Origin of the sequence: Micromonospora arida (assembly GCF_003857035.1) — a bacterium.
Lineage (GTDB): Bacteria > Actinomycetota > Actinomycetes > Mycobacteriales > Micromonosporaceae > Micromonospora > Micromonospora arida.
Genome location: NZ_QGSY01000299.1, coordinates 1 through 41,090, shown reverse-complemented (window position 1 = coordinate 41,090; position 41,090 = coordinate 1). Strand labels below are relative to the sequence as shown.

The window sequence follows — 41,090 nt, the reverse complement described above, 5'->3', positions numbered from 1 at the left end:
CCCACCCACCCACGGCTGCGCGACCTGGGTGCGGCCGGCGTGCCGGTACGACCCACGGCGAGCGTCCGTACCCTCTACGCCCCCGAGGCCGACCTGTTCGTGAAGACCAGCCTGCACGTGCGGATCACCAACTGCCTGCGCAAGAACGCCCGCTACGAACTCACCGGCGCGGTGGCGCTGACCGACCTGCTGGCCCGGGTGCCGCTGCCGGACGGGGTGGGGCTGCTCGGCGAGCCCGCCTACCGCACGGTCGACGTCCCCGGCCCGGACGAGGCGTACGGAACGATCCTGCGCGGCGGTCTGCGCCCGCACCTGCGTCCCGGCGACACACCGGTGCTGGCGGCGGCCCTGGCCGCAACGCCGCTGGTGACACCGGATCCGGTGGCCTGGTGGCGCGCGTACGTCGGCCTGCTGGTGCCGGCGGTGCTGCGCAGCTGGCTCAGCCACGGTGTCGTGCACGAGGCGCACCTGCAGAACGTGGTCGTCGTGCTCGACCGGGATCGCCGTCCGGTACGCATGCTGCTGCGCGACCTGGAGGGGGTGAAGCTGGACGCCGATCGGTGGAGCACCTGGCCGGACGGCGTCCCGGCGCAGGTCCGCTACGGTCCCCGGGCCGCCCACCGCCGGATCGTCTACTGCCTGTTCGTCAACCATCTCGGTGGGATCAGCGGGGCCCTCGCCGACGCCCGGCCGGGAATCGAACGGCGGCTGTGGCAGGACCTGCGCGCCGTCGTCGAGGCGGTGGCCGCCGACCTCGGTGAGCCGGCGGAGCTGCGCGCGCTGCTGACCGGGGAGCCGTTGCTGGCCAAGGCGAACCTGCTGGTCCGGTGGCGGCGTGACGCCGACCGGGCCGCACCGTTCGTGCCGGTGCCGAACCCGATGGGTGGGCCACGATGACCCGACCGGTCTACGTCCACGACCTCGACGCGCTGGCCGGGCAGGCTCGAGCCATCCGGGCGGCGCTGCCCCGGCCGGTCGAGCTGCTCTACGCGGTCAAGGCCAACCCGGATGCCGGTGTGCTGCGAACCCTCGCCCCGATCGTCGACGGGTTCGAGGCTGCCAGCCGGGGTGAGCTGCGCAGGCTGGCCGAGGTCCTGCCGGGACGGGCGCCGGCCGCGTACGCCGGGCCGGGAAAGACCGATGAGGACCTCGCCGCCGCTCTCGCCGCCGGGGTGCACCGCATCCACGTCGAGTCGCCCAGCGAACTGGCGCGGCTCGGCGCGCTGGCGACCGCGGCGGGCCGGTCGGCCCAGGTGCTGCTGCGGGTGAACCTGCCGGTCGACGCGCCGGGCGCGAGCCTGGTCATGGGCGGTGGGCCCAGCCCGTTCGGCATGGACCCGGCCGACGCGATCACCTGCGCCCGGCGTCCGCCGGCCGGCATCGACGTACGCGGAATCCACGCCCACCTGGCCAGCGGACTGGACGCACCGCTCGCCGCGACCGTCGCCGCCGCCGTGGTCGGCTGGGCTGCGGCCGAGGTCGACGCGGCCGAGGTCGACGTCGGCGGCGGCATGACCGTCGACTACGCCGACCCGGACGCGCGGTTCGACTGGGAGGGCTACGGCCGGGCCCTGGCGGACGTCCTCGACAGGCACCCGGGTGTGCGGCTGCGCATCGAGCCGGGCCGGTCGGTCACCGCCTACTGCGGGGCGTACCTCACCGAGGTCGTCGACGTGAAGCGCTCCTACGGCGAGTGGTTCGTGGTGGTGGCCGGCGGGACGCACCACCTGCGGACTCCCGCGGCGAAGGGGCACGCGCAGCCGTTCACCGTGCACCCGCGACACGGTGCCGGCGGCCCCCGCACCGACGGCGGGCCGGTCACCGTGGTCGGGCAACTCTGCACCCCGAAGGACGTGCTGTCCCGCTCGGCCACCGCGGGGCCGATCGGCGTGGGCGACGTGCTGGCCTTCACCATGGCCGGGGCGTACGCCTGGAACATCAGCCACCGTGACTTCCTGCTGCACGAGCCCCCGCACTTCCGCACCGGTGACCTGCACAAAGTGGCCGCCGAGTGGGCGGCCCGACCGCTCGGGACGTGAGCCGGAGAGGCCGGATCGACTCGGCATGTTATCGATAACATGCTATCTTCTCCCCGGGAGTGAAGGGCACGCTCCCGGTCACCCGAGCCAGCCGGCGAAGACGCGCCGAGGGGCCAACCCCTCCCGCCGCCTTCGCGGTCGGTGACCAGTCCGGGCCCCCGTCGATGCCAGGCGACCATGGTTGGTCGCCGAACGGCAAGGAGCCCCAGCAATGCTGAGACGTAGGTTCTTCCTCCCATCCATCGCGGCCGCGGCGCTTCTCCTCGCGGCCACCACCGGCGGCGTGTTGAGCGGCGGCCTCGGTGCGACGGCGGTGGCCGCCACCAACGGCACCCTCGCGGCGACCGCCGGCTGTGGCAAGGCCCCCACACTCGCCAGCGGGACGCGGACGATTCAGAGCAGCGGCCAGAGTCGTACGTACAACCTGCGGATCCCGGACGGGTACGACCGGAACCGCCCCTACCGGCTGATTTTCGGCTTCCACTGGTTGAACGGCTCGGCCAACAATGTCACCTCGGCCGGTTACTACGGGCTCCAGCCGCTGTCGAACAACAGCACGATCTTCGTTGCTCCGCAGGGTCTCAACGCCGGCTGGGCCAACACCAACGGTCGGGACCTGACCCTCTTCGACGACATCTCAGGGCAGATCGAGAACGACCTGTGCGTGGACACCACGCAGCGCTTCGCACTGGGCTGGAGCTACGGCGGGGCGATGAGCTACGCGGTGGCCTGTGCCCGGCCCACGGTCATCCGCGCGGTCACCGTCATCTCCGGTGCGAACCTCAGCGGATGCAACGGGGGCACGCAGCCGGTCGCCTACTTCGGCATCCACGGCATCTACGACAGCGTGCTGAACATTTCCCAGGGTCGGCAACTGCGCGACACGTTCGTGCGAAACAACGGCTGCACCGCGCAGAGCCCGCGTGAGCCGAGCCGGGGCAGCCTCACCCACATCACCACCGCCTACTCGGGTTGCCGGGCCGGCTACCCGGTGCAGTGGGCGGCGTTCGACGGGGACCACACCCCCAGTCCGGTGGACGGGTCGGGCAGCCCCAACGACTCGCGGACCTGGACCTCGGCCGAGATCTGGAGGTTCTTCAGCCAGTTCGAGTCGACCACGCCTCCGACGACCCCACCGCCGACCGACCCGCCGCCCACCGACCCGCCGCCGACCACCCCGCCGCCGACCGGGGAGCCCGGCACCTGCGCTGCCACCTACCGGACGATCAACACCTGGCCCGGCGGCTTCCAGGCTGAGGTGACAGTGGCCAACAACTCCACCGCGCCGCTGAACGGCTGGACGGTGGGCCTGACCCTGGCCAGTGGTCAGGCCATCAGCAGTCTCTGGAGCGGCACCAACACGGGCACCACCGGCAGCGTCACCGTCAAGAACGCCGCCTACAACGGCACAGTTGGCCCGAGCGCCTCAACCACCTTCGGGTTCACCGCCACGGGCAACGGTGCCACCGCACCCAGCAACGTCACCTGCACCAGCCCCTGACCGGGGGCAGGATGAGGGCCCGGAGCCAACTGGCTCCGGGCCCGCGGGTGACATCCACTGGCGGCGGTTGCCGTCGGCGCCACCGGCTGCACGCTGCGCTCAGGCTTCGCTCTCGAGCAGGTTGCGAAGGGTGTCGAGGGCGGCGATCTCCTCCTCGAACGTCTTGCCGACGACCGGGCCGAGGAAGCGCGACAGCCCGCTCGGCTGCCACGCCAACTTCAGCGTGAGCCGGGTCCCGCCACCGTCGACCGGGGTGAGCGTGTATTCACCCTGGGTGCGTACGACGCTGCCGGTTGCCTGGAACGCCAGACGTCGACCCGGCTCGAACCCGGTCACCTCGTAATCGGCCGGGATGCGGCTCCCACCGGGGCCTTTGAGTCCCTGTTTGTAGCGAGCGCCGACCCCCTCGCCGGAGACGCGCGCGACGTCGAGCACGTTGGGACGCCAGCGCGCGTCGTTCTCGCCACGGGCGAGAAAGGCGAAGACGACCTCAGGAGTCCGTCCGATCTGCACAGTCTTCTCTGCCGAGGGCACAAGAAACCTTTCTCAGGGGTCAGGGAACGATCTTCATCTGTGCCATCATCCCACTCGCGGAATGGTCGATCATGTGGCAATGGTAGACATATCGGCCAAGATATGGCCCGAATGTCGCCTGGAGTCGGACCGTCTCGCCCGGCCCCACCGAGATGGTGTCCTTCACCCCGGCCTCGCCCGGCGCCGGCGGCTGACCGTTGCGGGCCAGCACCCGGAACTGGACCAGGTGGGGGTGGAAGTTGTGCGGGATGCCGAAGAGCGTGTCGCCGTTCGTCACCGTCCACACCTCGGTCGTGTTGCGTTTGATCTCGGTGTCGACCCGTTCGGCATCGAACTGCTGCCCGTTGATGAGGAACTGGCCGGTCGACGGGTTGAAGTTGAGCGTGAACGCCCGCTCCTTCGTGGCCGCCGGCAGCGCGGGGATGGTGCTCAACCGGTCGGGCACCCGGCTGGTGTCGGCGGCGGCCCGGTTGACGTCGAAGCGCAGCACCGGTCCGGCCACCGCGTCGTCGAGGAAGACCTGGCTGCCGACCGGGAACGCGCCGAAGTCGACGACGATCTCGACCCGCTCGCCGGGCGTCAGGCTCCACGAGCGGATCGGCGTCGGTCCGGCGAGCAGCCCGCCGTCACTCGCGATCTGGGCGACTTCGGCGTCGTTGCCGAGCCGCAGGGTGAACGTGCGGAGGTTGGACGCGTTGACGAAGCGCAGCCGGTACTTGCGGGCGGCCACCGGGAAGTAGGGCTGCGGCTTGCCGTTGACGAGGATGGTGTTGCGGAACTGGAAGTCGTCGTGTTCGAAGATCAGGCTCGCGTCGTCGGCGAACCGCGCGTCGCGCAACATGATCGGGATGTCGTAGTTGCCGGTGGGCAACCGAAGTTCGGCCTGGGCTGGGTCGTCGATCAGGAAGAAACCGGCGAGCCCGCGGAACACGTGCTCGGCCTCCATGTGATGGGCATGGTCGTGGTACCAGAGCGTGGCTGCCCGCTGCTTGTTGGGATAGCTGTAGATCCGGCTCTTTCCCGGGTCCAGCACGTCGGTCGGGAACCCGTCGCTGCTCGACGGCGTGTGACCTCCGTGCACGTGCACCGCGGTCGGCATGTCGAGGTGGTTGCTGTGGGCGATGACCGCGAGCCGGCCCGTCTTGACCCGGAACGTCGGGCCGGGAAAAAGCCCGTCATAGGTCAACACTTCGGTACGCGTCCCGGGCAGGATCTCCACTTGAGCCTTACGTGTGGAAACGACGTAGAAGTCGGTGTTGGCTACCGAGGCGATGGGCTTCTGCACGGGCGGTATCGGCATCCGGACAGCGAACGGGGCGGCGACGGCCGCGACGTGTGCCGTCTTCCCGTGGCCGGTGTGGGTGCCGTGGGCCGGTGTCGCGGACGGGGTGGAACCGCGGGCCGCTGCCGCCGCGGTGGTCGTGACCAGCGCGGCTGCTCCCGCGGTGGCACCGGCCTTCATGACGTTGCGTCTGCTCACCATTGGTCGCTCCACTCCTGGTGGTCGAGGTCTCGGGTGAACTGTCAGGGAGGTCCCTCGACGCGCCGTCGAAAACTGGTCGCGGCCAAATGTGGATTTCACCTTAAGTTTTGGTGTGACTACCAAAAGCTAAGCTTCGATGCTTCCAACGACGCACGGTGAGACCGTAGACTCGTGCGAGTAGTCGGCCGTGACAACTCGTAGAAGGCCGATCCGATCTGAGTGCTTTGTCGCCCACGACGGGGGGAGTCGGCGACACGGCGGGCAGCGGCGCTGGGGAGAGCCGTTCGTGCCCGCACCTGGGGAGCAATAGGGCACAGACCGGGGGATCCGCAATGGTTGTTGGAAACGATGCGCTGCGGAGGACCGCTGCCGAGGTTCTCGAACGCAGGCATCAACCGATTCTTGCCGCCTACCGTCAGCGTCTTGCCGCTGCGAGTGACGACTTCGAAGGGGCCGCTGACCTGGTCGACAACTACACCGCGCAGGCCGATGGCCTGCTCCGGGAGACGATGGCCGAGGTTCGTCGTGAGGCGACCGACCCGCTGTCGACACCGCCGCCGGCGCTGTCCACCGAGGACGTCGATCTTCACCCACGCGAGTGCTTTCGCGCGGTCGTCGCGCTGGCCGACATCGTGCTGGCCGACGCGCTGGAGCAGTTGGTCGGCCGGCCCGACCAGGGCGCGATCCTGGCGCTGGTCGCCGACGCGCTCACCCGTACGACACTGACCCGGCTGGTCGACGCGAGTTCGCGCTATGCCGCCGGCCTGATGAACGAGGTCCACCAGGCGCAGATCGCCGAGCGTTCGCTGATCGCCCGCGAGCTGCACGACCGGCTGGGCCACAGTCTCAGCGCGGCGTACCGCAACCTGGAGGCCCACGAGCTCGCCCAGGAACGACGCCACGACGACGTGGACCGTCGGGTGGTCATCGCCCGGGAGTCGCTCCACGACGCGGTCGGCTATCTGCGTGTGCTCATCGCCGACCTTCGGCTCTCTCAGCCGCTCGGGTCACTCGACGAGGCGCTGGCCAACTTCCTGTCGACGGTCGAGACGGGCGAGACGCGTCTGCACACCGAGATCAACGGCGACGAGTCGTGGGTGCCGCCCGAGGTGCTCGACGAGGTGTTCCTGGTCGTCCGCGAGGCGCTGCGCAACGCGGTGGCCCACGCCGGTGCTCGGGTGATCCATGCGGTCATCGACATCACCCCGCACGAACTGCGGGCGACCGTCACCGACGACGGGGTGGGCTTCGACCTCGCGACGGTGCGCGACGGCTCCGGCCTGCGCGCGATGGCTGAGCGCGCGGCCGTCGTCGGCGGTCGCCTCGCGGTGCGCGCGGCGGGCCACCAGGGCGCTTCGGTCGAGCTCGTCGTGCCGCTGCTCGCCGTCGGGGCGGGGGCCGGCCGGTGACCGTCACGATGATCGAGCCGACCCGCATCGTGCTGGTCGACGACCACGTCGTGGTGCGCGACGGCCTCCGGGAGATCCTCGACGCCCAGCGCGACCTCGTGGTCGTCGGCGAGGCCGGCGACAGCGGCGCCGCGATCAACGAGATCCGAATCCGCCAGCCCGACATCGTGCTGCTCGACGTGCAGATCCCCGGCGACGGGGTGACCACCACGGTCCGCCGGATCCGTGACGTCGCGCCGGCGAGCCGGGTCATCATCCTCAGCATGTTCGACGGCCCGACGCTGTTGCGTGAGTTGTTGACCCTTGGCATCTGCGGCTACCTGCTGAAGAACTCGACGCGCCAGGAGTTGGTGGCGGCGATCCGCAGCGCCCGCGCCGATGACGCGCCGGTGATGCTGGCGGTCTCGCGGGAGAGCTTGACCCAGGTGCAGGGGCCGGTGCACAGCACGCTGTCGGACCGTGAGCGCGAGGTCCTGCAGTTGGTCGGTCAGGCGATGAGCAACGCTCAGATCGCCGGTCGGCTCTGCCTGTCGGAGGCGACGGTCAAGCGCCACCTGCGCAACATCTTCGCCAAGCTCGGTGCGGTGTCCCGGATCGACGCGGTCAACAGGGCCATCGCGGCCTCTTTGATCGTCCTGCCGAGGCTCTGCGTCGACCCGACGTTCCACGGATAGCAGCCCGCTCAAGGATTGCTCTGGGTAACTTGCCCGCAAACGGGCACTCGTGTTGGACTAATGCCGTGAATAGCACTCGCCTGTTCGTGCTCGGAGCGCTCGCGCGCGGGGGCCCCATGCACGGGCACCAGATCCGCCGGGCGGCCCAGGTCGACCGTACCGAGCTGTGGAGCGACGTCAAGCCGGGGTCGCTCTACGGCGCGCTGCACCGAATGCAGGTCGAGGGCGTCATCGAGGCGGTCCGGACCGAGCAGGAGGGCAACCGGCCCGCCCGCACGATCTACGCGCTCACCTCGGCCGGCGCGGCCGAGCTGATCGACCACCGCGACGAGGCGCTGCGCGACACCAAGCTCCGTCACGACCCGGTCGACCTGGCCCTGCAGAACGTGATCGACCTCGGAGAGGACGCGCTGCGCGCGATCATCGTGGCGCGCCGGAAGGCCCTCGCCGAGCAGCTCGACTCGTGGCTCGCGCTCCGAGAGCTGGCGGCGCCGCACATCCGTGGTCTGGAATGGACGACCTTCCGTCATACCGAGCTCCGACTCCGTACCGAGCTCGCCTGGCACGACGAGCTGCTCGACCAGTTGCCCAAGCTGATGGCCAACCAACCGACCTCGATGACGACCTCGTGACGGTGCCAGCCCCGGCCCCGGCGGCATCTCCGGTGCCGGGGCTGGCGGCCTGTCACTGAGCGGGCTCAGTCTGGGTGGTCACGTTCCAGTCGGGCTTGCTCGCCTCGGCCCAGGGCTCTTCGGGCCGGCGGGGCAGCAGGTAGACCAGAAGGAACGTGAGGATCACGCCGACCAGGACGGCGCCGACGGTCCACTGGACCGCCCGGTTGAAGTTGATCTCCAGCGCCGACGTGGCCGCGCTGTCGAAGGCCGCGCCGACCGGACCAGGCGCCGAGTCCGCGCAGCCGGGCGGGGTGGCCGTCGGATCCGACGCGCGCGACTGGCGGATGAAACAGTCGGCGAAGGTGGTCGTCGCCGCGCTCGCCTCTGCCGGCGGCAGGCCCGCCGCCACGAGCGATGCCTGGAGCTCCGGGCTCGCCTTCTCCGCAGCCGTCCCCGAGTAGGAGCCGAGCGTTCCGAAGAGGACGACGCCGGCCACCGCGACGCCGATCGCCTGGCCGAGACGCTGGGCGGTGCCGAGCACACCGCTCGCCGCGCCCGCGTCCTGCCAGGGCACGCCGGCCAGCACGATCTCGACGCTCGGCGCGATCACCAGGCCGGAGCCGAAGCCGGCGAAGAGCAGGGCCGGCAGTAGCTCCAGGCCGGAGCCCCACCAGTGGATCGTGGCGATGATGCCCACCATGCCGACGATCACGATGCCCGCGCCGAGCATCAGGACGCCACGACCGAGCGCCCGGGCGACGTTGTCGGAGATGGCCGCGCCGACCAGTGTGCCGAACGAGAACGGCAGCAGGATCAGGCCCGTCGTCAGGGCGGACTTCTCCAGGCCGATCTGGAGGTGCAGCGAGAGCGCGAAGAGCAGGCCGATGAAGCCCGCGAAGTAGCAGAGGCTGATGCCGACGCCGGCGGAGAACGAGCGGTGCGCGAAGAGGCGCATGCTCACCAGCGGGACCTGGGCGCGTCGGGCGCGGCGCAACTCCCACACCGCGAAGACGGCCAGCGCGGGCAGCGCCGCTGCCATCGAGACGAACGTCCATGCCGGCCAACCCAGGCGCTGGCCCTCGACCAGGGGGACGGCCAGCAGCAGGACGGCGGCCGAGACGAGCAGCATGCCGATCACGTCGAGACCACCGCGGCGGCCTCGCGACTCGGGCACCAGGATCAGCGCGGCGACGAAAGTGGCCAGGCCGATCGGCACGTTGAGCAGGAACACCGGCCGCCAGTCCCAGCCGTTGAGGTCCCACGCGATCAGCAGGCCGCCGAGGAGCGGGCCGCTGGCGGTCGCGATGCCGCCGATCGCGCCGTAGATCCCGTACGCCTTGCCGGTCTCCTTCGCCGGGAACGTGGTCTGGATCAGCGCCAGCACCGGCGGGTTGAGGATGCCGGCCATCATGCCCTGCACCACCTGGAACGCGATCAGCTGGCCGGGTGTGGCCGCGAGGGCCGACGCCGCCGACGCGAGCGTGAACCCCGCGACGCCGATGAGGAACAGCTTGCGGTGGCCGAAGCGGTCGCCGATCCGGCCGGCGGGGATGAGCAACAGGCCGTAGCCGAGCGCGTAGCCGGCGATGACCCACTCCATGGCCGTGTAGGTCGACCGCAGGTCGCGCTGGATCGGCGCGACCGCAACATTGACGATCGTCGTGGCCAGCAGAATCATGAATGCCCCGGCCAGAATGACGGCCAGGATCAGCCATCGGCGCGGATTGGGTGGGGCGGCGCTGCGTTCGTCGGTCCAGCTCTCCGTCATCGCGTTCCTCCTGAAGTCGGACGGGGGTCGACAGCGGACCCACCCTTCGACTACACGCCGTCGCGTACGATTAGTCAAGTACGGCTATTTGCGTATGACCTGTACGGCACATGAGGAGGGCCCGGGTCAGGAACTGACCCGGGCCCGGTGACGCAGAGATGGCTACGACCAGTCGGAGGAACCCGAACCCCACTCGGAGGAGCCGGAGCCCCACGCGGACGTCGCCAGCCACGCCAGGTCGAAGGGGAAGTCGTTGGCGCGAAGCTCCAGCGTGCTCTCCAGTACGGCGTCGGTCAGTCGGTCGACGTCGGCGTCGCTGTGAGCGCCGCCGGCGAAGAACATCGGCATGCCGAGCGTGTAGATGCCGCGCTTGCGCAGCAGCAGGGTGAGGATGAACGTCGCCGGGTTGAGTGCCCGCGAGTAGACCCGGTAGTCGGTGTAGGAGTCTTCCGGCAGGAACTGGAAGCACCCGATGTAGTCGCCGAACCCCACCATGCGAAGCGGGATCCCCTCGGCCGCCCGGAACGCGGCCAGCCGCGCCTGGACCCGGTCGACCTTGGCCCGCAGTTCGGTGTAGTAGGCGGGCCCCTTGTCGCGAAGCAGTTGGAGCGTGGCCAGCGACGCCGCCACCGACAGGTAGTTGCCGGTGTGGCTGCCCTGCAGGCCGGTCTTCTGGCCGAAGTCGGTCCAGGACTGCCCACTGGTCTGCGAGATGTCGAGGATGTCGGCCCGACCGCCGATCGCCGACAGCGGCAGCCCGAGCCCGCTGATCACCTTGCCGTAGGTGACGAGGTCGGTGGGGATGTCGAACTTCTGCGCGGCGCCGCCGAGCCCTGAACGGAAGCCCGTCAGCACCTCGTCGAGGATGAACGGCACCCCGAGTCGCCGGGCGGCCACCGCCACCTCGCGGATCATCGGGATCGTCGTCTCCTCGAACGGGAACGACGAAGCGGCCGGCTCGGCCAGGATGCAGGCCAACTCGCCCGCGTGGCGCTCGATCAACTCGACCGCGAGCGCTGTGTCGTTGGGCAGGATCAGCAGGTCGCGCGGTTCGGCCGGGGTGACGCCGGCGAACGCCGAGACCAGCGGAATGCCGTCCTTGCCGATCTCCGGGAACGGCACCGCGGGATGCCCGTGATACCAGGGCGCCGTGTTGTGGACGGCCAGGTCGTGGGACCCGTGCAGGGTGCCCTCGAACTTGGCGACCATCCGCCGTCCGGTGTGCGCACGGCAGAGCCGGATCGCCGACTGGGTGGCGCCCGTACCCGAGTGTTGGAAGGCGAACTTCTCGTTGTGCGGGAGGATCTCCCTCAGCAGCGTCGCCAGCTCCAGCTCCAACGCGTTGGTGTAGCCGTTGCCGGTGCCCTTGCCGAGGTGCTCGCGGACGAAGTCGACGACCGGTGCCGGGTTGTGCCCGTGCAGCGCCTGAGCGCCGTATCCCATGTGGCAGTCGAGGTAGTCGTTGCCGTCGATGTCGGTCAACGTCGATCCGCTCGCGGTGGCCGCGATGACCGGAAACGGCGGTGCCTGGAACGGCCAGAACACGTGCGCGGCGGAATCGACCGCCCTCAGTTTCTCGACGTGCGCGGCCGAGGCACCCTGGCGCGCGCCGATCTCGCCGAACAGCTCGTAGACCCACTTCTGCTGCATGAGGTCCTGAATGACCTCGATCGCTCCGCGCTCCTGGTGGCTGGCGCCCATCGTGTCCCCTTCGCATGGCGGCCGTGACAGGCGCAGCCTGCGCCCGCCCACTCGAACCCGGCTGGAGAACCGGTCGATCGACGCGGCTTCGAGCCGGTCTCGAGCGCCGTCGTCGAAGCTCGCCGCCATGACGGAAAATCGGGTCAATCTCTACTCGCTGACCGACACGATCACGCCGTGGGCAGTGCGAGCCGCGGCGACGCTCGGCCTCGCCGACCTGATCGCCGCGGGCACCACCACGCTCGACGAGCTCGCCGCGGCGACGAAGGCCAATCCCGACGCGCTGCACCGGCTGCTGCGCTACCTCTCGGTCCGCGGCGTCTTCAAGGAGACCGAGCCGCGGGTGTACGCCCTGACGGAAGCCGCCGAGTTCCTCAAGACCGACCACCCCGCCGCCCAACGTCCCTGGCTCGACGTCGACTCGATGGCCGGCCGGATCGAGGGCACGTTCAGCTCGCTGACCCACTCGATCCGCACCGGCGACGCCGCGTACCCCGTGCGCTACGGCATCGAGTTCTGGGACGACCTGGCCACCAACCCCGACCGGGCCACGTCGTTCGGCGCGCTGATGGCCACCCACGCGAGCTACTTCGACCAGGTCGTCCAGGGCTACGACTGGAGCACCGTCAACCACGTCGTCGACGTCGGCGGCGGCACCGGTGCCCTGCTCACCGAGATCCTCAAGGCCCAGCCGCACCTGCGCGGCACCGTGGTCGACCTGCCGGGCGTCGTCGAGCAGGGCCGGGCCCGGTTCGAGGCGGCGGGCATCGCCGACCGCGCCGAGGTCGTCAGCGGGAGCATCTTCGACCCGCTCCCGGCCGGCGCCGACGTCTACATCCTCTCGAACGTTCTGCACGACTGGAACGACAGCGCCGCCGAGAAGATCCTCCAGCGGGCGGCGGACGCGATCGGCACGACCGGAAAGGTGCTGATCGTGCAGATCCTCGTGAAGGACGAGAACGACAACTTCCCCGACGACCCGGCCCGGCTGATGTTCATCACCCAGATGGACCTGCGCCTCCTCTCGCTCATGGCGGGCAAGGCGAGGACCTGGCGCGAGTACGCCGAACTGGGCGAGAAGGCCGGGCTCCAGGTGGCGGGCAGCACGGTGATCCCCACCGGGCAGACCCTGCTCTCGCTCCGCCGCGGCTGAGCCGACGGGCCCCTTGCCGACGGTTTCCGGTTGGGAAGGGGCCCTCGCTAACGGACCGTGCGCGCGTCGTACCGTTGCGGACATGAACCCGGCCATCCGACGAATCGCGATCGATGCCCTCATCGCGATCGTCGTCGCGGCCGTGGTGGCGGTGGCGATCCGGGTCGCCGACGAGCCCGGCGCCCGGCCGCCGGACGCGCGCGCCTACGCGATCGGCGCGGTGATCGGGCTGCTGCTGGTCTTCCGGCGCCGCTGGCCGCTGCTGGTGCTGGTCGGCTCGGTCACCGCGCTGATGATCTACTACGCGCTCGAGTACCCGGGCATCCCGCCCGCCCTCCCGCTGGCCGCCGCGCTCTTCTCCGTGGCGGCCGCCGGCCGGTTCACCTGGGCGCTCATCGTCGCCGGGTTCTTCGTCGTCCTTGAGCTGATCATGCGGTACACGCTGCTCGGCGAGGGTTTCTTCCCTTCCCTCTCGGCCACCCTCGAAGAGGGCTCGCTGCTCGCGGCCGTGGTGCTGCTCGCCGAGACGATCCGCACCCGCCGGGTCCGGCTGGCCGAGGCACAGCAGCGCCTCGCCGTGATGCGCCAGGAGCGTCAACACGAGGTCGCCCAGGAGCGGCTCCGGATCGCCCGCGAGGTGCACGACGTACTCGGTCACACGATCGCCGCCATCAGTGTGCAGGCGAGCCTCGCCGACGACGTCTTCGACAGCAAGCCGGCCGAGGCGCGGGCCGCGCTGCGGAGCATCCGGGGCGCGGCACGCGACGCCATGCACGAGGTCCGCTCGGCGATCGGCATGCTCCGCGACGCCGGGGAGGTGCCCGATCTGGCCCGCGTCTTCGCGGTCGCCGAACAGGCCGGCGTGAAGGTGCGGTCGGGGATCGCCGGCACCCCGCGCCCGATCCCGCCGGAGGTGGCGCTCTCGGTCTATCGGATCGTGCAGGAGTCGATCACCAACACGGTCAAACACGCCGAGGCGACGACCGTCGACGTCACCATCGCCTACGCGGGCGACGCCGTCACGGTGGAGATCGTCGACGACGGTGTCGGGTCCGGGGCGAGCCAGCGTGGGCACGGGGTGGCCGGGATGCGGGAACGGGCCACGGCCGCCGGCGGGTCGCTCGAGGCCGGGCCCCGGCCGCAGGGCGCTGGGTTCCGAGTGGCCGCGCGGCTGCCGGTCGAGGTGGAGGAGACAGCGTGACGATCCGGATGGTGCTGGCGGACGACCAGACACTCGTGCGGGCCGGCTTCCGGGGCCTGCTCGACCACAGCGACGACCTGGAGGTGGTCGGTGAGGCATCCAACGGCGCCCAGGCTGTCGAGATGGTCGCCGCGACCCGGCCGGACATCGTGCTGATGGACGTGCGAATGCCGGTGCTCGACGGCGTGCGGGCCACGGCCGCGATCGTCGAGCGGTTCCCGGCCGTGCGGGTCATCGTCCTGACCACCTTCGAGCTCGACGAGTACGTCTTCGAGGCGCTGCGCGCCGGTGCGAGCGGGTTCCTGCTCAAGGACATCGAGCCCGACGAGCTGCGCCAGGCGGTACGGGTGGTGGCCGGCGGCGACATGTTGATCTCGCCGCGGGTGACGAGCCGGCTGGTGAGCGCATTCGTCAGCAAGGTCGCGCCGACGTCGGTCGACGGCGGCCGGCTGGCGGTGTTGACCGACCGTGAGCGCGAGGTGATGAGCCTGGTGGCCAGCGGGCTGACGAACGAGGAGATCGGGCGCCGGCTGTCGATGAGCCCGGCCACGGCCCGTACCCACGTCCACCGGGCCATGGTCAAGCTCCGCGTCCGCGACCGCGCGCAACTCGTCGTCCTCGCCTACCAGACGGGGCTCGTCGCGCCCGGTAGCTGACTACGGCACTTGTTTCGCAGGCGGTGCCGGCTACGGCGATCACCGTACGCACCGGCCGTTCCTCAACGGATGCCGTGGGGTGCGCATCCTTCGTATGTTGGCGTCATGTTTGAGGTCGGAGAGAACGCCGATGGGATCCTGGCCGGGGTCCTGTTCCTGATCTGGCTGTCCGCGGCAATACTCGCCACGCGGCTGGCCTGGCGGCCGACGCCCGAGGCGCTGCGCAAGAGCGCCCGTCGGCTGCTGCGTCTGCTCGTCGCCGCGCTGGTGGTGCTGGTCGTCAAGTGCGTCGCGATCGGGCTGATGCTCGCCGTCGACTGGATCTTTGCCGACAACCGCGTGATCGTGCAGATGCCGCTCCTGCTGCTGCCGATGCTGGCGGTCGTCATCTGGACCCTGCCGGGCCTGCGCGCCCTGGCCAACCGCGACGACGCACCGGTCGACGTCGAGACGCGCTCCGCCGCCGCCGATCCCCGATTCGTCGTGCCGGTCCAGGTGACGGCCGTGGCGACGGTCATTGGCGTCTACTTCGCGTACGTGTCCCGTCCGGTTCCGTCCTACCTCGACGACATCGCGACCCACGCCGCGCCGATCCTGCTGTCGGTGGTGGTGCTGTGGTTCTGGCAGGGGCGTCGCCGGCGGGCCGTCACCGCGACCGACTTCGCACGCCGGGGCCGGCGTGCCAGCGCCCTGCGCGCCACCGCACAGGCTGCCGTCGTGGTGCTGGTCGTCGCCGCCGGCATCACCTACGTGGCCCAGAGCAGCAGGCTGCCCGACCGCATGTCCATGACGTCCCACGACAACGTCGACTACGGCGGAGGCCCCTCGATCGGTCACGGTGGTCACGGCGGGACCTCGGTCGACGACCTGCGTGGGCCGCGGACCGGCAAGCCCAACAAGGCCTTCACGCTGACCGCGAAGAACGCAACGGTACGGCTCTCGTCGGGCACCGAGATCAAGGCGCTGACGTACAACGGACAGTCGCCCGGGCCGGAGCTGCGGGTCCGCGAGGGTGACCTCGTCGAGGTGACGCTGCACAACGAGATTCCCGACGAGAACGTGACCATCCACTGGCACGGCCTCGACGTCCCCAACGGTGAGGACGGCGTGGCCGGCGCGACGCAGAACGCGGTGGAGCCGGGCGGCAGCTTCACCTACCGGTTCATCGCCGAGCAGGTCGGCACGTTCTGGTACCACACCCACCAGAACCCGCTCGAGGCGATCCGGCGAGGTCTGTTCGGCGCGCTGATCGTCGAGCCGCGCGACGGCCCACCCCCCGGCGAGCGGGACTTCGTCGTGCAGGCCCACGAGTGGCGTACGCCGGACGACAACATCGTCTCGTTCGGCACCAGCGACACGCTGCAACGCCAGGAGGTCGACCCGGGCACGCCGGTGCGACTGCGTCTGATCAACACCGACAACAACCCGTCCACCGACAGTCGCCCGCGGGCTCTGACGGTCAACGGCACGCCGGTGCGGGTGGCGGCGATCGACGGGGTCGACGTCAACGGTCCGACCCCGCTGACCGACCCGCGGTTCGGGCTGGCGACCGGTGGACGCTACGACGTGACGTTCACGATGCCGGCGGGCCCGGTGCGCCTGACCGACCTCGCCAACCGCGACGGCGGACTGATCCTGGCGCCACCGGGTGACACCTCGACGCCGAAGATCGTCGACGACGGGGACCACTTCGACCCGCTCTCGTACGGCTCTGGCGGCTCCCGGCCGTTCGACGCCGGCTCGTCGTACGACCGCTCGTTCACCCAGCTCCTCGACGACCGGCTGTCCTTCTACAACGGTGGGCTCCACCTGGTGCCGATCATCAACGGGCACAGTTTCCCCAACACACCGACGCTCATGGTTCGGATGGACGACGTGGTCAAGGTGCGGATCGTCAACCGCAGCCACCAGAACCACCCGATGCATCTGCACGGCCATCACGCGTTGGTGCTCTCCCGCAACGGGGTCCGCGCGACCGGGTCACCGTGGTGGATCGACAGCCTCGACGTGATCCCCGGTGAGATCTACGAAATCGGCTTCAAGGCGGACAACCCGGGGCTCTGGATGGACCACTGCCACAACCTCGACCACGCGGCCAACGGCATGGTGATGCACCTCGCCTACGAGGGCGTGACATCCCCCTATGAGCTGGGGCGCGGCACCCCCAATCAGCCCGAGTAGGCGAGCCTGTCGAGCCTTCCTCCACCGGGCCTCGAGGCGACGACGGCAGCGTCGTTCGCATCCGAACCCCGCATGCTGAGGAGAACCCATGCTCGACGCGATGCGACGAACGTTGTCGCTGGCCGTGCCGCTGGTACTGGTGGCCGGCATTGCCGCGCCCGCCACTGCGGCCACCTCGACCACTGGGCGACTGACCGTCGTCGCCCGCAACCTCGACAACCCTCGCGGTGTCGCCATCGACCGGGCCGGCATCATCTACGTCGCCGAGGCCGGGCTCGGCGGCGACGACGTGTGCATCCCCGGCACGTTCGGCACCAACCTCTGCTACGGCTCGACCGGTGCGATCACGGCGGTCCGTCACGGCTGGCAGAAGCGAGTCGTGACGGGTCTGCCGTCGCTGCGGAGCACCGGCGGCGGCTTCTCCGTCTACGGCGCCCACGACCTGGCCTTCGACCGGCAGGGCAAGCTGCTGGTGGCGATGGGCTACAGCACCGACCCGGTCTCGCGCGACCTGCTCGGTGCGGCCGGGGCCACGATGGGGACAATCCTCCGGGTCGAGGGGAAGCGCCGCTGGTCGGTCGTCGGCGACCTCTCCGCCTACGAGGGGCAGAACAACCCCGACGGGGTCATTCCGGAGAGCCAGCCGTACGCCGTGGTCGCCGACGGACGTGACGTCTACGCGCTCGACGCGGCCGCCAACGACGTGCTCAAGATCGACCGCCGTGGCGTGGTCACGGCCGAACACGTGTGGCCACAGGAGCAGGTTCCTGCGCCGCCGGAGTGGGGCCTGCCGCCCGGCTCGACGACGCCGATCCAGTTCGTGCCGACCACCATCACCCGCGGGCCGGACGATGCCCTCTACATCGGACAGCTGACCGGGCACCCCTTCCCGAACGGCGGCGCCCGGGTGTGGCGGCTGGTGCCCGGGCAGGAGCCGACCATCTTCGCGACCGGCTTCACCAACATCATCGACATCGCGTTCGACAAGCGGGGTCGACTGGTCGTGCTGGAGATCGCGAAGAACGGGCTCAGCTCCGGGGACTCCACCGGTGCGTTGATCCGGGTGGAGCGCGACGGTAGCCACCGGGAGTTGGCGAGCGCCGGCCTGGACTCCCCGATGTCGTTCGCCATCGCTTCCGACGGCAGCTTCTACATCGCCAACAAGGGTCTCGGCATCGGCGAGTTGGTCCGTCTGTCCACACGAGACTGACAGAATCGCGCGGCGATCGTGGCGTTCTTCGTGTCGGGAGGACGCCACGATAGCTGTGGCGTCACACGCCCGCGATACGGTGCCAATCGTGTGCACGCTGCGGCGGGGGATGGGGTCTGGGGGTTAGGTTGACGCGGTCCGACGGCGGTTCTTCCGCCGGCGCCACCACCATCCTCATAGTCGACGACCACGCTCTCGTCCGCGAGGGCCTGCGCTGGGTGCTCGAGGTGCACACCGATCTCGACGTGGTCGACGAGGCGGGCGACTCGGCCACCGCGGTCGCCAAGGCGGCGTCGGAGCGTCCCGACGTGGTGTTGCTCGACGTCGAGATTCCCGGCGACGACCCGGTGGTCACGGTGCGCCGCATCCGTGAGGTGTCGCCCGACAGCGCAGTCGTCATCCTCAGCATGTATGACAGCCCTGACCTGCTGCGCCGTCTGATCGCCGCCGGGGTGCGCGCCTACCTGCTCAAGAGCGTGGGTCGTGAGGAGCTGGTCGCCGCGATCCGTAAGGCGCGCGACGGCAGCGGCTCGGTGCTTCTCTCGGTCTCCGGTCAGAGCCTGGTGCAGGTGCAGAACGCCGAGTCCGCCATTCTGTCCCCCGTCGAGCTGGAGATCCTGCAACTCGCGGCCGAGGCGATGACCAATGCCCAGATCGCACGGCGACTCGACCTGACCGAGGCCACTGTGAAGAGCCATTTGCGTCGCATCTTCGCGAAGCTCGGCGCGGTCTCCCGCATCGATGCGGTCAACAAGGCGGTGGCAGCGTCACTGGTGACGCTGCCACACGACCGGTTGGTGCCACGCCCGCGCCGCCCGCCGTTCTAGCGATCGGCGACGTTTTTCAACAAGCGGCCTTGAGGTCGGCGGCGCGATCCGTGCGCTCCCAGGTCAGGTCCGGGAGTTCACGGCCGAAGTGGCCGTAGGCGGCGGTCTGCTGGTAGATCGGACGCAGGAGGTCCAGGTCGCGGATGATCGCCGCCGGGCGCAGGTCGAAGACCTCGCCGATCGCCTTCTCGATCCGGTCGAGCGGCACCGTCTCCGTCCCGAACGTCTCCACGAACAGGCTCACCGGGTGGGCCTTGCCGATCGCGTAGGCCACCTGCGCCTCGCACCGCTCGGCCAGGCCCGCGGCGACCACGTTCTTCGCCACCCACCGCATCGCGTACGCGGCCGAGCGATCGACCTTCGACGGGTCCTTGCCCGAGAACGCGCCACCACCGTGCCGGGCGTACCCGCCGTAGGTGTCGACGATGATCTTCCGTCCGGTCAGGCCGGCGTCACCCATCGGGCCACCGATCTCGAACCGGCCAGTCGGGTTGACCAGCAGCCGGTAACCCTCGGTGTCGAGGTCGAGCGCCTCCAGCTCCGGCGTGATCACGTGGTCCCGGATGTCGGGGGCGAGCAGTTCGTCGAGGGAGATGTGGGCGGCGTGCTGCGTGGAGACCACGACGGTGTCGAGCCGGACCGGCCGTAGGCCGTCGTACTCGACGGTTACCTGGGTCTTGCCGTCCGGCCGCAGGTAGGGCACCGTGCCGTCCTTGCGGACGGCGGCCAGCCGACGGGCCAGCCGATGGGCCAGCGCGATCGGCAGCGGCATCAGCTCCGGCGTCTCCGAGCAGGCGAAGCCGAACATCATGCCCTGGTCTCCGGCGCCCTGGGCGTCGAGCCCACCGCCGGACGAACCGTCGCGCAGCTCGATCGCCGTGTCGACGCCCTGCGCGATGTCGGGCGACTGGGCGCCGATCGAGATGCTGACGCCGCAGGAGGCGCCGTCGAAGCCCTTCTTCGACGAGTCGTACCCGATGCCCAGGACCGTTTCCCGCACGATGCGCGGGATGTCGGCGTAGGCCTGTGTGGTGACCTCGCCCGCGACGTGGACCTGGCCGGTGGTGATCAGGCTTTCGACGGCGACCCGGCTGTGCGGGTCCTGCGCCAGTAACGCGTCGAGGATCCCGTCGCTGATCTGATCGGCGATCTTGTCGGGATGACCTTCGGTGACCGACTCGGAGGTGAAGAGGCGGCGCGACATGTGTGACTCCTAACCCGAGGGGCGTGGGGGCCCGGCGAGTCTTCCCGCCCCTGGTGGAGGTTGCCTGGAGGAAGCATCGAGCGATCGAAGGGGTATCCGCCGTACAACTTTCGACACGCATCGATCCTCGGAAGAACCCGCGATGTCGCTACCTGCGGTCGTTCCGACACGCCCCGCTCATCCATAGCTTGAGGTCGTCTCGACGAGTGCTATGGGGAATGGGGGACCACTGTGGTCAGGTACGAGATTCTCGGGTCGCTTGAAGTGATCCACGAGGGCCGGATCTGCACGCCGACGCCGCCGAAGGTGCGGACCGTGTTGGCGCTGCTGGTGATGCGGGCCAATCGGGTCGTTCTGGTCGACTCGATAATCCGGGAGCTGTGGGGTGACGATCCGGCGCGCAGCGCCGTCACCACCGTGCAGACCTACATCTACCACCTGCGCAAGCTCTTCGCGAAAGAGGGGATTGAGACCCCGGACCGGACCGTGCTGGAGAGCCGTGCCCGCGGCTACCTGCTCAGGGTGGAGCCGGGCCAGCTCGACGCCGAGGTGTTCGAGACGATGCTCGACCAGGGCCGCTCGCACATCGAGTCGGACCGGCCCGAGGAGGGCGCCGAGGTGCTCCGGCGGGCGCTGGCCATGTGGACGGGGCCGGTGGGTGCCAACGTGACCTTCGGGCCGGCGTTGGAGGCGCACGCGATCCACCTCCAGGAGCAGTGGATCCGTGCGCTGGAGCTGCGGATCCAGGCCGACATCACGCTCGGCCGTCACCGCGAGCTGATCGGCGAGCTGCGCTATCTCGTGGGCACGTACCCGCTCAACGAGTGGTTCCACCGCCAGCTCATCGTGGCGCTCAGCCGCTCGGGGCGCCGTGGCGAGGCGTTGCAGGCGTACCACCACCTGCGCCGGGTGCTCAGTGAGGAGTTGGGCCTGGACCCTTCGCCTGACCTCCAGCGGCTCCAGCGGGAGGTGTTGGCAGCCGGCGGGCCACTGCGCCCGGGGCTTGCCAGGGCCTCGTGACAGGCCCTCGACCGACGCTCCAGCGCCGTTCGACCGGCCGTCCCTAGCTTTCACACGGACATCGCGGCCAGGAGGTCTTCCATGACGAGCACATCCGACCGTCGGGTGGTCATCACCGGGATTGGCGTCATCGCCCCCGGTGGACTGGGCACCAAGGCGTTCTGGGAACTGTTGACCGCTGGCCGTACGGCCACCCGTACCCTGTCGTTCTTCGACGCCACCCCCTTCCGGTCGCGGGTGGCCGCGGAGGCGGACTTCGACCCGGTCGCCGAGGGTCTGTCGCCGCAGGAGGTCCGCCGGATGGACCGGGCGGCCCAGATGGCAGTGGTCTGCACCCGGGAGGCGCTGGCCGACAGCGGCTTCGAGGTCGTCGACCCGACCCGGGTCGGCGTCAGTGTCGGCACGGCGGTCGGGGCCACGATGAGCCTCGAAGAGGAGTACGTCGTGGTCAGCGACGGCGGCCGGAAATGGCTGACCGACCACCGGTACGCGACCCCGCACCTCTACGACTATCTGGTTCCGAGCTCGTTCGCCCGCGAGGTGGCGTGGTCGGTCGGGGCGGAAGGTCCGGCGACGGTGGTCTCCACCGGCTGCACGTCGGGCCTCGACTCGGTCGGCCACGCCCGGGAGCTGATCCGGGAGGGCTCGGCCGACGTGATGATCGCCGGCGCGACCGACGCCCCGATCTCGCCGATCACGGTGGCCTGCTTCGACGCGATCAAGGCGACCACGGCCCGCAACGACGACCCGACGCACGCCTCGCGGCCGTTCGACAACAGTCGCGACGGGTTCGTTCTCGGCGAGGGTTCGGCGATGTTCGTCCTCGAAGAGCTCGAGCACGCCCGCCGGCGAGGCGCGCAGATCTACGCCGAGCTGGTCGGGTTCGCCTCGCGCTCCAACGCGTTCCACATGACGGGCCTGCGGCCCGACGGGCGGGAGATGGCCGAGGCGATCCGGGTCGCGCTCGCCGACGCCCGGCTGCCCGGCGACGCCGTCGACTACATCAACGCCCACGGCTCGGGTACGAAGCAGAACGACAGGCACGAGACGGCGGCGTTCAAGCGGAGCCTCGGCGACCACGCGTACCGCACCCCGGTCAGCTCGATCAAGTCGATGATCGGCCACTCGCTCGGTGCCATCGGCTCGATCGAGATCGCGGCGTCGGCCCTGGCGATCAAGCACGGGGCGGTGCCGCCGACGGCCAACCTGCACGAACGCGACCCTGAGTGCGACCTCGACTACGTGCCGCTCACCGCCCGTGAGCAGCAGACCGACGTGGTGTTGAGCGTGGGCAGCGGGTTCGGTGGCTTCCAGAGCGCGATGCTCCTGGCGCGTGTGGCATGACCACTGTCGTCACAGGGGTCGGCGTGGCGGCGCCCAACGGGTTGGGCCGCGACGCCTTCTGGGCGGCCACCGTCGCCGGGGTGGGTGGCATCGGGCCGATCAGCCGTTTCGACCCCTCGGGTTACCCGGCCCAGTTGGCCGGCGAGGTGCCCGGATACGAGGCGGCCGATCACATCCCGAGCCGGCTGATGGCGCAGACCGACCACATGACCCGGATGTCGTTGACGGCGGCGCAGTGGGCGCTGGCCGATGCGTCGGTCGACCCGTCGGCGCTGCCCGAGTTCGGCATGGGTGTCGTCACGGCCAGCGCGTCGGGCGGCTTCGAGTTCGGCCACCGTGAGCTGGAGAAGCTCTGGAGCAAGGGCTCCGAGCACGTCAGCGCGTACCAGTCGTTCGCGTGGTTCTACGCTGTGAACACCGGCCAGATCTCGATCCGCCACGGGATGCGTGGGCCGACCGGGGTGCTCGTCACCGAGCAGGCGGGTGGGCTCGACGCGGTGGCGCAGGCCCGGCGCCAGGTGCGCAAGGGCGTGCAGCTCGTGATGAGCGGCGGTGTCGACGCGTCGCTCTGCCCGTGGGGCTGGACGGCCCAACTCGCCAACGGCCTCCTCAGTACGGGGCGCGATCCGGCCACGGCGTTCCTGCCGTTCGACGCCAACGCGTCGGGTTACGTGCCGGGCGAGGGCGGGGCGATCCTCGTGTTGGAGGACGAACACGCCGCTGCCCGGCGCGGGGCCGCCGTCTACGGGGTGATCGCCGGATACGGCGCGACGTTCGACCCCCGGCCCGGCTCCGGCCGCCCGCCGGGACTGCGTCGGGCGGCCGAGATGGCAGTGTCCGACGCCGGTCTCACACCGGCCGACATCGACGTCGTCTTCGCCGACGGCGCCGGTGTCGCGGAGCTCGACCGCGTCGAGGCCGAGGCGATCACGGCGGTCTTCGGCCCACGCGGTGTGCCGGTGACCGTGCCCAAGACGATGACCGGCCGGCTCTACTCGGGCGGGGCGGCGCTCGACCTCGTCTCCGCGCTGCTGTCGATCCGGCACGGCGTCATCCCGCCCACCACCAACATCCGTCAGCCGGTCGAGGGCCTGCACCTCGACCTGGTGCGCGACGTCGCGCGGGAGACACCCGTACGCGCGGCGCTCGTCCTCGCCAGGGGCTACGGCGGGTTCAACGCAGCCATGGTCGTGACCGACGAAAGGAATGGACGATGACCGACGCCAGCCTCGCCGCCGTCGCGAACTTCGACGAGCAGCAGGCACTTGACCTGCGTGAACGGCAGATCGCGGTGCTGGGAAGCGCCAAACAGATCGCGAACGTGATCTATGTGGTCACCGAGCTCGGCATCGCCGACCTGCTCGTCAACGGACCGGTGCCGGTCGCCCAACTGGCTGCGGAGACCGAGTCGCACGAGGACGCGCTACGGCGGATCCTGCGCGCGGCCTCCGCGGTCGGCATCTTCGACGAGCAGGAGGACGGGTCGTTCGCGCTGACCCCGCTCGGCGAGGGGCTGACGTCGGCCCGGATCGGCGGGCTGCGACCGATGGTTCAGTTCAGCGGCGCCGACTTCAACCGCCTCCCGTACGCGGAGATCCTGCACAGCGTCCGCACCGGCGAGCCGGCCTTCAACAAGGTCTTCGGCATGGGCTTCTACGACTACCTCCAGGCCCACCCGGAGGCCAACCGGTTCTTCGAGGGCTTCATGGCCCACTGGAGCCGGCGGCTCGCCGACCGGTTCGCGGCGGAGTTGGCGCCCGAGCGGTTCGGCCGGATCGCCGACATCGGCGGCAGCAACGGCTACTTCCTCGCCAAGATGCTCCAGCGTCACCCCGCGGGCACCGGTGTCCTCTTCGACCTGCCCGAGGTCGTGGCCGACGCCGAACCGCTGCTCAAGGAGCACGGTGTCACCGAGCGGGTCGAGGTGCGGGGCGGCGACTTCTTCACCGACGAGCTACCGGCGGGTGCCGACGCGTACATCCTGAAGTCGATCGTCCACAACTGGCCGGACGACACCTGCGTCAGGCTGCTCCGTCGGATCCGCGCGGCGATCGGCGACGCCGACTCCCGCCTCATCGCGATCGACCAGATCGTGCCGCCACGCAACCAGTGGGACCACGCCAAGATCATCGATATCGACATGCTGGTGCTCTTCGGCGGCAAGGAGCGCGACCTCCGGGAATGGCAGGCGCTGTTCACCGCGTCCGGTTTCGAGCTGGCCAACACCCCCGCGTCCCGCGGCTGGGCCCTGCTCGAAGCGCGTCCGATCTAGGAAAGGAAGCCCGCAATGGCACACATCGGCATCGACCAGCCGGTCGTGACGATGGTCAACATCTTCACCGTCGAGCCGGCCAACCAGCAGAAGCTCGTCGACATCCTGATCGAGGCGACCGACGCGGTGATGTCCAAGGTCGACGGGTTCGTGTCGGCGAACATCCACGTCAGCCTCGACGGGACCCGGGTCGTCAACTACGCGCAGTGGAAGAGCGAAGAGCACTTCACCGCGATGCTCCAGAACCCCGAGGTCCACCCCCACTTCGGCGAGGTACGCGCTATCGCCACGCCGGAACGCCACCTCTACAAAGTCGTCTACACGGAGGACGCTCATGTCTGACGGAAGCACCGACGTCCTGATCGTCGGCGGCGGCCCGGTCGGCCTGTCGACCGCGCTCTTCCTGGCCCGCAAGGGAATCCGGCCGATCCTGGTCGAACGTCGGCCCCGGCTGTCGACGATCCCCCGCGCGACCGGCCTGCACGCCCGCACGGTGGAGATCTTCCGCACCGTCGGCCTGGAGCCGGCCGTGCAGCAGGCCGGCATGAAGATCGTCGGGCCGGGCGCCGAACTCGACCTGGTCCGCGCCGGCCGCGCCACGCCACTGGTCATGCTCGGCGCCCAGTCGCTGGCCGACCTGCACAAGTCCTTCGTCATGGAGGCGCACGACGTCGACTACGACAAGTTCACGCCGAGCTGGCCGATCTGGTGCGGCCAGGACCACTACGAGCCGTTGCTCTACGACGCCGCCGTCGAGGCGGGCGCGGAGATCCGCTTCCAGAACGAGCTGATCGGGCTGACCCAGGACGAGGACGGGGTGACCGCGACCGTCAACGACAACGGCACGACACGCACCATCCGGGCGCGCTACGTCGTCGCGGCCGACGGCGTGAAGAGCCCCGTCCGTGAACTGCTCCAGATCGGGAACCGCAGCAACGGCGTCGCCGGCAACTTCGTCAGCATCATCTTCCGGGCCAAGGTCGACCTGCCCGAGTCGGCACCCCGGTTCACGCTGATCTACCTGATGAACCAGCTGGCCCAGGGTCTGCTGCTCTTCATCGAGCCGGGGCGGTGGATGTTCGGCGTCAACTACTACCCCGAGCGGGGGCAGTCGCCGGCCGACTTCACCCCGGAACGCTGCGTCGAACTGGCCCGGATCGCGGCCGGTGATCCCGAGCTGGAGGTCGAGGTCGAGTCGGCCCAGCCCTGGGACGCGCGGCACATGGTCGCCGACGCGTACCAGTCGGGGCGGGTCTTCCTCGCCGGCGACGCCTGTCACGCCCACCCGCCGGCCGGCGGCTTCGGCGTCAACGCCGGCATCCAGGACGCGCACAACCTGGCGTGGAAGCTCGCCGACGTGCTTCAGGGGCGGGCCGACGAGAGCCTGCTCGACTCCTACGAAGCCGAGCGTCGTCCGGTCGGCGCGGCGACCGCCGACCAGGCGTGGATGCTCTTCCGCACCCGGGGTCAGCTCGCCGACGAGGACAAGGCCGCCTACCGGGACTTCGTCATCGTGACGATGGGCTACCGCTACACCTCCAACGCGATCGTCGGCGCTCCCGCCGACACCGAGCTGCTGCCCCGCGAGCTGACCTTCACCGGCCAACCCGGATCGCGTGCCCCGCACGGCTGGGTCGACCACAACGGCGCTCGGGTCTCCACGATCGACGTGCTGACCGAGGGCTGGACGTTGGCCACGGCCCCCGGCGACGACACCTGGCTCGCGGCGGCCGAGGCGGTCTCGGTGGAGACCGGGCTCCCGATCAAGGCGCTGACCGCCGGCCCCGACGGTGACCTCGCCGACGACGGCTCGTGGCTCGCGAGTTGCGGGGTCGGCCCCGGCGGGGCGCTGCTGGTACGCCCCGACGGCATCGTCGCCTGGCGCAGCGCCGGCCCGGTCGACGACCAGGCGCAGACCCTGACCGCCGCCCTGGCCACGATCCTGCGGGGAGCGTGAGCAGATGTCCTACCGCGCCCTCATGGTCATGCGGATGGCCCCCGGCCACGCCGACGCGGTCGCCGAGCTCTTCGCCGAGCACGACAAGGGCGACATGCCCCACGTCGTCGGCATCTCGCGGCGCACGCTCTTCCGCTACCAGGACCTCTACATGCACCTGCTCGAGGCCGACACCGACGTCTTCGACAAGCTCCTCGCGGCCCGAGCCCGCGCGGACTTCCAGGAGGTCAACCGGCGCCTCTCGGCCTACCTGCAGCGCTACGCGCCGGACAGCATGACCGAGTTGCAGGACTCGTTGGCCACGCCCTTCTACACCTGGAGCCCCGAGACAGGGAGCATCACGTGACGCTGACCCGCCGCGACATCAACGACATGATGCAGGCATACAAGAAGACGAGCCTGCTGCGTACCGGGGTCGAGCTGGGTGTGTTCGACGCCCTCGCCGCGGGCCCGGCCACGGCCAGCGGGCTCGCCCCGAAGCTCGGCATCCACCCGCGAGGCGCGCGCATCCTGCTCGACGCGCTCACCGCGATCCGCCTCACCGACCGGACCGGCGAGCACTTCTCGCTCACCCCGGCGGCCGCGGACCACCTGGTCAGCACCCGTCCCGACTACCTGGGCGGAATGGTGAAGGTGATGTCGAGCGACTGGGAGTGGGACGCGCTGCGCGACCTCAGCGCCGCCGTACGGGCCGGCGGCACCGTGCTCGACGTGCACGCCGAAACCCCGGAGTACACCTACTGGGAGGACTTCGCCGCGTACGCGACGAAGGTCGCCCAGCCGACCGCCGAGGTGATGGCGGAGGCGCTCGCACCGTGGACGAAGGAGCGCGCCGAGCTCGACATCCTCGACGTCGCCTGTGGCCACGGCGTCTATGGCTACACCCTCGCGCAGCACAACCCGCAGGCGGCGGTGACCTCGCTGGACTGGCCCAACGTGCTCGCCGTGACGGAGAAGCACGCCGAGCGGCTCGGCGTGCGCGACCGGGCGTCGTTCCTGCCGGGTGACATGTTCACCACCGATCTCGGTGGCCCCTACGACGTCGCGCTGCTGACCAACGTCACCCACCACTTCTCCGAGGAGCGGGTGCATGAGCTGGTGAACCGGCTCGGTTCCGTGGTCAAGCCGGGTGGACGGCTGGTCATCGTCGGTTTCACCACCGGCGACGAGTCGCCGGCACTGGACCCGGCGCCGTACCTCTTCTCAGTGCTGATGTTGGTCTGGACCTTCGAGGGGGAGTCGCACTCCGTGGCCGCCTACAACCGGGCCCTGGCCGCGGCGGGCTTCGGCCCGGCCACCGTCCACCCGACGGACCTGCCGTTCCGAGTGCTCGTCGCAGAGAAGGGATGACCATGCATCGGCAACCGATCGTGAAGGTCGCCGCCACCGACGTGCCCGGCATCAACCGGATCGGCGGCGAGGTGCGGATCCTGCTCAGCCCGAAGACCGTCGACGCGACGGAGGGCTTCATGGGCACGGTCCGCCTGGAGCCGGGCGAGTTCCTGGCGGAGCAGTACAACCCGTACTCGGACAAGTTCTGTTATCTGGTGCGCGGCGAGGTCGTGATCCGGGTCGACGGCGCGGAGGTCAAGCTCGCGGCCGACGAGGCTCTGATGGTCCGTCGCGGCCAGCGGCACCGCATCGTCAACGCCGGTGTCGAGATCGCGCTGATCGTGTTCCAGATCAGCCCGCTCGCGCCGCGCCCCGAGCTGGGCCACGTCGACACCGAGGAGGTCCCGCACCCCGAGTCGCCGGTGCCGCAGGTCGGCGGCGTGCGCGACGGGTGGCAGCGACCGACGGGAGGAAACTCATGAGCCAGCTGACCCTCGACGACCTGCGTCGGATCCTGGAGACCAGTTCCGGTGTGGTCGAGCAGACCGACTGGGCCGATCCGGCGACGCTCGACGCGCCGTTCGACGACCTCGGCTACGACTCGCTCGCGCTGTTGGAGCTGGCGGCGCGGGTGCAGCAGGAGTACGAGGTGCGCATCCCCGACGACGCCGTGTCGATCATGAAGACGCCGCGGCTCGCCGTCGACTACGTCAACCAACGACTCGCGGATCGGTGACCCCATGGCCGGACACACGGACAACGCGGTCGTCATCAACGCACCGTTCGACCTCGTCTGGGACCTGACCAACGACATCCCCAACTGGCCCTCCCTGTTCAGCGAGTACGCCAGCACGGAGGTGCTCTCGACGTCCGACGACGGGGCCGTGGTCTTCCGTCTCACCATGCACCCCGACCCGGCCGGCCGGGTCTGGAGCTGGGTTTCCGAGCGGGTGCCCGACCGCGCCGACCGGGTGGTGCGGGCACGGCGGCTGGAGACCGGCGCCTTCAAGTACATGAACCTGTTCTGGGAATACACCGAGCTCCCGGACGGCGGGGTGCGGATGCGGTGGGTACAGGACTTCGAGATGCGGCCGGGCGGGCACGCCGACGACGAGGGCATGACCGCCCACCTCAACCGGACCACACGTGAGCAGCAGGCACGCATCCGGGAGATCGTGGAGAAGGCCGCGGCCGAACGCGGGCAGTCATGACCGCCACCGTCAACACGCCCGTCGGCAAGAGCTGGCTGATCTGCCCGGGCTGCCGGGCGCTGCTCTACCAGCGCCGGGTCGAGCGCAACCTGGGCGTCTGCCCGGAGTGCGACCACCACGACCAGGTCACCGCGCACCAGCGGATCGAGCAGCTCTTCGATCTCGACTCGGTCGAGGAGCTGCCACCGGTCGATGCCGTCGGTGATCCGCTCGGGTTCGTCGACACCAGGCCCTACCCGCAACGGATCGAGGCGGCCCGCCGGCGCACCGGGCTCGACGAGGCAGTCGTCTGCGTCCGGGGCACGGTCGAGGGGCAGCCGTTGATCGCGGCGGTCATGGACTTCCGGTTCCTCGGTGGCAGCCTCGGCGCGGGCGTCGGCGAGCGGATCACCCGGGCGGCCGAGTTGGCGCTCGAAACCCGTACGCCGCTGCTGATCGTCAGCGCCTCCGGCGGTGCCCGGATGCAGGAGGGCGTGCTGTCGCTCATGCAGATGGCCAAGACCAGTGCGGCGCTCGGGGCCCTCGACGAGGCCGGGGTGTTGACGATCTCGCTGGTCAGCGACCCGACCTACGGTGGCGTCGCGGCATCGTTCGCGACGCTCTGCGACGTCATTCTCGCCGAGCCGGGGGCGCGCCTCGGCTTCGCCGGGCCGAGGGTCATCCAGCAGACGCTGCGTCAGCCGCTGCCGGCCGGCTTCCAGACCGCCGAGTACCTCTTCGCCCGCGGCATGCTCGACGACCTGGTGCCCCGGTCGAACCTGCGGTCGACCATCGGCCGGCTGCTGGCCTTCGCGGGGGCCGACCGGTCCGCGCCGGATCCTTACCCGGTACGGGCCACCACGCCCCCCGAGTCGGGGGACCCGTGGGCGGTCGTGGCGTTGTCCCGCGATCTCGGCCGGCCCTCCACACTCGACTACATCGGCCACTTCGTGGACGGTTTCGTGGAGCTGCACGGCGACCGGCTGGCGAGTGACTGCCCGGCGATCGTCGGCGGCGTCGGCCTGATCGACGGCCGGCCCACAGTGGTGATCGGCCACCAGAAGGGCCACACGGTCGCCGAGGTGGCCAGCCGCAACTTCGGCATGGCGACACCGGCCGGCTATCGCAAGGCGGCCCGACTGATGCGGCTGGCCGAGAAGCTCGGCACGCCGATCGTGACGCTGATCGACACGCCCGGCGCCTACCACGGCATCTCGGCGGAGGAGAACGGGCAGGCTCTCGCCATCGCCGACAGCATTCGGCTGATGGCCGGGCTGACGGTTCCGGTCGTCGCCATCGTGACCGGCGAGGGCGGCAGCGGAGGCGCGCTCGCCCTCGGCGTCGGCAACCGGGTGCTGATGCTCGCCAACGCTACGTACTCGGTGATCAGCCCGGAAGGCTGCGCCGCGATCCTCTGGAACGACTCCGGTCGGGCCGACGAGGCCGCCGCGCAGCTCAAGCTCCAGGCCGGCGACCTGCTGGCGCTCGGCGTCATCGACGGGGTGGTTCCCGAACCGCCCGGCGGGGCACCGGCCGATCCCGCTGCGACCGCGTCGGCCGTACACCGGGCGGTTGTCGACGCGTTCGCGGAGTTGGCCGGCCTCGACCGCGAGGAGGTGCGGGCCCATCGCCGGGCCCGCTTCCGACAGATCGGAGGTTTGACGAATGCCGGAGGGTAACGCCGACCCGCTGGATGCCGCGGTCCGCAGTCTCGCGCGGCTGATCGGGTCGACGCCAGGTCCGGTCCGCCGCGCCCGGCTCCAGCACGGTGACCTGGTGGTCGAGGTGGAGTGGCCGGACGGCGCACCCGGGGTGGCGGCGGTTGCGCCGGTCCCGCCGGTGGAGGCCGACGCCGGTCTGCACTACGTGTGCGCGCCGATGGTCGCGACGCTCTACCTCGCGCCGTCGCCCGGCGCTGACCCGTTCGTCCGTGAGGGCGACCAGGTCGTGCCCGGCCAGCAGGTCGCGATCCTCGAAGCGATGAAGATGATGATCCCGGTCGAAGCCGACCGTGCGGGCGAGGTCGTGAAGGTGCTGGTGCCCAACGCGACCCCGGTCGAGTACGGCGAACGGTTGATCGCCTTAGCTGTGTCGGAGGGCTGACCCAGTGTTCGAGTCGGTGCTGATCGCCAACCGGGGCGAGATCGCGGTCCGGATCGCCCGGACCTGCCGGGAGATGGGGCTGCGTACCGTGGCGGTCTACTCGACCGTCGACCGGGACTCGGCGGTGGTGCGGCTGGCCGACGAAGCCGTCCAGATCGGGCCGGGTCCCAGCCGGCGCAGCTACCTGAGCGCCCCGGCCATCATCGAGGCGGCCCGCCGCACGGGGGCCGACGCCATCCACCCGGGCTACGGATTCCTCTCCGAGGACCCGGACTTCGCCGAGATCTGCGAGGCCGACGGGATCACGTTCATCGGGCCGCCGCCCGCCGTGATGGCCGCGCTGGGCGACAAGGCCCGGACGCGGGGCATCATGGCGGGCCTCGGCCTGCCCGTACTCCCCGGCACGACCGACGCCGTCGAGTCGGCGGCCCACGCCCGCGCGGTCGCCGAGGAGATCGGCTTCCCGCTGATCATCAAGGCGGTCGCCGGTGGCGGCGGTCGGGGCGTACGGGTGGTCCGCGACCCGGCCTCGTTCCTGGGCGAGTTCGCCGCCGCGCGGGCCGAGGCGCAGCTGCTCTTCGGCGACAACCGGGTCTACATCGAGCGTTACCTCGAGTCGGCCCGCCACGTCGAGGTGCAGGTGCTCACCGACCGCTACGGCAACGGCATCCACCTCGGTGAGCGCGACTGCTCGGTGCAGCGGCGTCACCAGAAGCTGATCGAGGAGTCGCCCGCGCCCGGGTTGCCGCAACACATGGTCGACCGGATGACCGCCGCCGCGGTCACCGGCGCACTCGGTGTCGGCTACGTGGGCGCGGGTACCTTCGAGTTCCTGGTCGGCGGTGGGGACGACTTCCACCTCATGGAGGTCAACTGCCGGCTCCAGGTCGAACACCCGGTCTCCGAGCTGGTGACCGGCGTCGACCTGGTGCGGCAACAGATCCTCGTCGCGGCCGGCGAACGGCTCGCGCTGACCCAGGCCGACGTGACGCCGCGCGGCACGGCGATCGAGTGTCGCCTCAACGTCGAGGATCCGGCGCGCGGCTTCGTACCGACGCCGGGTGAGCTGACCCGCTTCGACCTGCCCGCCGGCCCGTTCGTCCGCGTCGACACGCACGGGTACGCCGGCTACCGGGTTCCGGCCGACTACGACTCCCTCCTCGCGAAGGTGGTCGTCTGGGCGCCCGACCGCACCCAGGCCCTGGCCCGGATGGCCCGCGCCCTCGACGAGTGCGCCGTCGAAGGGCCCGGTGTGGCCACCACCCGCGACTTCCTCCGATCGACGCTCGACCACCCGCTGTTCCGTGCCGCGAAACACGACACCTCGCTGGTCGACACCATGCTCACCGGCCTCCAGCCGGACACCACCGAAACTCCAGGGCGCCACTAACCGAAGGGTTCACACTGCTGCCGGTTCGCGGGTTTGCGGCCCGTGCGTCCACGCGGGCGCCCGCGGACGGAAGGTGGCCGACATGGCAATTGACAACGCTTCGCGAGGTGTCAGCCGACGGCGATTATTGGCCGGAGTCGGCGCGGGGGCGCTCGTGGCCGGCACCGGGGGAGTCCTGCTCGACGCGACGCCCGCGGCGGCCGCGTTCTCCAACCGGTTCGGCCGGATGTTCCCGTCGCTGCCGGCGTTCGGGTCCGCGACGACCCAGATGCGGAACGCGCTGATCGACCTGTCGCGCGTCGGCGGCCCGATGGACGCCCGCGACCCGCTCAACGTTGGTGCGGAGGCGCTCGCCGACCAGCAGCAGCACAGCATCAACAACCCCGACAACTTCTCGATCCCGCAGGGCATGACGTACTTCGGGCAGTTCGTCGACCACGACCTGGCCTTTGAGACGACGGCGCCGCTGGGTACACCGGTCGACCCGACCACGGTGCCGAACCCCCGGACGCCGGCCCTTGACCTCGACTCGCTCTACGGTGCCGGGCCGACCGGAAACCCGGAGCTCTACAGCTCGACCGATCCGGCCAAACTCAAGATCGAATCGGGCGGGCGCTTCGAAGACCTGCCGCGCAACTCCAGTGGCAGGGCGATCGTCTTCGACCCCCGCAACGACGAGAACCTGCCGATCGCGCAGATCACGGCCGCGTTCATCCTCTTCCACAACCGGGTGGTCGACCTGGTGCGCGCACAGGGCACACCGTCGGCACAGGTCTTCGCCGCCGCCCGGCAACTCGTCACCTGGCACTACCAGTGGATCGTGCTCAACGAGTTCCTTCCGCTGATCGCCGGCCCGGGCGCGGTCTCCACAGTGCTCAGCGGAGGCCGCCGCTTCTACAAGCCGGAGCCGAACGCGACGTTCATCCCGGTCGAGTTCACCGCGGCGGCGTTCCGCTTCGGCCACAGCCAGCCACGACCGGCCTACCTGGTCAACCGCACCGGCAACGGCGGCGACGAGTTCTACGCCATGCTCTTCGACCCGGCGCTGAGCGGCGCCGACCCGGCCGACCTGCGCGGCGGGAAGCGGGCCGCCCGTCGTTACCTCGACTACCAGTTCTGGTTCCAGTTCTTCGACGGTCAGGTGCGCTGGAGCAAGTGGGTCGACGTCCGCAACTCGACGCCGCTGTTCGGCTTCCCGCTGCCACCGCCGCCGTCCGGCTCGCCGTCGGCCAACCTGCTCGGACGCGACCTGCTCCGTCAGCTCACCTTCGGCATCCCGTCGGGCCAGCGGATCGCCGCCCACATCGGGGCGCCCGCACTGAACAGCTTCAACTTCCCGGAGCTCAGTGGGTACGGCCTCGGCCTGGACTCGAACACCCCGCTCTTCTACTACATCCTCAAGGAGGCACAGCTCCAGGCCGGCGGAGGTTCGTTGGGCGCGGTAGGTGGGCGAATCGTGGCAGAGGTGCTCATCGGCATCGCCCAGCTCGACCCTGCGAGCTACCTGAAGGTGCAGCCCAACTGGCGTCCGACCCTGCCCGCCCGCTTCTCGGGCCAGTTCACGATGGCCGACCTGCTCACGTACGCCCGGGTCGACCCGGCCAGCCGCAACTCCTGACGGCGCCTGCTCCGCACCCGGGCCCGGGGTGGCCCGGTGTGCGGAGCATGAGCCCGGTTGAACGGGCCTCCAACGGTCCTCGACGCGGGTGGGGGAGGGTGCGGGCATGACTGGCAACTTCAGCGATTTCAAGGTGGCGGATCTGTCGTTGGCGGCCTTCGGGCGTAAGGAGATCGAGCTGGCCGAGCATGAGATGCCGGGTCTGATGTCGATCCGGAGGGAGTTCGCCTCGCGGCAGCCGTTGAAGGGTGCGCGGATCACCGGCTCTCTGCACATGACGATCCAGACGGCGGTGTTGATCGAGACGTTGGTGGCGCTCGGGGCGCAGGTCCGGTGGGCGTCCTGCAACATCTTCTCCACCCAGGACCACGCGGCGGCGGCGATCGTGGTCGGCCCGACCGGCACCCCGGACGCCCCGGCCGGTGTCCCGGTCTACGCCTGGAAGGGCGAGTCCCTCGACGAGTACTGGTGGTGCACCCAGCAGGTGCTGCTGTGGCCGGACGGGCAGGGCCCGAACATGATCCTCGACGATGGTGGTGACGCCACGCTGCTGGTGCACAAGGGCGCCGAGTTCGAGGCGATCGGGGCGGTCCCGTCGCCGGAGAGCGCCGACTCGGAGGAGTACGAGGTCATCCTCGGTGTGTTGACGCGGTCGCTGCGTGAGGACAACCGCCGCTGGACGCGGGTCGCCGCCGGGATCAAGGGGGTGACCGAGGAGACCACGACCGGCGTTCACCGGCTGTACGAGATGCAGCAGGCGGGGAACCTGCTGTTCCCGGCGATCAACGTGAACGACTCGGTGACCAAGAGCAAGTTCGACAACAAGTACGGCTGCCGGCACTCGCTGATCGACGGGATCAACCGGGCCACCGATGTGCTGATCGGCGGGAAGGTCGCCGTGGTGTTCGGCTACGGCGACGTCGGCAAGGGCTGCGCCGAGAGCCTGCGCGGTCAGGGTGCGCGGGTCATCGTGACCGAGGTGGATCCGATCTGCGCCCTCCAGGCGGCGATGGACGGCTACCAGGTCGCGACCATCGACGACGTGGTCGAGACCGCGGACATCTTCGTGACCGCCACCGGCTGCTTCAGCGTGATCACCAACGAGCACATGGCACGGATGAAGCACCAGGCGATCGTGGGAAACATCGGTCACTTCGACAACGAGATCGACATGGCCGGTCTCGCGAAACGCGCTGACGTCGAGCGGATCACCGTCAAGCCGCAGGTGGACGAGTGGCGGTTCGCGGACGGCCACTCGATCATCGTGCTGTCCGAGGGCCGGCTGTTGAACCTGGGCAACGCCACCGGGCATCCGAGCTTCGTGATGTCGAACAGCTTCGCCAACCAGACCATCGCGCAGATCGAGCTGTTCACCAGCACCGACCAGTATCCGGTCGGCGTGCACACCCTCCCCAAGCACCTGGACGAGAAGGTGGCCCGACTCCACCTCTCCGCGCTGGGTGTCCGCCTCACCGAACTGACCAAGGAACAAGCCAACTACCTCGGCGTCCCGGTCGAAGGGCCCTACAAGCCCGACCACTACCGCTACTGAGAGGGCCCGCCCCGCATGATCGCCGTATCCGGCTCGATCGCGACCGACCATCTGATGCGTTTTCCGGGGCGGTTCGCCGAGCAACTCATCGCCGGCAGCCTCGACACCGTCTCGCTCTCGTTCCTCGTCGACGACCTGGTCGTCCGGCGCGGCGGGGTCGCGGCCAACATCGCCTTCGGGCTCGCTCAACTCGGGCACCGGCCGGTGCTGCTCGGCGCGGTCGGTGGCGACTTCGGCGACTACCGCAGCTGGCTGGAGCGGCACGGGGTCGACTGCTCGGAGGTGCAGGTCAGCTCCATCGCGCACACCGCCCGGTTCATCTGCACCACCGACACCGACCTCTGCCAGATCGCGTCGTTCTATCCCGGCGCGATGGGTGAGCCCGACCGGATCAGCCTCGACGGTGTCGCCGCGCGGGCCGGCGCGCTCGGGCTCGTCATCGTCGCCGCGGAGAACCCGGACACGATGCTCGCCCGCGCCGCCGCCTGCCGCCGGCTGGGCCTGCCCTTCGCCGCCGACCCGTCACAGCAGCTGGCCCGGATGCCGTCGGCCGACATCGAGGCGATGATCAACGGCGCTCGCTACCTGTTGACGAACGAGTACGAGGCGGCGCTGCTGGAGTCGAAGACCGGGCTGAGCGAAGACGACATCCTGCGCCGCGTGGGCGTGCGGGTCGTGACCCTGGGGGCCAACGGGGTACGCGTCACAGGGCAGGAGGGTGACTTCCTGGTCCCGGCGGCACGGGTGGGCCGCATCGTCGACCCGACCGGTGTCGGCGACGGCTTCCGGGCCGGCTTCTTCGCCGCGCTCGCCGCCGACCTGCCCATCGAGCGCGCGGCACAGGTGGGCTGCGTACTGGCGGCGCACGTGCTGGAGGTCGAGGGCCCGCAGGAATACACGGTCGACGCCGACGTATTCGAGCGCCGCATCGCCGACTCCTACGGCCCGGACGTTGCGGTCGACGTGCGGGCGCTGGGGCTGGCTCGGGTCTGATCGGGCCAGTCGGAGCGCGGGCCGCTGCTCCTGCGGCGGCCCGTCCCCGGGCGGTCTCCAGACGATTTACGACGACCAGCAAAGCGCGATCTTGACACTGTGATACCAGATGACTACCCTACGGGCCGATCTGCACAACGGGGGTGTCATCGTGGCGGTGCCGATCGACTTCATGGTGCTCGGGCCCCTGGAAGTCCGCGCTGGCGGCCTACGCGTTGAGCTGGGCGGCGAGCGGCAGAGAAGGCTGCTGGCCGGTCTGCTCCTCCGCCACGGTCAGTTTGTGTCCGCCGCGGACCTGATCGCCATCGCCTGGAGCGGGGACCCGCCCGCGACAGCTCGCAACCAGATCCACAGCGGGATTTGGCAGCTGCGTCGCACACTTGATCGCTACGGTGCGGCGCACCTGCTGGATGGTGAGCGCGCCAACTACCGGCTTCGCGTCGACGCGAGTCAGCTGGATCTCGCCCGATTCAAGGACGCCGTGTCCGAGGGGCGACGCCTCGTAGCGCTCGATGACAAGCGCAAGGCCGCCGTCGTGCTGCGTCAGGCGGTGTCGATGTGGCGGGGTCCCGCGCTCGCGGATCTGAGCGGGATCGTGCTGGAGCGCGAGGCGGCCGTGTTGGAGGAGATGCGCATCGCGGTTCTCGAAGAGTGTCTGGAGTGCGAGCTGAGCCTCGGCGGCGGGGCCGCCGTGGTCGCCGAACTGACTGATCTGGTGGCGAGACATCCGCTGCGCGAGCGGCTCGCGGCCATGTTGATGACCGGCCTCTACCAGTCCGGGCGGCAGGCCGAGGCGATCGAGGCGTACCAGCGCGTCGCTGCCACGCTCGCCGATGAACTGGGCGTCGACCCGGGCGACGAGCTGCGTAAGAGGTACGAGGCGATTCTTCGGCAAGACCGGGCCCTCGACCCACCGGCGCGTCCCGAGGGCGTCGCCCTTGCGTCCGGCACCGGTGCGACACCTGTTCGCCCGGCTCAACTGCCTATGCAAGGGGCCCTGTTCGTCGGCCGTTCCGCCAGTCTGGCCGAGTTGGATGCGGCTCTGGCGACCGATCCCACTGACCAGCCGCACCCGACGGTCCTGTCCATCGTGGGCCATGCCGGTGTCGGCAAGACCGCGCTGGCCGTCCGTTGGGCACATCGGGTCCGCGACCGTTTCCCGGACGGGCAGCTCTTTGTGAACCTGGACGGGTTCGGCCCGGACGGAACGACGGCCCTCAAGCCCACCGACGTCCTACGAGACTTCCTGGAAGCGTTGCACGTTCCGCCAGACCGGATACCTCCCGGGCTCAACGCCCAGGTGGGTCTCTACCGCAGTGTCCTGGCCGACCGGCGGGTGCTGGTCGTACTGGACAACGCCCGCGATGCGGCACAGGTGCGCCCGCTGCTCCCGGGCAGCCCGTCCTGCCTGGTCGTGGTCACCAGCCGAAACCGGCTCACCGGACTCGTCGTGAACGAAGGGGCTCAACCCGTCTCGCTCGGCATGCTGACCGAGGTGGAAGCGCACGAGTTGCTCACCCGCCGACTCGGCGTCGCCCGGGTCGTGCGGGACGCGGGAGCCGTCGACCAGATCATCCGCCGGTGCGCAGGTCTACCCTTGGCGCTGGCCATCGTCGCGGCGCGTGCCGCCACCGACGCCCAGCTCTCGATCGAGGTCCTCGCCGGCCGCCTCGGGAGCGGCGGGGATCTGGACGTCCTTGCCGGAGACGATCCGCGGTCCGACCTTCGGACAGTTCTCTCCGGCTCCTACCGCGCTCTCAGCCCCGAACACGCCCGACTGTTTCGCCTGCTCGGCCTGCATCACGGCCTGGAGATGGCCGTCTCGACCTGCGCCAGCCTGGCCGGCCTGCCCCTGGACCAGACCAGCCGACTGCTGGCCGACCTCGTAGCCGTCCACATGGTCGAGCGGCGTTCGACCGACCGGTACGCGCTCCACGACCTCCTGCGCGCATACGCGCGCGAACTGGTCAATGTTCACGAGACCGAGCGCGATCTGCGCGCCGCGCGGCATCGGATGCTCGACCACTACCTGCACACCGCCCATGTCGCCGATCGCCTGATCTATCCGCACCGGCGAGACTCGATCGACCTCGCAGCGCCGCAGCCCGGCGTGACCACGGAGATCCTCACCGACAGCGACGCGGCGTTCGCCTGGTACACGAGCGAACGGCGGGCACTCGTCACGGCCGTCGACATGGCAGCCTCGAACGGGTTCGACTCGCACGCGTGGCAACTTGGCTGGACACTGACCACCTTCCTCAACCGATGCGGGTGGTGGCACGAGTGGGCTGCGGTCGAGGCCACGGGTCTCGTCGCTGCGCAGCGACTGAAGGACCGCAGGGCCGAGGCCCGCTGCCATCGCGGCCTCGCCAACGCCCACACCCGCCTGGGGCGCTACGAACGTGCCCGCCAGCACCACGGGTCTGCCTTGAAGCTGTACGTCGAGATCAGGGATCGGACCGGACAGGCGCAGGTCCACAGCAACTTGTCCTGGTTGGCCGAGCGTCAGGGAAGCTACCGTGACGCGCTGGCGCACGCCGAACAGATGCTGCACCTCCATCGGCATGCGGGCCCCGAATCTGGCGAGGCCAGCGCACTCAACGCTGTCGGGTGGTACCACAGCCTGCTGGGCGACCACACCCGCGCTCTTGACTACTGCGGACGCGCCGTTGCTCTCATGCAACGCCTGGGCGACCTCCACGGTGAGGCGTACGTGTGGGACAGCCTGGCGCACGTTCACCATCAACGAGGCGATCACGCCCAGGCGCTCTCCTGTGGGCGGCGCGCGGTCAACCTGTCCGCGGAGGTCGGCGAGACCACTCTCCAAGCCAGCGCGTTGGCCCGCCTCGGCGACACCTACGAGGCCGCGGGTGACCTGGCCGCCGCGTGGAAGGTGTGGCATCAAGCCTTGGACGTCTATGACGGACGTGACGAGGTGCAGGCGGCAGCCATTCGAGAAAAGCTGAAGATCAGCATCTACGGCTCCTGACTGCCTACCAGTCGTCGCACCCGGACACGGACCCCCAAATACGGGCTTCTGGCTCATCGACGAGCGTTCACACCTTGGCAGCGGTGCGCGCCTCCGCTAACGTCCATGGGAACGCTCCCATGAACTTAGATACATCTATGTGATCTGGAGGCAACACGTCGTGGCTATCCTCTCCTCGCTCCGCCGCAGATCGGCGGCCATCAGCGTGGCGGCCGTCGCGGGCGCCACCGCCGTCGGCGTCTGCCTCGCCGTCAGCAGCGCCTCCGCCGGCACGCTGTCCGGGTCGCTCTACCGCGACCCGAGTTCGGCCGTCGTCCGCTGGGTCGCCGCCAACCCCGGCGACTCTCGTACGGCCGTCATCCGCGACAAGATCGCGAGTCAGCCGCAGGCGCGTTGGTTCGCCAACTTCAACCCCTCGACCGTGCAGTCCGAGGTCTCCGGGTTCATCGGCGCCGCCAACGCGGCGCAGCAGATCCCGGTTCTGGCCGTCTACGAGATCACCAACCGGGACTGCGGCGGGGCCAGCGCCGGTGGGGCGCCGGACCTCAACCAGTACCAGACGTGGGTGTCCAACTTCTCCAGGGGACTGGGCAACCAGACCGTCATCATCATCCTGGAAACCGACTCGCTCGCTCTGCTGACGTGCCTGAGCACCGCCGAGATCAACGCGCGCAACCAGGCGATCTCGACGGCCACCCGGACCATCAAGTCGGGCAACCCCAACGCCAAGGTGTACCTCGACGGCGGCCACTCCACCTGGAACAGCGCAGGTGAGACGGCGAACCGGCTCCGCGCGGCCGGCGTGCAGTACGCCGACGGCTTCTTCACCAACGTGTCGAACTACAACTCGACCTCCAGCGAGGCGAACTTCGGTCGGGCGGTCATCTCCTCCCTCAACGGCATGGGGATCTCGGGCAAGCGCCAGGTCATCGACACCAGCCGCAACGGGGGCGCCAGCGGGGACTGGTGCGGCGACGACAACACCGATCGGCGCATCGGGCAGTACCCGACGACAAACACCGGCGATGCCAACATCGACGCGTACCTGTGGGTGAAGCCGCCGGGGGAGGCGGACGGCTGCCGCTTCACGGCCGGTTCGTTCCAGCCCGAACTGGCCTTCAGCCTGGCCAACGGCGCACCCAACCCGCCCACCACCACCCCGCCGACGACCACTC

General features: G+C 70.0%; 36 protein-coding genes. 31 read left to right on the top strand and 5 right to left on the bottom strand.

Annotated features, from left to right (window positions below; all coding sequences use genetic code 11):
- The 3 genes from DLJ58_RS30095 to DLJ58_RS30085 all read left to right on the top strand — a co-directional run.
- Positions 1-897, top strand: an 897-nt coding sequence (locus DLJ58_RS30095) for an IucA/IucC family C-terminal-domain containing protein (RefSeq protein WP_279635923.1), incomplete at its 5' end; no start/stop codon positions are given.
- Positions 894-2,039, top strand: coding sequence for an alanine racemase (locus DLJ58_RS30090; protein WP_124861485.1), 1,146 nt, complete (start codon positions 894-896; stop codon positions 2,037-2,039). The genes DLJ58_RS30095 and DLJ58_RS30090, both read left to right, overlap by 4 nt.
- 211 nt (positions 2,040-2,250) lie before the next feature.
- Complete coding sequence (locus DLJ58_RS30085; RefSeq protein ID WP_124861482.1) at positions 2,251-3,540, top strand: CE1 family esterase; 1,290 nt, start codon at positions 2,251-2,253, stop codon at positions 3,538-3,540.
- Positions 3,541-3,639: 99 nt separating this feature from the next.
- On the opposite strand, the gene DLJ58_RS30080 is transcribed toward DLJ58_RS30085, so the two are convergent.
- Both DLJ58_RS30080 and DLJ58_RS30075 read right to left on the bottom strand, forming a co-directional pair.
- Positions 3,640-4,074: an SRPBCC family protein gene (locus tag DLJ58_RS30080; protein ID WP_124861479.1), complete on the bottom strand. Its 435-nt coding sequence runs from the start codon at positions 4,072-4,074 to the stop codon at positions 3,640-3,642.
- Between the two features lie 19 nt (positions 4,075-4,093).
- Entirely contained in the window at positions 4,094-5,557 is a 1,464-nt protein-coding gene (locus DLJ58_RS30075) for a multicopper oxidase family protein (protein WP_124861476.1), read from the bottom strand.
- Positions 5,558-5,889: 332 nt separating this feature from the next.
- On the opposite strand from DLJ58_RS30075, the gene DLJ58_RS30070 reads away from it, so the two are divergent.
- From DLJ58_RS30070 to DLJ58_RS30060, 3 genes are all read left to right on the top strand, one after another.
- Complete coding sequence (locus DLJ58_RS30070) at positions 5,890-6,966, top strand: sensor histidine kinase (RefSeq protein WP_124861473.1); 1,077 nt, start codon at positions 5,890-5,892, stop codon at positions 6,964-6,966.
- Positions 6,963-7,640 (top strand): response regulator, encoded by a 678-nt coding sequence (locus tag DLJ58_RS30065; RefSeq protein WP_244166046.1) that lies wholly within the window; start codon positions 6,963-6,965, stop codon positions 7,638-7,640. The genes DLJ58_RS30070 and DLJ58_RS30065 overlap by 4 nt, the downstream gene beginning before the upstream one ends.
- A gap of 65 nt (positions 7,641-7,705) precedes the next feature.
- Positions 7,706-8,272, top strand: coding sequence for a PadR family transcriptional regulator (locus tag DLJ58_RS30060; protein ID WP_112581719.1), 567 nt, complete (start codon positions 7,706-7,708; stop codon positions 8,270-8,272).
- A 52-nt stretch (positions 8,273-8,324) separates the two neighbouring features.
- Here the strand turns inward: DLJ58_RS30060 and DLJ58_RS30055 are convergent, their stop codons facing one another.
- The gene (locus DLJ58_RS30055; RefSeq protein WP_124861470.1) at positions 8,325-10,022 is read right to left on the bottom strand and encodes an MFS transporter; all 1,698 of its coding nucleotides are present in this window, start codon (positions 10,020-10,022) and stop codon (positions 8,325-8,327) included.
- A 162-nt stretch (positions 10,023-10,184) separates the two neighbouring features.
- Complete coding sequence (locus tag DLJ58_RS30050) at positions 10,185-11,723, bottom strand: aminotransferase class III-fold pyridoxal phosphate-dependent enzyme (RefSeq protein WP_158629642.1); 1,539 nt, start codon at positions 11,721-11,723, stop codon at positions 10,185-10,187.
- Between the two features lie 127 nt (positions 11,724-11,850).
- Between DLJ58_RS30050 and DLJ58_RS30045 the strand changes: the two genes are divergently transcribed.
- From DLJ58_RS30045 to DLJ58_RS30020, 6 genes are all read left to right on the top strand, one after another.
- On the top strand, positions 11,851-12,876 hold the full coding sequence (locus DLJ58_RS30045; RefSeq protein ID WP_112603705.1) for a methyltransferase: 1,026 nt from the start codon (positions 11,851-11,853) through the stop codon (positions 12,874-12,876).
- Between the two features lie 82 nt (positions 12,877-12,958).
- A complete protein-coding gene (locus DLJ58_RS30040) occupies positions 12,959-14,077 on the top strand; it encodes a sensor histidine kinase (RefSeq protein ID WP_124861464.1) in 1,119 nt (372 codons plus the stop codon).
- Positions 14,074-14,733 (top strand): response regulator, encoded by a 660-nt coding sequence (locus DLJ58_RS30035; protein ID WP_124861460.1) that lies wholly within the window; start codon positions 14,074-14,076, stop codon positions 14,731-14,733. The genes DLJ58_RS30040 and DLJ58_RS30035 overlap by 4 nt, the downstream gene beginning before the upstream one ends.
- A gap of 105 nt (positions 14,734-14,838) precedes the next feature.
- On the top strand, positions 14,839-16,914 hold the full coding sequence (locus tag DLJ58_RS30030) for a multicopper oxidase family protein (protein WP_158629641.1): 2,076 nt from the start codon (positions 14,839-14,841) through the stop codon (positions 16,912-16,914).
- Positions 16,915-17,002: 88 nt separating this feature from the next.
- Positions 17,003-18,124 (top strand): ScyD/ScyE family protein, encoded by a 1,122-nt coding sequence (locus DLJ58_RS30025; RefSeq protein WP_124861454.1) that lies wholly within the window; start codon positions 17,003-17,005, stop codon positions 18,122-18,124.
- Between the two features lie 128 nt (positions 18,125-18,252).
- Positions 18,253-18,951, top strand: coding sequence for a response regulator (locus DLJ58_RS30020; RefSeq protein WP_244219192.1), 699 nt, complete (start codon positions 18,253-18,255; stop codon positions 18,949-18,951).
- Positions 18,952-18,967: 16 nt separating this feature from the next.
- Here DLJ58_RS30020 and metK read toward each other — a convergent pair whose 3' ends face one another.
- Positions 18,968-20,155, bottom strand: a complete 1,188-nt coding sequence (metK, locus tag DLJ58_RS30015) for a methionine adenosyltransferase (protein WP_091394940.1) — start codon at positions 20,153-20,155, stop codon at positions 18,968-18,970.
- A gap of 231 nt (positions 20,156-20,386) precedes the next feature.
- Between metK and DLJ58_RS30010 the strand changes: the two genes are divergently transcribed.
- From DLJ58_RS30010 to DLJ58_RS29920, 19 genes are all read left to right on the top strand, one after another.
- Positions 20,387-21,175 carry an AfsR/SARP family transcriptional regulator gene (locus DLJ58_RS30010; protein WP_091397314.1) on the top strand — a complete coding sequence of 263 codons (789 nt, stop codon included), beginning with the start codon at positions 20,387-20,389 and terminating at the stop codon, positions 21,173-21,175.
- Between the two features lie 81 nt (positions 21,176-21,256).
- Positions 21,257-22,519 (top strand): beta-ketoacyl-[acyl-carrier-protein] synthase family protein, encoded by a 1,263-nt coding sequence (locus DLJ58_RS30005; RefSeq protein WP_124861448.1) that lies wholly within the window; start codon positions 21,257-21,259, stop codon positions 22,517-22,519.
- Positions 22,516-23,736: a ketosynthase chain-length factor gene (locus DLJ58_RS30000; protein ID WP_124861445.1), complete on the top strand. Its 1,221-nt coding sequence runs from the start codon at positions 22,516-22,518 to the stop codon at positions 23,734-23,736. Before DLJ58_RS30005 ends, DLJ58_RS30000 begins: the two co-directional genes overlap by 4 nt.
- On the top strand, positions 23,733-24,791 hold the full coding sequence (locus DLJ58_RS29995; RefSeq protein WP_124861442.1) for a methyltransferase: 1,059 nt from the start codon (positions 23,733-23,735) through the stop codon (positions 24,789-24,791). Before DLJ58_RS30000 ends, DLJ58_RS29995 begins: the two co-directional genes overlap by 4 nt.
- A 15-nt stretch (positions 24,792-24,806) precedes the next feature.
- Positions 24,807-25,133 carry an antibiotic biosynthesis monooxygenase family protein gene (locus DLJ58_RS29990; protein ID WP_124861439.1) on the top strand — a complete coding sequence of 109 codons (327 nt, stop codon included), beginning with the start codon at positions 24,807-24,809 and terminating at the stop codon, positions 25,131-25,133.
- Complete coding sequence (locus tag DLJ58_RS29985; protein WP_124861436.1) at positions 25,126-26,748, top strand: FAD-dependent oxidoreductase; 1,623 nt, start codon at positions 25,126-25,128, stop codon at positions 26,746-26,748. The genes DLJ58_RS29990 and DLJ58_RS29985 overlap by 8 nt, the downstream gene beginning before the upstream one ends.
- Before the next feature lie 4 nt (positions 26,749-26,752).
- On the top strand, positions 26,753-27,094 hold the full coding sequence (locus DLJ58_RS29980; protein WP_124861433.1) for a TcmI family type II polyketide cyclase: 342 nt from the start codon (positions 26,753-26,755) through the stop codon (positions 27,092-27,094).
- Positions 27,091-28,098 (top strand): class I SAM-dependent methyltransferase, encoded by a 1,008-nt coding sequence (locus DLJ58_RS29975; RefSeq protein WP_244219191.1) that lies wholly within the window; start codon positions 27,091-27,093, stop codon positions 28,096-28,098. The genes DLJ58_RS29980 and DLJ58_RS29975 overlap by 4 nt, the downstream gene beginning before the upstream one ends.
- Positions 28,099-28,100: 2 nt before the next feature.
- Positions 28,101-28,562 (top strand): cupin domain-containing protein, encoded by a 462-nt coding sequence (locus DLJ58_RS29970; RefSeq protein ID WP_124861431.1) that lies wholly within the window; start codon positions 28,101-28,103, stop codon positions 28,560-28,562.
- Positions 28,559-28,816 (top strand): acyl carrier protein, encoded by a 258-nt coding sequence (locus DLJ58_RS29965; RefSeq protein WP_091394916.1) that lies wholly within the window; start codon positions 28,559-28,561, stop codon positions 28,814-28,816. The genes DLJ58_RS29970 and DLJ58_RS29965 overlap by 4 nt, the downstream gene beginning before the upstream one ends.
- A gap of 4 nt (positions 28,817-28,820) precedes the next feature.
- On the top strand, positions 28,821-29,291 hold the full coding sequence (locus tag DLJ58_RS29960) for an SRPBCC family protein (protein ID WP_124861428.1): 471 nt from the start codon (positions 28,821-28,823) through the stop codon (positions 29,289-29,291).
- Positions 29,288-30,949, top strand: coding sequence for an acetyl-CoA carboxylase carboxyltransferase subunit alpha (locus tag DLJ58_RS29955; protein ID WP_124861424.1), 1,662 nt, complete (start codon positions 29,288-29,290; stop codon positions 30,947-30,949). The genes DLJ58_RS29960 and DLJ58_RS29955 overlap by 4 nt, the downstream gene beginning before the upstream one ends.
- Positions 30,936-31,373, top strand: a complete 438-nt coding sequence (locus tag DLJ58_RS34985; RefSeq protein ID WP_124861421.1) for an acetyl-CoA carboxylase biotin carboxyl carrier protein — start codon at positions 30,936-30,938, stop codon at positions 31,371-31,373. The genes DLJ58_RS29955 and DLJ58_RS34985 overlap by 14 nt, the downstream gene beginning before the upstream one ends.
- 4 nt (positions 31,374-31,377) lie before the next feature.
- Positions 31,378-32,763: an acetyl-CoA carboxylase biotin carboxylase subunit gene (locus DLJ58_RS29945; RefSeq protein WP_124861418.1), complete on the top strand. Its 1,386-nt coding sequence runs from the start codon at positions 31,378-31,380 to the stop codon at positions 32,761-32,763.
- 82 nt (positions 32,764-32,845) lie between these two features.
- On the top strand, positions 32,846-34,381 hold the full coding sequence (locus DLJ58_RS29940) for a peroxidase family protein (protein WP_124861414.1): 1,536 nt from the start codon (positions 32,846-32,848) through the stop codon (positions 34,379-34,381).
- Between the two features lie 106 nt (positions 34,382-34,487).
- On the top strand, positions 34,488-35,933 hold the full coding sequence (ahcY, locus tag DLJ58_RS29935; RefSeq protein ID WP_124861411.1) for an adenosylhomocysteinase: 1,446 nt from the start codon (positions 34,488-34,490) through the stop codon (positions 35,931-35,933).
- 15 nt (positions 35,934-35,948) lie between these two features.
- Positions 35,949-36,926, top strand: coding sequence for a carbohydrate kinase family protein (locus tag DLJ58_RS29930; protein WP_124861408.1), 978 nt, complete (start codon positions 35,949-35,951; stop codon positions 36,924-36,926).
- A 151-nt stretch (positions 36,927-37,077) separates the two neighbouring features.
- Positions 37,078-39,915 carry an AfsR/SARP family transcriptional regulator gene (locus DLJ58_RS29925; protein WP_158629640.1) on the top strand — a complete coding sequence of 946 codons (2,838 nt, stop codon included), beginning with the start codon at positions 37,078-37,080 and terminating at the stop codon, positions 39,913-39,915.
- A 160-nt stretch (positions 39,916-40,075) separates the two neighbouring features.
- On the top strand, positions 40,076-41,090 hold a 1,015-nt coding region (locus DLJ58_RS29920), incomplete at its 3' end, for a glycoside hydrolase family 6 protein (RefSeq protein ID WP_124861403.1).

Excerpts from the sequence above, each read along its gene's own strand:
- DLJ58_RS29940 (WP_124861414.1), top strand. The coding sequence starts at position 32,846 with ATGGCAATTGACAACGCTTCGCGAGGTGTCAGCCGACGGCGATTATTG.
- DLJ58_RS29995 (WP_124861442.1), top strand. The coding sequence starts at position 23,733 with ATGACCGACGCCAGCCTCGCCGCCGTCGCGAACTTCGACGAGCAGCAG.
- DLJ58_RS30040 (WP_124861464.1), top strand. The coding sequence starts at position 12,959 with ATGAACCCGGCCATCCGACGAATCGCGATCGATGCCCTCATCGCGATC.
- DLJ58_RS29930 (WP_124861408.1), top strand. The coding sequence starts at position 35,949 with ATGATCGCCGTATCCGGCTCGATCGCGACCGACCATCTGATGCGTTTT.
- DLJ58_RS30000 (WP_124861445.1), top strand. The coding sequence starts at position 22,516 with ATGACCACTGTCGTCACAGGGGTCGGCGTGGCGGCGCCCAACGGGTTG.
- DLJ58_RS30055 (WP_124861470.1), bottom strand. The coding sequence starts at position 10,022 with ATGACGGAGAGCTGGACCGACGAACGCAGCGCCGCCCCACCCAATCCG.
- DLJ58_RS30045 (WP_112603705.1), top strand. The coding sequence starts at position 11,851 with ATGACGGAAAATCGGGTCAATCTCTACTCGCTGACCGACACGATCACG.
- DLJ58_RS29965 (WP_091394916.1), top strand. The coding sequence starts at position 28,559 with ATGAGCCAGCTGACCCTCGACGACCTGCGTCGGATCCTGGAGACCAGT.
- DLJ58_RS30005 (WP_124861448.1), top strand. The coding sequence starts at position 21,257 with ATGACGAGCACATCCGACCGTCGGGTGGTCATCACCGGGATTGGCGTC.
- DLJ58_RS29990 (WP_124861439.1), top strand. The coding sequence starts at position 24,807 with ATGGCACACATCGGCATCGACCAGCCGGTCGTGACGATGGTCAACATC.
- ahcY (WP_124861411.1), top strand. The coding sequence starts at position 34,488 with ATGACTGGCAACTTCAGCGATTTCAAGGTGGCGGATCTGTCGTTGGCG.
- DLJ58_RS30075 (WP_124861476.1), bottom strand. The coding sequence starts at position 5,557 with ATGGTGAGCAGACGCAACGTCATGAAGGCCGGTGCCACCGCGGGAGCA.
- DLJ58_RS30070 (WP_124861473.1), top strand. The coding sequence starts at position 5,890 with ATGGTTGTTGGAAACGATGCGCTGCGGAGGACCGCTGCCGAGGTTCTC.
- DLJ58_RS30050 (WP_158629642.1), bottom strand. The coding sequence starts at position 11,723 with ATGGGCGCCAGCCACCAGGAGCGCGGAGCGATCGAGGTCATTCAGGAC.
- metK (WP_091394940.1), bottom strand. The coding sequence starts at position 20,155 with ATGTCGCGCCGCCTCTTCACCTCCGAGTCGGTCACCGAAGGTCATCCC.
- DLJ58_RS29960 (WP_124861428.1), top strand. The coding sequence starts at position 28,821 with ATGGCCGGACACACGGACAACGCGGTCGTCATCAACGCACCGTTCGAC.
- DLJ58_RS29955 (WP_124861424.1), top strand. The coding sequence starts at position 29,288 with ATGACCGCCACCGTCAACACGCCCGTCGGCAAGAGCTGGCTGATCTGC.
- DLJ58_RS34985 (WP_124861421.1), top strand. The coding sequence starts at position 30,936 with ATGCCGGAGGGTAACGCCGACCCGCTGGATGCCGCGGTCCGCAGTCTC.
- DLJ58_RS30090 (WP_124861485.1), top strand. The coding sequence starts at position 894 with ATGACCCGACCGGTCTACGTCCACGACCTCGACGCGCTGGCCGGGCAG.
- DLJ58_RS30025 (WP_124861454.1), top strand. The coding sequence starts at position 17,003 with ATGCTCGACGCGATGCGACGAACGTTGTCGCTGGCCGTGCCGCTGGTA.
- DLJ58_RS29970 (WP_124861431.1), top strand. The coding sequence starts at position 28,101 with ATGCATCGGCAACCGATCGTGAAGGTCGCCGCCACCGACGTGCCCGGC.
- DLJ58_RS29980 (WP_124861433.1), top strand. The coding sequence starts at position 26,753 with ATGTCCTACCGCGCCCTCATGGTCATGCGGATGGCCCCCGGCCACGCC.
- DLJ58_RS30030 (WP_158629641.1), top strand. The coding sequence starts at position 14,839 with ATGTTTGAGGTCGGAGAGAACGCCGATGGGATCCTGGCCGGGGTCCTG.
- DLJ58_RS30085 (WP_124861482.1), top strand. The coding sequence starts at position 2,251 with ATGCTGAGACGTAGGTTCTTCCTCCCATCCATCGCGGCCGCGGCGCTT.
- DLJ58_RS29985 (WP_124861436.1), top strand. The coding sequence starts at position 25,126 with ATGTCTGACGGAAGCACCGACGTCCTGATCGTCGGCGGCGGCCCGGTC.